This is a genomic window from Gallibacterium salpingitidis (assembly GCF_001678495.1).
Lineage (GTDB): Bacteria > Pseudomonadota > Gammaproteobacteria > Enterobacterales > Pasteurellaceae > Gallibacterium > Gallibacterium salpingitidis.
In genome coordinates this window covers 1-57,671 of the sequence record NZ_JTJL01000002.1, presented here as the reverse complement: position 1 = coordinate 57,671, position 57,671 = coordinate 1, and the positions used below count along the sequence as shown (strand labels likewise).

General features: G+C 37.6%; 49 protein-coding genes, 1 tRNA gene and 1 pseudogene (1 of these 51 running past the window's edge). 36 read left to right on the top strand and 15 right to left on the bottom strand.

Annotation, left to right across the window (positions count from 1 at the left end):
* Positions 1 to 389: part of an autotransporter outer membrane beta-barrel domain-containing protein coding region (locus QS62_RS12035; RefSeq protein WP_066104467.1), annotated on the top strand (this coding region is incomplete at its 5' end). 3,738 nt of the annotated region lie to the left of the window's left edge; the window shows 389 of its 4,127 annotated nt.
* Between the two features lie 85 nt (positions 390 to 474).
* On the opposite strand, the gene QS62_RS00865 is transcribed toward QS62_RS12035, so the two are convergent.
* Both QS62_RS00865 and QS62_RS00860 read right to left on the bottom strand, forming a co-directional pair.
* Positions 475 to 765, bottom strand: a complete 291-nt coding sequence (locus QS62_RS00865) for a type II toxin-antitoxin system RelE family toxin (protein WP_066104463.1) — start codon at positions 763 to 765, stop codon at positions 475 to 477.
* A complete protein-coding gene (locus tag QS62_RS00860; protein WP_066104460.1) occupies positions 755 to 1,015 on the bottom strand; it encodes a type II toxin-antitoxin system Phd/YefM family antitoxin in 261 nt (86 codons plus the stop codon). Before QS62_RS00860 ends, QS62_RS00865 begins: the two co-directional genes overlap by 11 nt.
* A 255-nt stretch (positions 1,016 to 1,270) precedes the next feature.
* Here QS62_RS00860 and QS62_RS00855 point away from each other — a divergent pair, with 255 nt between their 5' ends.
* The 7 genes from QS62_RS00855 to QS62_RS00825 all read left to right on the top strand — a co-directional run bounded on the left by QS62_RS00855 (position 1,271) and on the right by QS62_RS00825 (position 5,090).
* On the top strand, positions 1,271 to 1,855 hold the full coding sequence (locus QS62_RS00855) for a LemA family protein (protein ID WP_066104457.1): 585 nt from the start codon (positions 1,271 to 1,273) through the stop codon (positions 1,853 to 1,855).
* A 15-nt stretch (positions 1,856 to 1,870) separates the two neighbouring features.
* Positions 1,871 to 2,308: a TPM domain-containing protein gene (locus QS62_RS00850; protein WP_066104454.1), complete on the top strand. Its 438-nt coding sequence runs from the start codon at positions 1,871 to 1,873 to the stop codon at positions 2,306 to 2,308.
* The gene (locus QS62_RS00845) at positions 2,305 to 3,036 is read left to right on the top strand and encodes a TPM domain-containing protein (RefSeq protein ID WP_066104451.1); all 732 of its coding nucleotides are present in this window, start codon (positions 2,305 to 2,307) and stop codon (positions 3,034 to 3,036) included. The genes QS62_RS00850 and QS62_RS00845 overlap by 4 nt, the downstream gene beginning before the upstream one ends.
* A gap of 87 nt (positions 3,037 to 3,123) precedes the next feature.
* Positions 3,124 to 3,465, top strand: a complete 342-nt coding sequence (grxD, locus tag QS62_RS00840) for a Grx4 family monothiol glutaredoxin (protein ID WP_066104448.1) — start codon at positions 3,124 to 3,126, stop codon at positions 3,463 to 3,465.
* Positions 3,466 to 3,517: 52 nt separating this feature from the next.
* Complete coding sequence (locus QS62_RS00835; RefSeq protein WP_066104445.1) at positions 3,518 to 4,180, top strand: histidine phosphatase family protein; 663 nt, start codon at positions 3,518 to 3,520, stop codon at positions 4,178 to 4,180.
* 82 nt (positions 4,181 to 4,262) lie between these two features.
* On the top strand, positions 4,263 to 4,448 hold the full coding sequence (locus QS62_RS00830; RefSeq protein WP_066104442.1) for an antitoxin VbhA family protein: 186 nt from the start codon (positions 4,263 to 4,265) through the stop codon (positions 4,446 to 4,448).
* Entirely contained in the window at positions 4,449 to 5,090 is a 642-nt protein-coding gene (locus QS62_RS00825; protein ID WP_066104438.1) for a Fic family protein, read from the top strand.
* Between the two features lie 18 nt (positions 5,091 to 5,108).
* Here QS62_RS00825 and QS62_RS00820 read toward each other — a convergent pair whose 3' ends face one another.
* Both QS62_RS00820 and QS62_RS00815 read right to left on the bottom strand, forming a co-directional pair.
* A complete protein-coding gene (locus tag QS62_RS00820; protein ID WP_082966098.1) occupies positions 5,109 to 5,756 on the bottom strand; it encodes a cation diffusion facilitator family transporter in 648 nt (215 codons plus the stop codon).
* A gap of 176 nt (positions 5,757 to 5,932) precedes the next feature.
* Positions 5,933 to 6,009: transfer RNA gene (locus tag QS62_RS00815), tRNA-Met, on the bottom strand.
* 216 nt (positions 6,010 to 6,225) lie between these two features.
* Here QS62_RS00815 and mltA point away from each other — a divergent pair.
* The 8 genes from mltA (at position 6,226) to cmoB (ending at position 17,788) form a co-directional block, all read left to right on the top strand.
* The gene (mltA, locus tag QS62_RS00810) at positions 6,226 to 7,317 is read left to right on the top strand and encodes a murein transglycosylase A (protein WP_066104436.1); all 1,092 of its coding nucleotides are present in this window, start codon (positions 6,226 to 6,228) and stop codon (positions 7,315 to 7,317) included.
* 4 nt (positions 7,318 to 7,321) lie between these two features.
* A complete protein-coding gene (gene tcdA, locus QS62_RS00805; protein ID WP_066104434.1) occupies positions 7,322 to 8,095 on the top strand; it encodes a tRNA cyclic N6-threonylcarbamoyladenosine(37) synthase TcdA in 774 nt (257 codons plus the stop codon).
* 44 nt (positions 8,096 to 8,139) lie between these two features.
* A complete protein-coding gene (gene rlmKL / locus QS62_RS00800; protein WP_066104431.1) occupies positions 8,140 to 10,278 on the top strand; it encodes a bifunctional 23S rRNA (guanine(2069)-N(7))-methyltransferase RlmK/23S rRNA (guanine(2445)-N(2))-methyltransferase RlmL in 2,139 nt (712 codons plus the stop codon).
* Between the two features lie 2 nt (positions 10,279 to 10,280).
* Positions 10,281 to 13,706 carry a transcription-repair coupling factor gene (gene mfd / locus QS62_RS00795; protein ID WP_066104428.1) on the top strand — a complete coding sequence of 1,142 codons (3,426 nt, stop codon included), beginning with the start codon at positions 10,281 to 10,283 and terminating at the stop codon, positions 13,704 to 13,706.
* A gap of 130 nt (positions 13,707 to 13,836) precedes the next feature.
* The gene (locus QS62_RS00790; protein ID WP_231923657.1) at positions 13,837 to 14,136 is read left to right on the top strand and encodes a helix-turn-helix domain-containing protein; all 300 of its coding nucleotides are present in this window, start codon (positions 13,837 to 13,839) and stop codon (positions 14,134 to 14,136) included.
* A gap of 1 nt (position 14,137) precedes the next feature.
* Positions 14,138 to 15,376 carry a type II toxin-antitoxin system HipA family toxin gene (locus QS62_RS00785; RefSeq protein WP_066104422.1) on the top strand — a complete coding sequence of 413 codons (1,239 nt, stop codon included), beginning with the start codon at positions 14,138 to 14,140 and terminating at the stop codon, positions 15,374 to 15,376.
* Between the two features lie 140 nt (positions 15,377 to 15,516).
* Entirely contained in the window at positions 15,517 to 16,803 is a 1,287-nt protein-coding gene (gene serS / locus QS62_RS00780) for a serine--tRNA ligase (RefSeq protein WP_066104419.1), read from the top strand.
* A gap of 19 nt (positions 16,804 to 16,822) precedes the next feature.
* Positions 16,823 to 17,788 (top strand): tRNA 5-methoxyuridine(34)/uridine 5-oxyacetic acid(34) synthase CmoB, encoded by a 966-nt coding sequence (gene cmoB, locus QS62_RS00775; RefSeq protein ID WP_066104416.1) that lies wholly within the window; start codon positions 16,823 to 16,825, stop codon positions 17,786 to 17,788.
* A 29-nt stretch (positions 17,789 to 17,817) separates the two neighbouring features.
* On the opposite strand, the gene QS62_RS00770 is transcribed toward cmoB, so the two are convergent.
* The 3 genes from QS62_RS00770 to ttcA all read right to left on the bottom strand — a co-directional run bounded on the left by QS62_RS00770 (position 17,818) and on the right by ttcA (position 19,845).
* Positions 17,818 to 18,540 (bottom strand): zeta toxin family protein, encoded by a 723-nt coding sequence (locus tag QS62_RS00770; RefSeq protein WP_066104414.1) that lies wholly within the window; start codon positions 18,538 to 18,540, stop codon positions 17,818 to 17,820.
* Positions 18,541 to 18,547: 7 nt separating this feature from the next.
* Positions 18,548 to 18,787, bottom strand: a complete 240-nt coding sequence (locus QS62_RS00765; RefSeq protein WP_066104411.1) for a hypothetical protein — start codon at positions 18,785 to 18,787, stop codon at positions 18,548 to 18,550.
* 137 nt (positions 18,788 to 18,924) lie between these two features.
* A complete protein-coding gene (gene ttcA, locus QS62_RS00760) occupies positions 18,925 to 19,845 on the bottom strand; it encodes a tRNA 2-thiocytidine(32) synthetase TtcA (RefSeq protein ID WP_066104408.1) in 921 nt (306 codons plus the stop codon).
* A 272-nt stretch (positions 19,846 to 20,117) separates the two neighbouring features.
* Between ttcA and mukF the strand changes: the two genes are divergently transcribed.
* The 5 genes from mukF to QS62_RS00735 all read left to right on the top strand — a co-directional run bounded on the left by mukF (position 20,118) and on the right by QS62_RS00735 (position 28,721).
* On the top strand, positions 20,118 to 21,458 hold the full coding sequence (mukF, locus tag QS62_RS00755) for a chromosome partition protein MukF (RefSeq protein ID WP_066104405.1): 1,341 nt from the start codon (positions 20,118 to 20,120) through the stop codon (positions 21,456 to 21,458).
* A gap of 21 nt (positions 21,459 to 21,479) precedes the next feature.
* Complete coding sequence (gene mukE, locus QS62_RS00750) at positions 21,480 to 22,217, top strand: chromosome partition protein MukE (RefSeq protein ID WP_066104402.1); 738 nt, start codon at positions 21,480 to 21,482, stop codon at positions 22,215 to 22,217.
* Positions 22,217 to 26,689 carry a chromosome partition protein MukB gene (gene mukB, locus QS62_RS00745; RefSeq protein WP_066104399.1) on the top strand — a complete coding sequence of 1,491 codons (4,473 nt, stop codon included), beginning with the start codon at positions 22,217 to 22,219 and terminating at the stop codon, positions 26,687 to 26,689. The genes mukE and mukB overlap by 1 nt, the downstream gene beginning before the upstream one ends.
* A 56-nt stretch (positions 26,690 to 26,745) precedes the next feature.
* The gene (locus QS62_RS00740) at positions 26,746 to 27,930 is read left to right on the top strand and encodes an MFS transporter (RefSeq protein ID WP_066104396.1); all 1,185 of its coding nucleotides are present in this window, start codon (positions 26,746 to 26,748) and stop codon (positions 27,928 to 27,930) included.
* Positions 27,931 to 28,103: 173 nt separating this feature from the next.
* Positions 28,104 to 28,721, top strand: coding sequence for a DNA alkylation repair protein (locus QS62_RS00735; RefSeq protein WP_066104393.1), 618 nt, complete (start codon positions 28,104 to 28,106; stop codon positions 28,719 to 28,721).
* Between the two features lie 73 nt (positions 28,722 to 28,794).
* On the opposite strand, the gene QS62_RS00730 is transcribed toward QS62_RS00735, so the two are convergent.
* From QS62_RS00730 to codB, 4 genes are read right to left on the bottom strand one after another with little or no spacing between them, the layout of a single operon-like run.
* Complete coding sequence (locus tag QS62_RS00730; RefSeq protein ID WP_066104391.1) at positions 28,795 to 29,235, bottom strand: nucleoside triphosphate pyrophosphohydrolase family protein; 441 nt, start codon at positions 29,233 to 29,235, stop codon at positions 28,795 to 28,797.
* A gap of 30 nt (positions 29,236 to 29,265) precedes the next feature.
* A complete protein-coding gene (locus QS62_RS00725; RefSeq protein ID WP_066104388.1) occupies positions 29,266 to 29,886 on the bottom strand; it encodes an NUDIX hydrolase N-terminal domain-containing protein in 621 nt (206 codons plus the stop codon).
* Between the two features lie 46 nt (positions 29,887 to 29,932).
* Positions 29,933 to 31,195: a cytosine deaminase gene (locus QS62_RS00720; RefSeq protein ID WP_066104385.1), complete on the bottom strand. Its 1,263-nt coding sequence runs from the start codon at positions 31,193 to 31,195 to the stop codon at positions 29,933 to 29,935.
* A gap of 15 nt (positions 31,196 to 31,210) precedes the next feature.
* Positions 31,211 to 32,431, bottom strand: coding sequence for a cytosine permease (codB, locus tag QS62_RS00715; protein ID WP_066104383.1), 1,221 nt, complete (start codon positions 32,429 to 32,431; stop codon positions 31,211 to 31,213).
* Positions 32,432 to 32,602: 171 nt separating this feature from the next.
* Here codB and QS62_RS00710 point away from each other — a divergent pair, with 171 nt between their 5' ends.
* From QS62_RS00710 to QS62_RS00700, 3 genes are all read left to right on the top strand, one after another.
* On the top strand, positions 32,603 to 33,229 hold the full coding sequence (locus tag QS62_RS00710) for a GNAT family N-acetyltransferase (RefSeq protein WP_197496252.1): 627 nt from the start codon (positions 32,603 to 32,605) through the stop codon (positions 33,227 to 33,229).
* Positions 33,230 to 33,324: 95 nt separating this feature from the next.
* Positions 33,325 to 34,416, top strand: coding sequence for an ElyC/SanA/YdcF family protein (locus QS62_RS00705; RefSeq protein WP_066104379.1), 1,092 nt, complete (start codon positions 33,325 to 33,327; stop codon positions 34,414 to 34,416).
* 66 nt (positions 34,417 to 34,482) lie between these two features.
* The gene (locus QS62_RS00700) at positions 34,483 to 35,049 is read left to right on the top strand and encodes a cysteine hydrolase family protein (protein WP_066104377.1); all 567 of its coding nucleotides are present in this window, start codon (positions 34,483 to 34,485) and stop codon (positions 35,047 to 35,049) included.
* A gap of 14 nt (positions 35,050 to 35,063) precedes the next feature.
* Here QS62_RS00700 and QS62_RS00695 read toward each other — a convergent pair whose 3' ends face one another.
* Entirely contained in the window at positions 35,064 to 36,314 is a 1,251-nt protein-coding gene (locus QS62_RS00695) for a type II toxin-antitoxin system HipA family toxin (protein ID WP_066104374.1), read from the bottom strand.
* A 16-nt stretch (positions 36,315 to 36,330) separates the two neighbouring features.
* A complete protein-coding gene (locus QS62_RS00690; protein WP_066104368.1) occupies positions 36,331 to 36,609 on the bottom strand; it encodes a helix-turn-helix domain-containing protein in 279 nt (92 codons plus the stop codon).
* Between the two features lie 439 nt (positions 36,610 to 37,048).
* Here QS62_RS00690 and malQ point away from each other — a divergent pair.
* From malQ to QS62_RS00660, 6 genes and pseudogenes are all read left to right on the top strand, one after another.
* A pseudogene (malQ, locus tag QS62_RS12150) lies at positions 37,049 to 39,064 on the top strand (4-alpha-glucanotransferase); the annotation flags it as partial.
* Between the two features lie 147 nt (positions 39,065 to 39,211).
* Entirely contained in the window at positions 39,212 to 41,599 is a 2,388-nt protein-coding gene (glgB, locus tag QS62_RS12145; protein WP_231923658.1) for a 1,4-alpha-glucan branching protein GlgB, read from the top strand.
* A gap of 25 nt (positions 41,600 to 41,624) precedes the next feature.
* Positions 41,625 to 43,595, top strand: a complete 1,971-nt coding sequence (gene glgX / locus QS62_RS00680; RefSeq protein ID WP_066104362.1) for a glycogen debranching protein GlgX — start codon at positions 41,625 to 41,627, stop codon at positions 43,593 to 43,595.
* A gap of 23 nt (positions 43,596 to 43,618) precedes the next feature.
* Positions 43,619 to 44,941 (top strand): glucose-1-phosphate adenylyltransferase, encoded by a 1,323-nt coding sequence (gene glgC / locus QS62_RS00675; RefSeq protein WP_066104360.1) that lies wholly within the window; start codon positions 43,619 to 43,621, stop codon positions 44,939 to 44,941.
* A 105-nt stretch (positions 44,942 to 45,046) separates the two neighbouring features.
* Positions 45,047 to 46,474, top strand: a complete 1,428-nt coding sequence (gene glgA / locus QS62_RS00670; RefSeq protein WP_066104358.1) for a glycogen synthase GlgA — start codon at positions 45,047 to 45,049, stop codon at positions 46,472 to 46,474.
* A 260-nt stretch (positions 46,475 to 46,734) separates the two neighbouring features.
* The gene (locus QS62_RS00660; RefSeq protein ID WP_066104352.1) at positions 46,735 to 49,242 is read left to right on the top strand and encodes a glycogen/starch/alpha-glucan phosphorylase; all 2,508 of its coding nucleotides are present in this window, start codon (positions 46,735 to 46,737) and stop codon (positions 49,240 to 49,242) included.
* A gap of 59 nt (positions 49,243 to 49,301) precedes the next feature.
* On the opposite strand, the gene QS62_RS00655 is transcribed toward QS62_RS00660, so the two are convergent.
* Together QS62_RS00655 and QS62_RS00650 are read right to left on the bottom strand one after the other, a co-directional pair.
* A complete protein-coding gene (locus tag QS62_RS00655) occupies positions 49,302 to 50,657 on the bottom strand; it encodes an L-cystine transporter (RefSeq protein WP_066104349.1) in 1,356 nt (451 codons plus the stop codon).
* A gap of 221 nt (positions 50,658 to 50,878) precedes the next feature.
* Positions 50,879 to 51,175: a DUF3861 domain-containing protein gene (locus QS62_RS00650; protein WP_231923656.1), complete on the bottom strand. Its 297-nt coding sequence runs from the start codon at positions 51,173 to 51,175 to the stop codon at positions 50,879 to 50,881.
* Positions 51,176 to 51,433: 258 nt separating this feature from the next.
* Here QS62_RS00650 and QS62_RS00645 point away from each other — a divergent pair, with 258 nt between their 5' ends.
* The 6 genes from QS62_RS00645 (at position 51,434) to QS62_RS00620 (ending at position 57,605) form a co-directional block, all read left to right on the top strand.
* The gene (locus tag QS62_RS00645; protein WP_066104342.1) at positions 51,434 to 52,417 is read left to right on the top strand and encodes an aldo/keto reductase; all 984 of its coding nucleotides are present in this window, start codon (positions 51,434 to 51,436) and stop codon (positions 52,415 to 52,417) included.
* 3 nt (positions 52,418 to 52,420) lie between these two features.
* Positions 52,421 to 53,098, top strand: a complete 678-nt coding sequence (locus tag QS62_RS00640) for a TIGR01621 family pseudouridine synthase (RefSeq protein ID WP_066104339.1) — start codon at positions 52,421 to 52,423, stop codon at positions 53,096 to 53,098.
* 241 nt (positions 53,099 to 53,339) lie between these two features.
* On the top strand, positions 53,340 to 54,323 hold the full coding sequence (pheS, locus tag QS62_RS00635; RefSeq protein WP_066104336.1) for a phenylalanine--tRNA ligase subunit alpha: 984 nt from the start codon (positions 53,340 to 53,342) through the stop codon (positions 54,321 to 54,323).
* 21 nt (positions 54,324 to 54,344) lie between these two features.
* Complete coding sequence (gene pheT, locus QS62_RS00630) at positions 54,345 to 56,732, top strand: phenylalanine--tRNA ligase subunit beta (protein WP_066104333.1); 2,388 nt, start codon at positions 54,345 to 54,347, stop codon at positions 56,730 to 56,732.
* Between the two features lie 3 nt (positions 56,733 to 56,735).
* Positions 56,736 to 57,032 (top strand): integration host factor subunit alpha, encoded by a 297-nt coding sequence (locus tag QS62_RS00625; protein ID WP_066104330.1) that lies wholly within the window; start codon positions 56,736 to 56,738, stop codon positions 57,030 to 57,032.
* Between the two features lie 99 nt (positions 57,033 to 57,131).
* The gene (locus QS62_RS00620) at positions 57,132 to 57,605 is read left to right on the top strand and encodes a C40 family peptidase (RefSeq protein ID WP_066104470.1); all 474 of its coding nucleotides are present in this window, start codon (positions 57,132 to 57,134) and stop codon (positions 57,603 to 57,605) included.
* Positions 57,606 to 57,671: the final 66 nt, after the last annotated feature.

The window sequence follows — 57,671 nt, the reverse complement described above, 5'->3', positions numbered from 1 at the left end:
AAGCGCAACTCCAATTTGCTTACTTAACCGGTGCCAACTATCGCACCAGCAATGATATTGACGTTAAACTCCGTCATGCGAAAAGTTTAATTGGCCGAGTTGGCGTGGATATTGTCAGATTATTAGATGAAAGTGGTGATAATCGACTTTATGCGAAAGGCAATATCATGCATGAGTTTTTAGGCAAACACCGCTTTAATGCGAGCGACCGTACTGGAGATTACCAAGCGAGTTGGAATACGAGAGGTACGTGGTATGCAGTTGGTGTCGGTTACAACGCGCATGTCAGTGAAAAGACTCATGTGTTCATTGATGCCGAAAAAGAGTTTGGTCATGGCAGAGCAGGGTCTTACAACATTCGTTTAAGTGCTTCATGGCAGTTTAAGTAATCGAGCAGTAAATATTAAACAATACTCTCTATAAATAGAATAAATCACCTTATTCAAGAAAACGGAATAAGGTGATTTTTTATCATCATTCAATGCGGTTATGAGCATTGATATAAGCTTGTAAACGTTCTCGTTTACCAATAGAGAGAACTAAAATTGTAATTTCATTATCATTCACTTCATAGACAAGTCGGTAACCTGAAGAACGTAATTTTATCTTGTAGGTTGCGATTGAGAATCCACTTAATCTATCGGCTTGAATATGAGGATTTTGCAATCGTTCAAGTAATTTTTTCTTTAGTTGGGCTTTTATTGGTTCTGCTAACTTTTTCCACTCTTTTAATGCCTTTTCATGGAATTTGAAGCTATAAGTCATCAATATTTACCTCAACAAACTTACCATTTTTCTTACGTTCTGCGATGGTCTTTGCGATTTCTGCATTTTCTTCTAATTCAAGAAAATATTCGAATAATTCTGGGGTGATGCAATAAAATGCAGGTTGGTTACGATTGAGAATAGCGATTGCTCCATTACCAGTAGCGTTATAAACCGTTCCCATAGGATCACGTTTGAGTGATGTTATACTGGCAACGGTATCAGTATGAATTTTATGGATATTATTCATTTTTTCTCTCTCCTATTCTATTAGCAGAGCATATAATAGCACTCTTTAGAATCTTTTAAAAAATTTAATTAAAGCAAAATGGGACGAGCTGACAATATCATTTAGATTGTATTTTGATTATCTGATTGAAATGGTGAATAACTATTTTCTATGAAAAAGAAAGTAAAAATAGCCAAATTGCATTACAATAACCTCCTTTGTTAGCAAGTTACTATTTTGTTACAAGGCATAAACTTAATTATTTACGAGGAAACAATGAAAAAAAGTACATTAATTGCAATTTTGATTGCTATCGTTCTAGGTTTTACAGTAATGGGCAGCTATAACAGTTTAGTGCAAGCAGAAGAAGATATTGATTCTGTATGGGCAAATGTTGAGTCACAATATCAACGTCGTGCCGATTTAATTCCGAACTTAGTGAATACCGTTAAAGGACAAGCAAATTTTGAAAAAGAAACTTTGACCAACGTAGTTGAGGCAAGGGCTAAAGCGACACAAATCAAAATTGATCCTGCTAATATGACTGAAGAACAATTAGCGCAATTCCAAAGCCAACAAAATCAAGTAGGTTCTACACTGTCACGTTTATTAGCTACTGTTGAAAACTATCCACAATTAAAGGCGAATGAAGGCTTTTTAACACTACAAACGCAATTAGAAGGAACTGAAAATCGCATTAATGTGGCGAGAAATAACTTTAATGCAGCAGCAAAAGAGTATAACAAAAAGATTCGTACTTTCCCGACTAAGTTAGTGGCAATGTTATTTGGTTTTAATGAAAAACCTTATTTCAAATCAGACGCTGGGGCAGAAAAAGCACCAACAGTTAATTTCAATTAATTGTAAGAGCTCATAATGTTTTTATTTACGCAACCTATTGATAAAAAAGCAATTGAACAAGCAATTTCGTTATTGGAGAAACAGACCTCTGCGGAATTGCGAGTTTATATTGAACGTAAGATGCCCAAAGCACAGAGCAGTAGTATTGAACGTGCAAAGGCATTATTTACTGAATTGGAAATGGAAAAAACAGCGCAACGAAATGGTGTGTTGATTTATGTTGCGTTGCAATCGAAACAGTGTGCAGTGATTGGTGATCAAGGGATTGATCAATATGTAGCCGCAAGTTTTTGGCAACAAGCATGCGATTTAATTGTGGCTGGTGCAAAGCAAAAACAACATACGACAGGTATTGTTAATGCGATTCGATTAATTGCTGACTGTTTAGCGCAACATTTCCCTTATCAAGCCGATGATCGTAATGAATTACCAAATGATGTGGTGATCAAATGAAAAAGTTAGTGTTATTGATTTGGTTATTGTTGTTAGCATTTGGACAAGCATTAGCGGATAGTTATCCTCCAGTACCACAACCATTTCGTTATTTGAATGATTATACGCATACCTTAACGCAACAACAGCAACAAGTGATTGAGCAGCAATTGGTGAATTATAGCCAAAAGACCAGTTCACAAATTGCCGTTGTGATGATTCCTTCCACTGGCAGTATTGAAATTGCCGATTATGCGTTTACTTTGGGAGATCGTTGGGGCATCGGGCGTAAAAAACTGAATAATGGTGTATTAATGCTAATTGCGAAAAACGATCGCAAAATTTTTATTGCCACTGGACAAGGGCTTGAAGGTGCGCTACCTGATGCCTTTTTAGGTAAAGTCATTCGTCAAGTGATCACACCAGCATTTCGTGAAAATCGTTATGCCACAGGGATTGCCGAAGGTTTGAAATATATTATGGCTGCTAGCCAAGGTGAATTTAAACCAGAGCAATTACAAGAAGAAGATCGTTATGATTTTATTCCATTGTTAATGGTAGCGTTTTTCTTTTTAGTGGTCTTTTTAAGTGAGCGACATAAAGGTAGAACTTATGTCAGCCCAAGATCACGTCGTGGTGGCGGCTTCGGTGGTTTTGGCGGTTTTGGTGGAGGCGGCAGCAGTGGTAGTAGCGGCGGCGGATTCGGTGGCGGCAGCTTTGGCGGTGGTGGCGCTGGCGGCAGCTGGTAACTCTTCTAGGTAAGATTGGTTTATCCATAGGCTTATGTTACAATCTTGCCACTTTTTGTCTTTGACCAGTAACGTTGAGGTTAATACATGGAAACTATTGAAAGAATTAAACAACAATTAAGCGAAAATCCGATTATCATCTATATGAAAGGCTCGCCAAAATTCCCTTCTTGTGGCTTTTCAGCAAGAGCAGTAGAAGCATTAATTAATTGCCAAGTGCCATTTGGCTATGTGGATATTTTGCAACATCCGGATATTCGTGCAGAATTACCGAAATTTGCGAATTGGCCAACATTCCCACAATTATGGGTTGAAGGTGAATTAATTGGTGGTTGTGACATTATTCTTGAAATGTTCCAAAAAGGTGAATTACAACCATTATTGAAAGAAACTGCAGCGAAGTATGCAGATCAAGAACAACAAGCTTAATTAATGTTAAAATAGGCCCTCGATTAAGAGGGCTATTTTTTTGAGGAAAATCATGCAGAAAGATCTGACTTTTTATTTTTTACGTCATGGGCGTACCGTATGGAATGAAACTGGTCTATTACAAGGACAAGGGGATTCCGCTTTAACAGAAGAGGGAATTAATGGTGCTGTGGCAGCAGGTAAAGCATTAAAAGAGATTCCTTTTGTGGCGGCATATTCAAGTTGTTTGCAACGTACGATTGATACAGCACGTTATGTGATTGGTGAGCGTGATATTCCATTATTTCAGCATCAAGGTTTGAATGAACAATTTTTTGGTCAATGGGAAGGTATTCAGATCGATACGATTCGTCATACCGAACCTTTCCAAAATTTAGTTAAACAACCAGAACTTTATGATCAAAATATTCAGCAATATAACCAAGGTGAACCATTTTCAGCATTAGCTGCACGCTCTTGGCAAGCAGTGCAAGATATTATTAAAGTACATCAGCAAGGCAATATTTTGGTAGTTTCACATGGGCATACGTTACGTTTGCTGTTAGCGCTGTTAGGTGGACATACTTGGCAAACTCATCGTCAGCCGGGAGTGAGCGAGAGTTTGATCAATTGCAGCATCAGTGTAGTGCATTATCAGCAAGATGAAACAGGCGGAACATTCCATATTGAACGTAGAAATGATACTTCTCATTTATCTATTGCGGTGCCGTTATAGAGAGTTTAGGTGTGTGGTATGAAATACACGCTAAGTTATGTGCCAGGTATAAACATTTAGTTAAGAGCTATAAGGTATAAAAATGATCAGCAAAAAAGAGAAAAATAAGAGGCATGAAGCTGTTGAATATGCAAAAGCCAGTGGTCGTTTAGAAGGCATTATTTTATCGGAAGATTTATTAGTGATCATGGATAAATATGCCAATGGTCTTTTAAGTCAAGAAGAGTTTACTAAAGAATATACTACGGCAGTAAAAGCTGGTTTATAGATGAATAAATCATATTCAGAAATTGAGATCAGAGATAAGCTTTCAGTGATGCGGCTAGCTCAATTAAGAGTTATGCCAATTGAGGGAAGTTTCGACATCAATCATTTAAAGGCAATTAATGCTTATATTTTTCAAGATAGTCCACAAATAGCTGGAAAGTTTAGAACGGAAGTTATTACAAGACAACTCTGGCAAAAAGAGAGAAATTATAAGGGCTTTGGCAAAATTCTTGTTTGTTATAGTTCGATGAATCAAAGAGATGTACAAGAGTTAAAACAGTTATTAAAGGGAATTGATTTAGCAACATTAAAGCAACTAGACAAAGGCTCTTTTGCTGCTTACTTAACAGAATTATATAAGCGCCTCGATTATATTCATCCATTCCCTGATGGAAATAGTAGAACATTACGTGAATTTACGAGATCTTTAGCAGAGGAGTGTGGATATTATTTGGATTGGACTAAAGGTAAACAGGAAGAAATATATTTAGCTCGTGATCTTGAGGTCAATAATATTGCGATCTCAAGATCAGAAAATCCTAATCATATCACCAGACTACAGCTGGAAAATCAAGCGATACTATCCCATAAGCAATATAAGATGTTAGCACATATCATTGGTAGAATTTTATCTAAATATTAGAAGTTTTTTTATGATTATCTATGACAACGACTTATAAGCTTGCCCCACAATTTGCCAGCCACTGCGGAAAATAAACAGACTTAATAACGCACTGGCGACAATATCCACCCAGGTAATTGACCATAACCATGCGCTTAAACCTGCGATAATAGCGATAATGGAACCAAAGGCATCGGCTAAAACGTGCATATAAGCTGCTTTTAAATTTAAATTACCCAAATCACCTTTCAACATAAAAAAGGCAACGACTACATTGATCAATAAACCGATAATTGCCACCGTTAGCATTGGAATAGCATCAAGGGCTAATGGATTTTGCCAACGATCAACAGCTTCTATCAGAATAACAACGGCAACCACTAATAGAGAACTACCGTTTAAAACGGCAAACCATTTTTGTGCGCGTAAGGATAGAAATAATGAAATTAATGCTAGCAGTAGAGAGAAACTATCATTTGCCATATGGCCTGCATCAGCTAATAGTGCAAGACTGTTAAATGCGTAGCCTGCCCAAAATTCAATCAACATAAAGCTGCAAATTAATAAAAAACTAATTGTCAGTACAAATTTATTATCTGTATGGCTATGCTGATGTGAATGTGAATGTGAATGTGAATGTGAATGTGAATATTCTTCGTTGTTTTTTGTATCAGTTACATTACACATAATCTCTCCTAAATAAATAGTAAAATTTAAGTGTGATTATGATGAACCTTGTAGTTACTACGGAGTCAAGTGTTTTTAATGCTGAATTAGAAAATTAAAAAATTTAGCTGGTTCAGTAGAATGATAAATAGGTTTTATTAGTAAGTGGGAATATAAGGAAACAGAGTAGAGAGAATTGGTTGCGGGGGCTGGATTTGAACCAACGACCTTCGGGTTATGAGCCCGACGAGCTACCAAGCTGCTCCACCCCGCGTCAGATGTGCGCTACTATACAACATTTTTTCGTTTTTGCAAGATTTTTTGAAGAAATAAATTTTTTTTGATAAAAAAATAACCATTATCGAAACTGAACGCTAATTTGGCATGAAATTTCTCTAAGAGAACCGTAAAATTGCTATCTATTCATCATAATTTTTGTTAGCGTAACGGCGCTTAAAAAAAGCAGGAACAGAGGTTATATCAGTCATTTATGAAAAGAATTAAAAAATTAGCTGCAGTTGCCGCAGCAATCTTAGTGTTAGCAGGGTGTTCAACACAAAATCGCTCTACATCAGGTGTGATGGATCGTTCGTTATATGAACAACTTGGTGCAATTTATCAAGGGCGTAGTTATATGAGTATGCCTTTGATTCCAGTGGGAATGGTAGAAAATCATAGTCCAATTGTGAATCAAGGTGATTTTTTGACGCAGTTAAGCCTGATCTCTAGTGTATCACCACGTTTAAGTGCGACTTATCGCACGACTTATGACAAAATTACCAGCTGGGTGCTAGCAGGCGCAGATGTATCTCAATTAAATAATTTTGGTATCGGTATTCAAAAAATGGCGGGGCAAGATGGTTTCCAAAATGTATTGATGACAGGATATTATTCGCCAGTGATCCACGCCCGTCACACACCGCAAGGGCAATATCGTCATCCTATTTATGCAATGCCAAAAGCTAAACGTTTTTCACGAGCGCAAATTTATGCCGGTGCTTTACAAGGGAAAGGCTTAGAGCTGGCTTATAGTGATTCTATGTTGGATAACTTTTTATTAGGCGTACAAGGTAGTGGTTATATTGATTTTGGTAATAATGATCTCACTTATTTCGCCTATGCAGGACAAAATGGTTTCCCATATACCAGCGTTGGTCGCTTATTAGTAGAAGATGGTGAAATCCCAAAAGAGAAAATGTCAGTACAAGCGATCAAAGATTGGGCACAACGTAACCCTAGCCGTTTACAAGGTTTATTAGAACGCAATGAATCTTATGTCTTTTTCAAAAATGTACCAAATGGCAAAGTAAAAGGTTCAGCTGGTATTCCACTTGTACCATTAGCATCTGTTGCCTCTGATCGTAGCTTAATTCCATCTGGCAGTGTCTTATTAGTCGAAATGCCTGAAATTGATGATGAAGGGAATTGGTTAGGCAGACATCAATTACGTTTAATGGTGGCGCTAGATGTTGGTGGTGCAGTAAAAGGACAACATTTCGACCTCTATCAAGGTATTGGTGAAAAAGCCGGACATGTTGCTGGTTTGTTGAAACATTATGGACGCGTTTGGGTATTAAATTAATTGTATGGCACGAGTAGATAATTTTGAACAACGTTTTGGTGGTATTGGGCGTTTATATGGCGAAGCTGCCTTAGAACGCCTGCGTCAAGCTCATGTATGTGTAATTGGCATCGGCGGTGTCGGTTCGTGGGTAGTTGAAGCGTTAGCGCGTTCTGGTGTGGGAAAACTGACTTTAATAGATATGGATGATATTTGCGTGACTAATGTCAATCGACAAATTCACGCAGTAACAGAAAATATCGGGGCTTTGAAAACGGAAGTAATGCAGCAACGTGTGTTGGCGATCAACCCTACTGCAGAAGTGAAGATCATTGATGATTTCCTGACAACAGAAAACCTAAATGAATATTTATTGAAAGGTTATGATTATGTCGTCGATGCGATTGATAGCGTAAAAGTTAAAGCAGCGTTATTGGCTTTTTGCAAACGCCATAAAATTAAGGTAATTACCACTGGCGGCGCTGGTGGACAAACTGATCCAAGCCAAATTCAAATTAAAGATTTAAGTAAAACAATCCAAGACCCATTGGCAGCAAAAGTTCGCTATTTATTACGCAAACAGTATGGCTTTACCGATAATCCACAACGTAAATTTGGTATTGATTGTGTGTTTTCCACGCAACCGCTTATTTTCCCTAAAGTAAGTGGAGAATGTTCAACTTCAGCCACAATGAATTGCAGCAATGGTTTTGGCGCAGCAACGATGGTGACAGCGACTTTCGGTTTCTTTGCTGCCGCAAGAGTAGTAGATAAATTGCTACAAAATAAAGCTAACTAATTTGCTATAATCTGCCACAATTTTGACCTGATAAAAGAAAAAATATGAATCAATTATTTGCCACCACAGCTCGTGGGTTTGAAGAACTATTAAAAACAGAATTAGAAAAGTTAGGCGCGCAACAATGCAAAGTGGTACAAGGCGGTGTGCATTATGCTGCTGACGATGAAACCTTGTATCAAACGCTATTATGGAGCCGCTTGAGTTCGCGGATTTTATATCCGTTATTTACTTGCAAAGTGTACGATGATTTAGATTTGTATAATTCAGTAGTGAATTTTGCTTGGCAGCAACATTTTGATGCTGATGATAGTTTTGTGGTGGATTTTAACGGGACTAATGAAGCAATTCGCCACACCCAATATGGCGCAATGCGAGTAAAAGATGGGATTGTTGATTATTTCACTCGTCAAGGCGAAGCGCGTCCGCAAGTAGATAAAGATTATCCTGATATTCGTATCCACGCTTATTTGAATCGTGATGAATTAAATGTGTCATTAGATTTAAGCGGTGAAGCATTACATATGCGTGGTTATCGTAGTGATACTGGTGCGGCACCATTACGAGAAACATTAGCAGCAGCAATTATTATCCGCTCAGGTTGGCAGTTTGGCACACCATTAGTTGATCCAATGTGTGGTTCGGGTACTTTATTAATTGAAGCAGCACAAATGGAAGCACAAATTGCACCGCAATTAACGCGCTTGCATTGGGGCTTTAATCATTGGAAAAAACATCAACAAACCGTTTGGTTGCGTGTGAAAGAATCCGCATTAGCAAAAGCGGAACAAGGCAAGCAACAATGTAAAGCACACTTCTTTGGTTTAGATCGTGATCATCGAGTTTTAGAAAAAGCTCGACAAAATGCGGAAAATGCTGGTGTTGGGCATTTAATCCAGTTTACTGCCGCTGATATTGCAAGCTTAACACCGCCAACAGAAGAAGTTGGTACAGTCGTGTGTAATCCACCGTATGGGGAACGTTTAGGAGCAACACCAACATTGATCGCTCTGTATTCAGTTTTTGGCAGACGTTTAAAACAGTATTTCCCACATTGGCAAGCCTCCATTTTTAGTAGTGAATTAAGTTTGTTAGATTGTTTGCGTTTACGTTCTTCACGCCAATTTAAAGCGAAAAATGGCCCGTTAGATTGTGTGCAAAAGAATTATTTAATTGGTGAGCGTCGCGTAGAAAATGATCAAGAGGATAATCCATTACAATTCCAACAACGCTCTGATGTTGCACCAGATTTTAGTAATCGTTTAGCAAAAAATATTAAGAAAATTGAGAAATGGGCGAAACAGCAAGGATTAGAGGCTTATCGCTTATATGATGCCGATTTACCAGAATATAACTTAGCGGTAGATCGTTATGCTGACCATATCGTGGTACAAGAGTATGCTGCTCCGAAAAATATTGATCCACAAAAAGCCAGACAGCGTTTATTAGATGCGGTAACTGCAACCTTAAATATCACCGGTGTGGCGACCGACAAATTGGTATTGAAAGTGCGTCAAAAACAAAAAGGCAATAATCAGTATGAAAAATTAGCTAATAAAGGTGATTACTTTTTTGTCAATGAGTATGGTGCAAAATTGTGGGTAAATCTGACCGATTATTTGGATACTGGACTGTTTTTAGATCACCGTTTAACACGCAAAATGGTGGGTGAGATGGCAAAAGGCAAAGATTTTCTCAATCTGTTTGCTTATACAGGATCTTGTAGTGTACACGCCATTTTAGGTGGAGCAAAATCAAGTACCACCGTTGATATGTCCAATACTTATTTAAACTGGGCTGAGCAGAATTTTATTTTGAATGATATAAAAGGTAAGCAACACAAGTTGATTCAAGCAGATTGCTTACAATGGTTGGAGAATGCTAAAGGACAATATGATTTAATTTTTGTTGATCCGCCAACTTTTTCTAATTCAAAACGAATGGAGAATAGCTGGGATGTTCAGCGAGATCATTTACAGCTGCTAGCAAAATTAAGCAAATTATTACGTCGTAATGGCGTGATTATTTTCTCGAACAATAAACGTGGTTTTAAGATGGATCTGAATGGTTTGGCACGATTAGGTTTAAGTGCGGGAAATATTTCAGAACGTACATTACCACTCGATTTCCAACGCAATCCACATATTCACAACTGTTGGAGAATTGTTTTTAATCAAGAGTAGTCATGAACTGTTTTAATCTAAATCTACCAAAAAAAGCGAACGATCATAAATATTTGGGTAATGCGATTGCGGATAGTCGTGTCTTAGCAATCGCTGAAATTGCACAACAACACCAAGGCGTGATTGTCGTAGTCACGCCTGATATGCGACAAGCTAACCATTTAGCAGAGAGTTTGTCGCAATTTTCATTGTCAGCAGAGATTTTTTCTGATTGGGAAACGTTACCTTATGATAATTTTTCACCACATCAAGAGATTATTTCGACTCGTCTAAGTACGCTATTTCAGTTGCAACAGGTAAAACAAGGGATCTTTATTTTACCGATTAGTACGTTGATGCAGCGTGTTTGCCCACCAAGTTATTTAGCACAAAATGTTTTCTTAATTAAAAAAGGTCAGCATTGTGATCTTGAACAATTAAGAATGCAATTGCATAAAGCAGGCTATCGTGCTGTTGATCAGGTATTTGAGCATGGCGAATATTCAGTACGAGGCGCTTTACTTGACCTTTTCCCAATGGGAAGCCACGAACCTTATCGTTTAGATTTTTTTGATGATGAGATTGATTCAATTCGTACTTTTGATGTTGATACGCAACGCACAATTGCCGAGATCAAACAAATTAATCTCTTACCTGCTCACGAATTTCCGAGTGATGAAAAAGGAATCGAATTTTTCCGTACGAATTTTCGGGAGACCTTTGGTGAGATTAGACGTGATCCAGAGCATATTTATCAACAGATAAGCAAAGGAACGCTGTTTGCTGGTATCGAATATTGGCAGCCACTCTTTTTTGATCAAATGGCAACCTTTTTTGATTATGTGCCAATCAATACTTTGTTTATTACTGATGAACAAATTCAGCAGCAAGGTGAAGCCTTTTTTCGTGATGCGGAATTACGCTATGAAAATCAGAAAGTCGATCCAATGCGTCCTTTGTTGCCACCAAGTAAATTATGGTTGCGTCCAGATAATGTGAATCAATATTTGAAGGATTATCCACGTTTTACACTTACACAAACGAAGTTAGAACAGCAAGCACGCAATCAAAATTTAGCAGTTGCTGCGTTACCTGAATTAACGATCAATTCACAACAAAAAGAGCCATTAAAATTATTACGTCAGTTTATTGAAGAACGTTCCGAACCGATTATTTTTTCAGTAGAAAGTGAGGGGCGGCGAGAAACCCTATTATCGTTATTAAAACCACTAAAGATTAAACCGACTTCAATTATCGATTTAGCTCAAGCGAAACAACAGCGTTTTAGCTTGATGATTGGCGCAATGGAGAGAGGATTTATTGTTGAAGATCAGTTTGCCTTAATTTGTGAAACGGATTTTCTTGGCGAAAAAGTGCAAACTCGTCAGCGCCAACAACAAAAAAATGTGAATCCAGATGCGCTGATTCGCAATTTAGCTGAATTAAAAATTGGACAACCAGTGGTGCATTTGGAACATGGCGTTGGTCGTTATGATGGCTTAACCACGTTAGAAACGGGCGGTATGGTGGCAGAATATTTAGTGCTGCGTTATGCCGATGATGCCAAATTATATGTACCAGTTTCTTCATTGCATTTGATTAGTCGTTATGTTGGTGGTGGTGAAGAGAATGCACCACTGCATAAATTAGGCAGTGAGGCGTGGGTAAGATCTCGCCAAAAAGCAGCAGAGAAAATTCGCGATGTGGCAGCGGAATTATTGGATGTGTATGCGAAACGTGAATCACGTCCCGGTTTTGCTTTCCAATATGATCGTGAAGAATTCCAACAATTTGTGGCAACTTTCCCTTTTGAAGAAACTTATGATCAGCAAATGGCGATTAATGCTGTTATCGGTGATATGTGTCAAGCTAAGCCAATGGATCGTTTAGTTTGCGGTGATGTGGGTTTCGGTAAAACAGAAGTGGCAATGCGAGCAGCATTTTTAGCGGTAATGAATCATAAACAAGTTGCGGTACTGGTGCCGACAACCTTATTGGCGCAACAACATTATGACAATTTCAGTGATCGTTTTGCTAATTTACCTGTTAATGTTGAAGTGTTGTCACGTTTTAAAACCACAAAAGAACAGAAAAACGTATTAGCCCAAGTACAAGAAGGGAAAATTGATATTCTGATCGGTACACATAAATTGTTACAGGGCGAAGTTGCGTTTAAAGATTTAGGCTTATTAATCATTGATGAAGAGCATCGTTTTGGGGTTAGACAAAAGGAAAAAATCAAACAACTACGCAGTAATATTGATATTTTAACCTTAACCGCAACGCCAATTCCGCGGACTTTAAATATGGCGATGAATGGTATTCGCGATTTATCAATTATTTCAACACCACCAGCTCGCCGATTAGTGATTAAAACATTTGTTCGACAACACGATGAACGGGTAGTACGTGAAGCGATTTTGCGTGAAATTTTGCGTGGTGGACAGGTGTATTACCTGCATAATGATGTTGAAACTATTCAAAATTGTGCTGAAAAATTAGCGGAGTTAGTGCCAGAAGCTCGTATTGGTATTGGTCATGGGCAAATGCGTGAACGTGAATTAGAGCGGGTGATGACAGATTTTTACCATCAACGCTTTAATGTTTTAGTCTGTACAACCATTATTGAAACTGGAATCGATATTCCTAGTGCCAATACTATCATTATTGAACGAGCCGATCGCTTTGGTTTAGCACAATTACATCAGTTGCGTGGTCGTGTTGGGCGTTCACATCATCAGGCGTATGCGTATTTATTAACACCACCGGAAAAATTGATGACCAAAGATGCAGTGAAGCGTTTGGAAGCATTGAGTAGTTTAGATAATTTAGGTGCTGGTTTCGTGTTGGCAACGCACGATTTAGAGATTCGTGGTGCTGGTGAGTTGTTAGGCGATGAACAAAGCGGACAAATCGAAACTATCGGTTTCTCACTCTATATGGAATTGCTGGAAAATGCGATGCAAGCCTTAAAAGAAGGTAAAGAACCAACATTAGATGAACTTACTCAATCACAGGTGGAAATTGATCTACGCATACCTGCATTATTGCCGGAAGATTATTTGGGTGATGTGAATTTGCGTCTTTCGTTCTATAAACGGATAGCGGGTGCGAAAAATGAAGATGAGCTTGCAGAGTTGAAAGTTGAATTAATCGATCGCTTTGGTCTATTGCCACAAGCAACGAAAAACTTATTTGAAATAGCATTATTACGTTTGCAAGCTAAACCATTAGGAATCCAAAAAATTGAAGCAATGGCAACAGGTGGTTATCTAGAATTTGCACCGAATGTTGAATTGGATCCAATGCTGTTCTTAAAGCTGATTCAACAACAACCAAAAGTCTATCGTTTTGATGGCCCATTAAAATTTAGATTTACGCAAAACTTTGAGGATCACCAACAACGCTTAAACTTTGTGATTGAATTGGTAGAACGGATTAAGGGGTAGGGTTTGTGGAGTTATTAACTATGCTATGTAAGTAATTTGTTCCTACCATATCAGAAAATAACTTTCCTTAAGTTGAGAATTTTTTATTTGAACATTATAATTGTCAAAAAATAGAAAAATGGTACTTATAATGTTCAATAAAACCAAATCACCAATATTATTTCCTAAGTATGAAAAAGCATTAATACAATTAGGCGAAAATATTAAGCTTGCCACTAAAAGACGAAAACTTACGCAAACAGTTTTGTCGGAAAGAACTGGACTTAGCCGAATGACAATCCGAAAAATTATGCATGGTAATTCCAGTGTTGCTATTGGTTACTATGTTATGGTTCTTGGCGTGTTAGGTTTAGAGCAAGATTTTACAAAAATAGCCAGTGATGATGAATTGGGACGCAAATTGCAAGATATTGAATTACTGAGGAAGTAAGATGGGAAAGGATATTTATGTATTTGCTGATTGGGAAACTTTTGACAAGCCTGAGTTAGTTGGTGTCCTGTCTTCAGATGTTGTTAGAGGGAAGGAATCTTTTCGTTTTCACTATGAAGATAGCTGGTTAATTTCTCCATTTGTACAACAAATTGATCCTGATTTACATCTTTATTCTGGTGAGCAGTACAGTGTAAACGCACAAAATTTTCGTATTTTTTTAGATTCTTGTCCCGATCGTTGGGGACGTTTGTTAATGAAACGTCGGGAAGCTGCTTTAGCAGCTCATGAAAATCGTAAACCCAGATTATTGACGGAATGCGATTATCTGTTAGGTGTTCATGATATGAATAGAATGGGGGCATTACGATTTAAGACAGCATTAGATGGAGCTTTTTTAGATAATAATAATTATCTTGCTGCACCACCGATATCTTCATTAAAAGAGTTAGAATTTGCTGCATCTCAATTAGAAAATAGTAATAGTGTAAATGATCCTGATTATTTAAAGTGGTTATATATGTTGATATCGCCAGGTTCTTCACTAGGCGGTGCAAGACCTAAAGCATCAGTAATTGATGATAATCAGCAGTTATGGATTGCCAAATTTCCTAGTAAATATGATGAGTATGACATTGGATTGTGGGAATACTTAGCCTATCGGTTGGCTATACAAGCAGGCATTAAAATGGCAATTTGTAGTGTCGAGAAATTTAATCAGGAACATCATACATTTTTAACACAAAGATTTGATCGTGTAGCGGAAAAACGTCGGCATTTTACTTCTGCATTAACACAATTAGGCTATTATGATGGTGATTATGAAGCTAGTTATCTTGAAATAGCACAATTTTTAACTGAACATGGAGCTGCATCAAGAGCAGATCTTGCTCAGTTGTGGCGTAGAATTATATTTAATATTGCAATATCGAATACGGATGATCATTTACGCAATCATGGTTTTCTTTATCATAATTCAGGTTGGATTTTATCTCCGGCTTATGATTTAAACCCAGTTTCTGTTTCACAAGGATTACACCTAAATATTACGGACAACGATAATAGATTGGACTACCAGTTAGCTTTTGAGGTAGCTGATTTTTTCCAATTGTCTTCTGCCGAAGCTAATAAAATTTATGATGAAGTGCTTTTTGTTGTTAAACAGTGGCAAAAATTGGCAATAGAAATTGGTATATCTCGACAAGAACAAGAATTGATGAAGTTTGCTTTCAATGTTTAATTATCTGCGTTAGCGAATTGCAAAAAAATCAATAATTCCTCAACAGTTTTGATAAATTTTCCACGAGCGGAGCGATTTTCCGTGCTAGAATAAAGCGTTTTTATTTTCCAGAAATCACAGAATCAACAAAGGAAGAAAAGATGATTGATCCTAATCTATTACGTAATGATTTAGCAGACACAGCAGCAAAATTATTAGCAAAAAGAAATTTTGTGTTAGATGTGCAAAAAATCGAACAATTAGAAGAGCAACGTAAAGTATTACAGGTTAAAACAGAGAGTTTACAAGCGGAGCGCAATGCACGTTCCAAAGCGATTGGTGCAGCGAAAGCACGCGGTGAAGATATTCAACCATTATTGGCAGAAGTCGATAATATGGGAACTGAGTTAGAACAAGCAAAAGCGGCTTTAGATCAAGTGCAAGAAGAGCTAAGACAAATTGCATTAACTATTCCAAACATTCCTGCTGATGATGTGCCTCTTGGTAAAGATGATAGTGAAAATGTTGAAGTATTTCGTTGGGGCGAACCAAAACAATATGATTTCCCAATCAGAGATCATGTAGATTTGGGCGAATTAAGTGGCGGTATTGATTTTCCAACTGCGGTGAAATTGACTGGCGCGAGATTTGTTGTATTAAAAGGCAAAATTGCGCGTTTACATCGTGCATTAGCACAATTTATGTTGAACTTACATACTGAACAACATGGCTATCTTGAAACTTATGTACCTTATTTAGTTAATCACGAAACGCTTTATGGTACAGGTCAATTACCAAAATTTGGTGAAGATTTATTCCATACAAAACCATTAGAAGGTGAACAACCTTATGCGTTGATTCCAACCGCAGAGGTTCCAGTTACCAATATGGTACGCGGTGAAATTTTAGATGCAGAAGATTTACCATTAAAAATGACTGCTCATACACCTTGCTTCCGTTCTGAAGCGGGTTCTTACGGTCGTGATACTCGTGGTTTAATTCGTATGCACCAATTTGACAAAGTGGAATTAGTGCAAATTGTTGAACCGGAAAAATCTATGGCGGCACTAGAAGAGTTAACAGGCCATGCGGAAAAAGTATTGCAATTATTAGGTTTACCATATCGTAAAGTCGTTTTATGTACTGGTGATATGGGCTTTGGTTCATGCAAAACTTATGACTTAGAAGTTTGGTTACCGGCGCAAAATACTTATCGTGAAATCTCTTCTTGCTCAAATATGTGGGATTTCCAAGCACGTCGTATGTCAGCTCGTTATCGTGTGAAAGGCGAGAAGAAACCACGTTTAGTACATACATTAAATGGTTCTGGTTTAGCTGTTGGACGTACTTTAGTGGCAGTACTAGAAAACTATCAACAAGCTGATGGTTCTATCGTTATTCCAGAAGTATTACGCCCATACATGAATGGTCTAGATGTGATTCGCTAATAGGTGATAACTGGTAGTTATGTTTGATTTTCGACCTTTTTATCAACAAATTGCGACAACTGAGCTGTCTGATTGGTTAGAAACCTTACCAGCACAGCTAAAATATTGGCAGGCGAATGCACATGGTGAATATGCGAAATGGGCAAAAGTAGTTGAGTTTCTACCAAATCGTACTGCCGATGAAATTGACTTAAAACATCGTGTTGAAGCGAAATTAAATCAAGCGTTAAGCGATGGTGAACGTCAGCGTATGATTCACCATTTAAAGCAGTTAATGCCATGGCGAAAAGGGCCATATCATCTGTTTGGTGTGCATATTGATTGTGAATGGCGTTCTGATTTTAAATGGGATCGTTTATTACCACATATTTCCTCATTACAAGATCGACTCGTGTTAGATGTTGGTTGTGGTAGCGGTTATCATATGTGGCGGATGGTTGGTGAAGGTGCGAAAATGGTTGTTGGTATTGATCCAACAGAACTGTTTTTGTGCCAGTTTGAAGCGGTCAGAAAATTACTTAATAATGATCGTAGGGCAAACCTAATCCCATTAGGTATTGAACAAATGCAGCCATTACAGGCGTTTGATACTGTTTTTTCAATGGGCGTGCTATATCATCGCAAATCGCCATTAGATCATCTTTCCCAACTAAAAGCACAATTGAAAAAAGGTGGTGAGTTGGTTTTGGAAACCTTAGTGGTTGATGGTGATGAAAATACTGTATTAGTACCAGGTGAACGCTACGCTAAGATGAAAAATGTCTATTTTATTCCATCGGTGGCAGCGTTGATAAATTGGTTAAATAAAACAGGCTTTAGTAATATCCGTTGTGTTGATGTGGCAGTTACCTCATTAGAGGAACAACGCAAAACTGAATGGTTAGAGAATGAAAGCCTGATTGATTTCCTTGATCCTCACGATCAGAGTAAAACTATCGAAGGCTATCCAGCACCGAAAAGAGCAGTTATTATTGCCAATAAGTAACAGTAAAATGCGTGTTTTTGGCACGCATTTTATCTATCCAACTCTTGATTAATATAAGGAATTAAACGGTCGATTGGTTCAATATCGGAATCAAATAGTTTTTTATCGCGAGAATAAACTTCTAGATGTGAAACGAGTTTGCTTTGAAATACTTTTTCTACATTTTCCGCGAGTTTAGCAACAACTAAATCATGAGTTTCTCTTGGTACATATCTTGGTTGCAATCCTGCAGTTTCCAGTTCTATAGCTCGTTGTAGAGTACTTTCCCAACTAAGTTCTTTTGGACAAGTACAAATGACGATTTCAGTCCGATAACCGTTTTTCACGAAATTATTAATTTCTTTCAGTGGTGTTTCTAAGGTTCTAAATGTTCCTTCAATAAGAATATTAAAACCTTGTTTAATTGCTTCATCGCGTATTTTGCCTACCATTGTCCCTGCGAAAGCAGCAGTATATTTTGAAGCATCTTTTCCATACAACGTATAAAAATCTTCATAATGTCTGTGATAAGACCTAAATTCATCACCATTTATGACTAATATGTTGTTATTTAAACGTTTTTTGATTTCCATAGTGGCGAAAGCTTTTCCTGCACCTGGTTGTCCGCCTAATAAGACACCAATAGGATTATTTTGTGGCGATAAGAAAGGGTTATTTGCAAATCTTGTCCATATTTTAGGAAATTTTTTATTTATATCTTGCTGTAAATCGTAGCTATCGAGTTGTTTGAGAATTTTATCGAGGTTTGTCATAAATGTGTCACTTATAATATTGATTGATAGGTAAATGGGAATATTTATCTTTTATCTCGATAATTGTACTGGCTACAGTTTGATAATCGATATCGTTTTGATGAGTACTATATAAATTATCTCTTAGATGAGTTAAATATTGTTGATCTTCATTATCTGCATCATTGGGTTCGGTGCGTAAATCTATGGTAGACATTGCATTGGCGATCATTTCAATCAATACATCTTTTTGCATTAGCGTACACATAATTATCGATACCTTTGGATTGTAGTTGCTTAAGAAAGTGATTCGATTATACAAGAAATTAAATAAAATTGTCGGATGAGAAAATAAACCTACAACATATTGTAGGTTTATTGATGAGATATAGCTTTTTTAAGTCGTTAATTTACTTCCCGAAAACTAATCTGTTGCTGTTCTAGGAACTCATTATCATCATCTTGTAATAATGGTGCAGTAGGAATTTCAGGTTTATCAAAGGCAATATCACCCTCGATATTAGCCAACGTACTGCCATGACGAATATTTTTGAAATCAAATAAGTTTGGATCGCAGAGATGTGATGGCACCACATTTTGCAAAGCGCTAAACATCGTTTCAATTCGTCCCGGATATTGACGATCCCATGCTTGTAACATCTCCTTGATGACTTGACGTTGTAAGTTAGGTTGAGAACCACAAAGATTACAAGGAATAATTGGAAATTGTTTTGCTTCAGCATAACGAGCAATATCTTTTTCACGACAATAAGCCAATGGGCGAATCACAATCTGCTTGCCATCATCACTAATCAATTTAGGCGGCATACTTTTCATTTTTCCACCATAGAACATATTCAAAAATAGAGTTTCTAACATATCATCACGATGATGCCCTAAAGCAATTTTGGTAGCACCTAATTCAGTAGCGGTACGGTATAAAATACCTCGGCGCAAGCGAGAGCATAGAGAACAGGTAGTTTTTCCTTCAGGAATTTTTTCTTTCACAATGCCATAGGTATTTTCTTCAACAATCTTATATTCCACCCCTAATTGTTGTAAGTAATTTGGTAATACTTCTTCAGGGAAACCCGGTTGTTTTTGGTCAAGATTGACTGCCACAATCTCAAAATTCACCGGTGCATTAAGTTTTAAATTTAATAAAATATCTAATAAAGTGTAGCTATCTTTACCGCCAGAGAGGCAAACCATCACACGATCGCCCTCTTCGATCATATTAAAATCAGCAATCGCTTTTCCCACTTCGCGGCGTAAACGTTTATGTAGTTTATTCAAATTATAAATCTGTTTTTTTTCCATAGACATCGTAATTCAGACACCATTGTATAAGCTAAAAATCGGCTTGATATGGTAAGGGCTTGAGTTTTTTTTGCAATGAATTTATTGAGGTATTTTTGTGTAAATTGCAGTTTGTGAGGAAAAAGTCATTTTTATCAGCAAAATGCGAGATCTATCACAGAGAATTGGCTAGATCGTTTGAAATAACCTTTAGAGAAATAACATTTTTTTGCTAGAATGTTGCACGTTTAACATATTATTTTGATCAAGATAAACCTTAGTTGTTTAGGTAATTAATAATGAGTGAATCAACTCAAACCATTCCTGAATTAATCTCGTGGGTAAAAGAACGAGAATTTAGCTTAAATCTCACTACAGAACGTTTAGCTTTTCTTTTAGCGATCGCAATTTTTAACCAAGAGCGATTTGCTGGTGAAATGGAAGAAAGTGATTTAGTCGATCTGTTTCGTCATGTTTCTAAAGCATTAGGGCAATCTGAAGATACATTGACTCAGCGTGCCAATAATGCAATCAATGATCTGGTCAAGCAACGTTTGGTCAACCGTTTTAGTAGCGAATTTACCGAAGGCTTAGCAATTTATCGCTTAACGCCGCTCGGTGTTGGTGTTTCTGATTACTATATTCGTCAGCGTGAATTTTCTGCATTGCGTCTTTCTGTACAACTCTCCATTGTTGCGGATGAAATTCAACGTGCAGCGGAAGCGGCAGAGAATGATGGCGATGAATATTACTGGCGTCGTGAAGTATTTGCACCGTTGAAATATTCGGTGGCTGAGATTTTCGATAGCATCGATCTTTCGCAACGCATTATGGATGAGAGCCAGCATCAAACCAAAGAAGAAATAGCTGAATTGTTAAGTAAAGATTGGCAAGCAGCAATTTCAAGCTGCGAACGTTTGTTAGATGAAACATCAGGTAATTTACGTGAACTGCAAGATACCTTGAATGCAGCCGGCGATAAATTGCAAGCGGGATTATTACGAATTCAAGACTGTATCCTTGGGCGTGAAAGTTTAGACTTTGTTGAACAATTAATTATCAGTTTACAGTTAAAGCTAGACCGCATTATTAGCTGGGGCCAACAAGCGATAGATCTTTGGATTAGCTATGACCGTTATGTACATAAATTTATTCGTACTGCAATTGATTTAGATAAAAATCGTGTCTTTGCGCAGCGCTTACGCCGTTCGATTGCTGATTATTTTGATGCGCCATTTTTTCTATGGAGTGTGCAAGCAGAGCGTTTAGTTGATCTACGTGATGAAGAACTGGCATTGCGTGAAGAAGAAGCACTAGGTGAATTGCCGGCGGAATTGGAATATGAATCATTGCAAACGATTCACGAGCAAATCACTGAAACCATGCAAACAATGTTGATTCAATATTATCAAGAAGGTAAGCCAATCGAATTAAGTAATGTGTTGCGTGAACAACTTGATCGTTATCCGCAGTCACAACATTTTGATGTGGCAAAAATCATTGTTGATCAAGCTGTGCGTCTAGGGATTGCCAGTCAAGATTTTAGCGGTAATGTTCCGCAATGGCAGCCAATTAATGATTTTGGTGCAGAAGTACAAGCGCACCCAATTGATGAATATAACAATCAACCGAAAAAATAACTTGAATAAAGCGAAATAATTATGAGTGAAACTACCCCTTACGAACCTATTCCAGCGAAATTGGCAACTGCAATCGCAAACCCACTGTTTCCTGTTGTTGATAGCCAATTACGTTCCGGACGTCATATTAGTATTGATCAGTTAGATCCACACGCTTTTCTGTTAGATTTTCAGACAGAACTGGAGCTGTTTTATCGTCGTTATAATGTTGAATTAATTCGTGCGCCAGAAGGTTTTTTCTATTTGCGTCCGAAAGCAACGACGTTAATTGCCAGAAGTGTATTGTCTGAATTGGAGATGTTAGTTGGTAAAGTATTGTGTTATCTCTATCTCAGCCCAGAACGTTTGGCGCAGCAAGGTATTTTTACGGTACAAGAAGTTTATGATGAATTGTTAAATTTAGCGGATGAAAATAAGTTATTAAAAGCGGTTAATCAACGTTCTAGTGGTTCAGATTTAGATAAACAAAAATTAGCGGAAAAAGTGCGTGCGGCAATTAGTCGTTTACGTCGTTTAGGAATGTTGCAAACTGTCGGTGATCAGCATAGCGGAAAATTTATTATCTCTGAAGCGGTATTCCGTTTTGGTGCGGAAGTACGTAGTGGAGAAGATTTACAAGCGGCGCAATTACGTTTGATTCGTGAGGGAGAAATTGCGACACCTGAATCATTACAATTGGATAATGAACAGGATCAAGATCTTGATACGGACGATAGTGAAGAGTCAGACGAAAATAATTTTGAGGAAGGGGAAGCATAATGGCGGAATTAGAAATGGAAACATTAGAACCTCAACAAGTAACAACAGCTAGTGTGAATGCACTGGCAGAACGAGGTAAATTTCGTTCGCTAACCTTGATTAACTGGAATGGTTTTTTTGCACGTACGTTTGATCTTGATGAATTAGTTACTACCTTATCTGGAGGAAATGGTGCGGGAAAATCAACGACAATGGCGGGCTTTGTGACTGCATTAATTCCTGATTTAACGTTATTGCATTTCCGCAATACCACAGAAGCAGGAGCTTCAGGCGGTTCAAGAGATAAAGGTTTATACGGAAAATTGCGTCCGGGTGTTTGTTATGCCATTTTGGATACGATTAACTCACAACGTCAGCGTTCGTTAGTTGGCGTGCGTTTGCAGCAAATTGCTGGACGTGATCGTAAAGTAGATATCAAAGCATTCTCAATTCAAGGTTTGGCGCTATCCATTTCACCAACAGAAGTCTTTACCGATAAAATTTCGGAAACGCAAGCGAAAGTGATTGGTTTACCTGAAGTGAAAGATAAAGTAGAGAGTTTAGGCGGCAGCTTTAAACAGTATCATTCAGTTGCCGACTATCATAGCTTTATGTTTGATATGGGGATTATTCCTAAACGTCTGCGTTCTTCTTCCGATCGTAATAAGTTTTATAAATTGATTGAAGCTTCACTTTACGGTGGAATTTCATCGGCAATCACCCGTTCATTGCGGGATTACTTATTGCCGGAAAATGTTGGTGTGAAAAAGGCTTTCCAAGATATGGAAATAGCATTGCGTGAAAATCGCATGACTTTGGAAGCGATTAAAGTAACGCAAGCAGACCGCGACCTCTTTAAACACTTGATTACACAATCTACCGATTATGTAGCTGCCGATTATATGCGTCATTCTAATGAAAGACGTCACAATATCGACACTTTATTGGGACAACGTAACGAACTATTTAAAACCAAACAAGACCTCAATTTAGCGCAACATAATATTGTTGAATATAGTCGTGAAGTTAGCCAATTAAAAGAAGCGGAAAAGACTTTAGAAATTGATTATCAAGGGGCAAATGATCACTACAATTTAGTGGTGAACGCACAAAATCATCAAGAAAAAATCGAACGTTATCAAGAAGACGTTGCAGATTTAACCGATAAAATTGAAGAGCAACAAGGGATTGTTGAAGAAGCACAAATTACCTTAGCAGAGCAACAAGAGAGTGTTGAGGTTATCGAAGAGGAAATCGAAGCAATTCGTGATCAATTAACGGATTACCAACAAGCGTTAAATGCACAACAAACACGAGGTGTGCAATACCAACAAGCAATTCAAACCTTAGAGAAAGCTAAAAATATTACTGGTATCAATAGCTTAACGCCAGAAAATGCTGAACAATATCAAGCAGAATTTTCAGAGCAAGCTGAGGTTTTAACAGAAAGAGTCTTAGAGTTAGAACAAAAATTATCGGTAGTTGATATCGCGAAAAGCCAGTTTGATAAGGCATATCAATTAGTTTGCAAAATTCAAGGCGATGTCAGTCGTGCAGAAGCGTGGCAAGAGGCAAAACAGATTTTACGTGACTATCCAACGCAAAAATTGCAACAGCAACAAGCCAATGATTTGAAAGCAAAATTGTCTGATTTACAACGCAAAGCGGAACAACAACAGCGCGTACAACAGCAATTAGCAGCGTTTAATCAACAAAGCCAACGTACATTGCAAACTGCAGATGAATTAGAAAGTTATGCGTTAGAGCAAGAAGATCGTAGTGAAGCATTGGAAGAAAGTTTAAATAGCTTAATTGAAGAACGATCAGCATTACGTCAGCAACGTGACCATTATCAAGCGATTTATCAACAAAATACGCAAAAAGCACCGTTATGGCTAACAGCTCAGGCGGCATTAGAACGAATCCAAGAGCAAGTGAATCAACAGTTCCATAGCTCGCAAAGTGTAATGGATTTTATGCAGCAGCAATTAACCAAAGAGCGGGAATTGATTATCCAACGTGATCAGTTGGAGGCGAAAAAACAAGATCTTGAACAACAAATCTTACGTTTAACACAACCAGATGGCTCAGAAGATCCACGCTTGAATCAGTTAGCGGAAAAATTTGGTGGGGTATTGTTATCAGAATTATATGATGATGTTGATATTAGTGATGCTCCTTATTTCTCAGCATTATATGGACCAGCACGCCACGCCATTGTGGTGCGTGATCTCGAAGCGGTAAAACCATTACTGCAAGATTTACAAGATTGCCCAGATGATTTGTATTTAATTGAGGGTGATCCGAATTCCTTTGATGACAGTGTATTATCGGCACAAGAGCTTGATTGCGGGGTAGTTGTACAAGTATCGCAACGTGAATTACGTTATTCTACTTTCCCTGAAATCCCATTATTTGGTCGTGCAGCACGTGAAAAACATTTGGAAACGTTACGTGAACAACGTGATGAAGTGGCTGAGCAGTTTGCACAAGTTTCATTTGATGTACAAAAATGCCAACGCTTACATCAACAATTGAGTCAGTTTGTTGGTAGCCATTTAGCATTAGCATTTGAAGCTGATCCAGAAGAATTAATGCGTGAAGCACAGCAACAACGCAATGATATTGATCGTGAATTAGCAAAATTTACTGATCAAGAACAACAGTTACGCAATCAATTAGCGTCAGTACGTCAGCAATTGCAACAACTGAATAAGTTATTGCCAAATTTAGCATTATTACAAGAAGATAGCTTACTTGAACAAATTGAGGAATATCAGGCACAGTTAGAAGTTGCGGAAGAAACCGCAATGTTTGTACGTCAAAAAGGCGCTTGGATTGAACAATTAGAGCCAATCGCAGCAGCATTGCAAAGTGATCCTGAACAACACGACAGTTTACAAGCGGAATATCAACGTGCAGTTGAATTACAAAAGCAAGTGCAACAGCGCTTATTTGCGATTACTGATGTAGTAAGCCGTTTACCGCATTTTAGCTATCAAGAAAGTGTGGAATTAGAAACATCTGAACTTAGTACACGTCTGCGTGAACGCTTAGAACAAATGCAGCAACAACGTGAACAAAAACGTCAAGCGTTAGCACAAGCGCAAAATCAGTTATCGCAATATCAACAAGTATTAACAGGATTAACCACTTCCAAAGAGATTAAACAACAAACATTAGATGAATTGTTGCAAGAAGTGGCGCAATTAGGGGTGAAAGTAGATGCTGATGCAGAAGTACGTGCGAAAAATCGTCGTGATGAGTTGTATCAACAACTTTCTGTTAATCGTCATCGTTATAACTATTTAGAAACTCAATTAGCGGTGTTAGAAAACGAAACTGATAGCTTAACGAAAGCGTTACGTAAGTTGGAACGTGATTATAAAGCACAACGTGAAGTTGTCGTAGCAGCGAAAGTGAGTTGGTGTGCAGTACAACGTTTATCTCGTCATAGTGATGTGGAAAAACGTTTACACCGTCGTGAGTTGGCTTATCTTTCTGCTGAAGAGTTGCGTTCAATGTCGGATAAGGCATTAGGAGCATTGCGTAATGCGGTTGCTGATAATGAATATTTACGTGATGCGTTGCGTTTATCAGAAAATTCAGCGAAGCCTGAATATAAAGTGAAATTCTTTATTGCTGTATATCAACATTTGCGTGAACGTATCCGTCAAGATATTTTGAAAACCGATGATCCGATTGATGCGATTGAACAAATGGAAGTGGAACTTTCTCGTTTAACCGAAGAACTTACCAGTCGTGAACAGAAATTGGCAATTAGTGCGGATAGTGTTGCTAATATTATGCGTAAGACGATTCAACGTGAACAAAATCGTATTCGTTTATTGAATCAAGGCTTGCAAAATATCGCCTTTGGACAAGTGAAGAGTGTACGTTTAGTGGTGAATATTCGTGATACCCACGCAATGTTGCTGGATGCTTTATCAGGTAAACAAGCGGAATATGAAGATCTGTTTAATAACAATAAATTGACCTTCTCCGAGGCGTTAGCGAAACTTTATCAACGTTTAAATCCACATATTGATATGGGACAACGTAGTCCGCAAACAATTGGTGAAGAGTTGCTAGATTATCGCCATTATCTTGATCTTGAAGTGGAAGTTTTCCGCGGTGCAGATGGTTGGTTGCGTGCGGAAAGTGGCGCGTTATCTACTGGGGAAGCGATTGGTACTGGTATGTCAATCTTACTGATGGTGGTACAAAGTTGGGAAGAAGAATCTCGCCGTCTGCGTGGTAAAGATGTTGTACCTTGTCGTTTATTATTCCTCGATGAGGCGGCACGTTTAGATGCGAAATCTATTTCTACCTTATTTGAACTTTGTGATCGTTTGGATATGCAATTATTAATTGCGGCACCAGAGAATATTAGTCCAGAGAAAGGAACAACTTATAAGTTAGTGCGGAAAATTGCTCATAACCAAGAGTTTGTTCACGTCGTTGGTTTGAAAGGATTTGGCACCACACATTAATTATTGAAAAAATGCGGCAATTAGCCGCATTTTTTATCTCAACTAAAGGAAAATAGATGAATAAAAATTTTTCCTTATTTTTAATTAGCTCAGCTTCAACATTGCTGAACATTGAAATCTTTCATCTAGCAATTCCATTAACGGTCTTATCATTAGGTTATTCCGCTGTTGAAGCTAGCTGGTGTACTTTTGCGTTTTTAGCGCCGGTGATCTTAGTAAAACTGTTCCTGGCACCAAGCATAGAATATCGTCATAAAAAGCCATTATTGCTGCAAAATGAAATAATTAGAACATTGATTGTGATCGTTTTCATTTTGTTGCTCTATTTTATGCAGCCTAAGCAGACAATTTTTTGGATTTTATTAACTGCTTTTCTGTTTGGTACATTTGCGACTATGACTGAAATTGCAGAGCCTGCTGCATTAAAAATATTGTTACAAGATCAAGATTCCACTGCTGTTTTAAGTAAATATGAAATTAGGACAAGAGCAGTCCAGCTATTAGCGCCAACACTTTGTGGATTGTTAATTTCTGCATATTTTCTTTTGCCTTATCTATTTATGCTAATTATTTCTTTATTATCGATACTGTTATTAACTCAATTAACATTAGTGGAACCACAGTTTATTAGAGAAAAACGCGGTGTTACTTATTTTTTAATCAGTATAAGAGAAGGTATGTTATGGCTAAATAATAAGTCGCTGTTTATGAAGATGGTAATATTGACAGCCATTAATAATTTTTTACATCCGATTTTATATTTGACCATTATTTATCAATTGACTACTTCTGCAGTAGGTTTTGATATTACCGGCTATATTCTCTCTGGTTTAGGAATTGGTGGGATTATTGGTAGTCTTTGTGCATCTTATTTATTAAAAATAATTGGCTTAAACCGATTGGTGGTGATGGTTAATATTTTGCGCATTGCGATTTTTGCTGGCTTTATGCTGTCTTCATCACCATTAGGTTATTTTCTCTTTTTTGTCTTTAAAGCTATTTTGGGTGGCATTTGGAACGTGTGTTATAACGTTTATACTATTAATGAAATGCCGCAAAATTATATATCAAGAATTTCGGCATTAAGTGGTTTGATTATTAAGATATTTACGGCAATAGCGGGATTATTAGCCGGTTATCTCATCAATTATTTAGGCGTTAATGCTACTTTAATTTTCTTAGTAGTATTAACAGTTATCATGTTTTTATATACATTGGATATTAATAAATATCAAATTTAAAGTAATTTAATTGTGTTTTACTATTATTATTAATAAATAAGAATAGGCTTATTTTTTTAGTATTGAATCTGCAGATGAGTGACTTAATCAGAATAGCACATTATGAAAAGTTTATTTTTAAATAATATAGATGAGAATTCTTAAAATAAGTAAATATAATAGGGATATTTCGATTGAAAGAATATATTTTGAATTTAGAGCAAGAATTTTCTTTAATAGAGAATGGTTTTAAAGAGGAAGAAAATAGAGCTTTTACCGATTATAAATCTAATGATAAGGATGTAGCAAAGAAATTAGCGTTTTTAGCATATAAATCTAATGTATATCAAGTAAGAATGTACGGTGTATTTCTTTTTGGGTACCTATCAGCAGATGAAGAAATTTTGATGTTTATGAGAGATGAAATTTCTAAAGATGATAATTGGAGAGTTCAAGAAGTATTAGCAAAGGCGTTTGATCAATTTTGCCATAAAATAGGCTATGACAATGCGCTTCCAGTTATTGATGATTGGTTAAAAAGTATTAATCCCAATACAAGGAGAGCAGTTATAGAGGGTTTGAGAATATGGACAAATAGACCATATTTTAAAGAAAATCCAAATGAAGCTATTGAAAGAATTGCCGGCTTAAAAAGGGATACAAGTGAGTATGTTAGAAAATCGGTTGGAAATGCTTTAAGAGATATTAGTAAGAAATTCCCAGAATTAGTGAAAGTTGAACTCGATAACTGGCATTTAGACAGTAAGGAAATCAAGCAAGTGTATAAATTGGCAAGCAAGCTGATTGTGTGAAGATTTTTAATATATCAACAACATAGCTGACGCTTTTACGTCAGCTAAATGAGTTGGAATATCTTTTAGATACCTATTTCACAAATTTTGCTAAATCCGGTTTGAAGTAGTTTGCGCCTTTTTTGATTTTACCATTTTCGTCAAAAGTGGCTTTACCGTTTTCGAATTTTGACCAGTTGGAGTTATTCACTTCCGCAAAAGCTGAGTAGAAATCGAAACCAGCCATATAAGCAACTCCAGTAGCAGTAACAACTTGATCAGCAAGAGAATCTAGGACTTCAATTTTATGTTCATGGGAGAGTTGAGCGAGGCGATCCATTTGCTGTTTTTGCTTATAACTATTCGCTAGAGTTTCAAGATTATGTGCCATTTCCGAATGGCCTAATGCATCAAGCATTTCGACTACTTCTTCAAAATGACAACCAATTTGCGTACAGAGATCTTTTAATTCAGGATTAGGTTTTGCTTCTTTAAACCAGTCTAAAGTGCGTTGTAATTCATTTTGTTTATCCATTTGGTACTCCTTAAGTTGTTAGTAATTGTATTAATCGAATAGGGGAACCCAATTTTTATCCCGATAAGCAGAGAAGCACATCTTAATTTGTGCTTCATTATTTTTCTCCGTAGCTAATTTAGGTAAATCATCTTCTGAAAAATAGGCAGATTCGGTAGTTTCAATATTTTGCTTAAATTGTCCGCCAATGACCGAACAAAGTACAAAAATTTTACAAATACCATAGGCATAAAGCGGTAAGTTATGTTTAGCACGATCTTGTACTGCGATAATCCTATCAGCAGTAACATCTAAACCGGCTTCTTCTTTTACTTCCTTGATGGTATTTTCTTTAATTGAGGTATTCACATCAACCCAGCCACCAGGTAAAGACCAATCGCCATTATTTTCACGAACTAGCAGAATTTTGTCATCTTGAAAAATAGCTGCTCTAGTATCGAGTTTAGGTGTTTGGTAACCAGTTTCGTTACAAAATAGATCGGTAACTTTGGCAAAAGAGAGATCGGTATGTTGGGCAATAATTTCTGCGGCAATTTCTCTAATTCTTTGATATCGCTCGAGATCGTAATTATCTTTCCCATAAGCAAGTCCTGCTTGTGCTAGGCTTTGTAATTCTATGGCCCAATTTAACCACTTTTCTTTTGTTTGCATGTTATCCACCTACTTTCAGAAGAGAATATCCATTGATACTCGTTTATTATCGATAAGTTACCGATTCAATTTCAGTTAAATAGATTTTAGATTGTGCCGGTTTAGTTTCCGCAATCACTTTACCATTACGGATAGAGTAGCGAGTTGGTACTTGACGGCGTACCGCATCAAAGCCATTTTCCGCCGGTAAAATGACGAGATTTGCTGTATTACCTTCGCGGATACCATAGTCTTTAATTGCTAATGTTTTTGCGCTATTACTAGTTACTAAGTCTAAGCCGTTATTGATTTGTCCATAACCCATTAATTGACAGACATGCAAGCCCATATGCAATACTTGCAGCATATTGGCAGTGCCTAATGGATACCAAGGATCGAACACATCATCGTGTCCAAAACAAACATTAATACCACTTTCTAATAACTCTTTTACACGTGTAATACCGCGACGTTTTGGATAGGTATCAAAACGTCCTTGCAGATGAATATTAACGAGTGGGTTGGCAACGAAATTAATGCCGGACATCTTTAATAAGCGGAATAAGCGAGAAGCATATGCACCATTATAAGAGTGCATTGCCGTAGTATGGCTGGCGGTAACTTGATCGCCCATTTCATATTTCAAAGCGAGCGCTGCCACAGTTTCAACAAAACGAGATTGTTCATCGTCAATTTCATCGCAATGAATATCCAGTTGCTTTTGATAACGACGAGCAACATCAAAGGCAATATGCATTGATTGCACACCATATTCACGCGTAAATTCAAAATGCGGAATACCACCGACGACATCGGCGCCCATTTCCATCGCTTGTTCTAGTAATTTTTCTCCATTTGGGTAAGAGAGAATACCTTCTTGCGGGAAAGCAACAATCTGTAAATCGACCCAAGGCGCAACTTCTTGTTTTACCTCTAGCATTGCTTTCAATGCAGTTAATGTTGGATCAGAAACATCAACATGGGTACGCACAAATTGAATCCCATTGGCAATTTGCCATTTTAAGGTTTTCCAAGCACGTTGTTTTACATCGTCGTGGCTTAACATTGATTTGCGTTCTGCCCAACGCTCGATGCCTTCAAATAAAGTTCCTGATTGATTCCAATTTGGTTGTCCCGCAGTTTGCGTTGCATCTAAATGAATATGTGGTTCAATAAATGGCGGATAAACAATTCCTTGTTCCGCATCAAGCACAGTTTCATTGGTGGTTAATTCAAGATCATTTGTCGCAATTTTACTAATTTTTCCATTTTCAATGAGTAATTGCCATAGCCCTTCACGACCTGGTAAATGTGCATTTTTAATTAACATAGATGATATTCTCCTTTAAGCAAATTTCTTGCGTAATAACGGATTTAAAATGAGATAAGCAACAGCACCGCTAATTACCGCATTTACAGGAATAATACCTGGTAAGAATTTCCCACAAGCAACACCTACACCAACGGCAACGATAGCTGCCCAGTTAATATTAACGAAATGTGCTTGTTCAAAGTTTGCATAAGAGTGGCGGCGGGTTAAATAGTCAGCAATCAGAATACCGCCAATTGGTGGGATTGCCGCAGATAAGAAAGTGAGCCAGCCAACAAAGTTATTGTATAACCATAAGGCGCAGAGTGTACCAACGATACCGTTAATGACAGACAGGATACGGCTGCTAACGCCAGTGATATTCGCGAAGCCTAAACCAGAGGCATACAATGCGTTATCGTTAGTTGTCCAAATGTTTAAACCTAAAACGATAATCGCAGGCAGTAATAAACCTTGCGCTACCATTACATCAGAAATATCTGCCATTCCTTTTACTGCTGCACCTGCTGCACCAAAGATAAACATTAATGAGTTACCTAAGAAGAATGCGATCATTGTTACTAAAACGGCATATTTTGCTTTTTTACCGAAACGTACAAAATCGGCAGTTAAAGTTCCCGCGCTAATAAAGGAACCGACTACTAAGGTAATTGCAACTGAAAGGGAAATCGGTTCTTTCGGTTGCAATTGTTGTAAAGTCGCTAAGCCGCCAGCATCATTAATAGCAAGATAAACGGAATAGCCGCCTAAAATAGCAATCGCTGGCACTGCAATAACAGAAAGTGCGGTAAGTGCAGAAATACCGAAAAAGACGGTAATGGTCATTAAAGCACCAGAGAGCAAAATTAAAAGATTGACATCAATACCAGTAAATTTATTCACCGGAATAGCGAACATTGCCACTCCAACCCCGAACCAACCGACTTGCGTTCCACCAAGTAGTGCAGAAGGCAACCATGATCCTTTTACACCAAATGAATAACGCGCCAGAATATGAGTTGTTAGCCCGGTTTTTGCACCGATATAGCCGAGAAATGAGGTGTAGATTCCTAGCATTAAGTTACCGATAATAACGGCGAGAAAAAAATCGTTGTAAGTTAATGAGGTACCTAGCGTTCCGCCAGTCCACATACTGGCAGAGAAAAAAGTAAGCCCCAACATTACAAATGTCAGGGCTATCATTCCTTTACGTTCAGATTCTGGTACAGGCTTTAGGCTGTAGTTATCAGCAGACATAGAGATTACTCCTCAGTTTTATGATGTGTGTTTAATAAAAATAAATGCGCGCTTATTATAGAGATAACTGGCTAAGAATGAAACGTGGTTAGATCAGTAAATAAGAAATTTGAAAAGCCGAGATTGGATAGTTATTATCAAAGCAAACAACAGCATACCAAGGAGAAGAAGATGAGTATGGAGCCGAGTACAGAACAAGATAATGTGATAATTCGGGTGGCCACGCTGGATGATGCGCCACAGATTTTAGCAATCTATGCACCTTATGTAGAAAAAACTGCAATTACTTTTGAATATGAAGTACCTACCTTGGCAGAATTTGAACAGAGAATGAGTAAAACTCTAACCAAATATCCATACATTGTTGCAGAACAAGCAGGGGAAATTTTGGGTTATGCCTATACTAGCGCGTTTGTTGAACGTGCCGCTTATGATTGGGCAGTTGAAACGACCATTTATTTAAAAGCGAATCAAACGAAAACAGGTTTAGGGAAAAAGTTATACACCGCATTAGAACGTATTTGTAAAGCACAGAATATTTATAATTTAAATGCTTGTATTGGCTATCCAGAGCAAGAAGATGAGTTTTTAACCAAAAATAGTGCAAATTTTCATGCTCATTTAGGTTATCGTTTCGTTGGTGAATTTCGTAAATGCGGTTATAAATTTGGGCGTTGGTACAATATGGTGTGGATGGAAAAATTTATTGCGGAACATCCAGAACACCCTGAGCCAGTTATTTGGTTTCCTGCATTGGATACTAACTTGTTGATTGAACTAGGTATTAAAGCTAAGTAGATATCATTGAAATGTGAATTGCTTCACATTTTTTTCTAATTGATTTTCTTATACTGCGTTCCTTATTTCTAAAGTCAATAAAATGGAGATTTATTATGAAGAAATTTCATAAATTAACTGTTGTTGCGGTTTCGTTATTTGCAACTTGGAATGTTTATGCAGCGACTCAAGCAGTTGAAGTTGTTCAGCCGCAAGTGGAATATCAGCAATTAGTGAATCAACGTCAAGTGGTTGATGATCTATTAGCGCAAGCAGTGGAAATTCAAAAATCGCCAGCGCGGGTTTCTGATGCAGGATTTACTGCAAAATTACCAAGCAATATGGAGAGAATTGCCGACATTCTTCTAACTGCTCATCAATTAGAACCATATCGTATTGATTTTGTATTAGGTGCGGCTAATGCCAATATTTATAACGGTAATGTGGATAAAGCGATTGAGTTATATCAAAAAGCGTTAGAAGTTGCGCCAGATGATGTAAAAACCAATATGTATCTAGCCAGCTGGTATCGTTACAAAGGTGCAGAAGCAGACAGCCAAAAATATTTACAACATTTGGAAAAGATTGCACCAGAAAAAGCGGCTACTTTAAAACAAATGTTTGCCACTATTGATAAAGTAGCGAAAGCGCCGATTGTCGATAAATCTGATACTAAATTAACTAATCATGATGCCATTATTACTTTAGGCTATGCGTTAAATCCAGATGGCAGTATGCACGACATTTTAATTCAACGTTTACAAAAAACATTGGAATTAGCGAAACAAAATCCTGATGCTTTAATTATCGTAACGGGCGGTGTGCCGAAAAATAATCAAACTGAAGGCAATTTAATGAAAAAATGGTTAGTAGAACAAGGTGTTAATGCTAATCGTATTTTTGCAGATAACTATGCGCGTTCTACAGTAGAAAATGCCTTATTCTCTCGTTATGCTTTGGCGCATCATAAGATTAAACATGCTGTATTAATCAGTTCAGGTAGCCATGTGCGTCGTGGGCAAACTTTATTTGAATTAGCAACAAAAGAGTCAGGCCCGCAAGGTATCACATTTGAAACTGTTGCTGCATTAGATAAACCGCTTGATCAATTACAAAAAATCACTGCCAAAGATTTGCTTGGTATTTATCGTGATAGCTTAATTGTGATTGGTTTACCAATGTTTAATAGCGGTGTCTTACGTGATTAATTGTTAGTTATACTGTTGATATTGGCTAGCTCTTGTCTAGCCAGTTGTTTTTTATACGGAGGAAAAATGATTGAGCAAAGCAAACCGGCATTAATCTTGATTGATATACAACAAGGTTTTGATATACCAAATTATTGGGGCAGAGAAAGAAATAATCCGATGGCAGAAGAACAAGCAGCCTTGTTGTTACAGCAATGGCGTCAGAAAGGTTATCCTATTTTTCATATTCAACATAGTTCACAACTAGCAACTTCTTGTTTACACCCTTCCCATGCTGGACACGCTTTTAAACCGATCGTACAACCACAAGCCAATGAGACCATTATTCAGAAAACCGTCAATAGCGCTTTTATTGGTACAGATCTAAAACAACGCTTAGATGAACAAAACATTAAACAATTAGTGATTGTTGGATTAACGACAGATCATTGTGTTTCAACGACAACGAGAATGGCTGGCAATTATGGCTATCAGGTGTTTCTTGTCGCCGATGCAACTGCAACTTTTAATCGAATTGGGATTAATGGTGAAGATTTTTCCGCAGAATTGATTCATCAAACCGCATTAGCCAGTTTAAATGGAGAATTTGCAATGGTGGTAACCACAGCAGAAATGCTTGCGTCTATAAAATAGATTTATTTATTTGGCTACTCACTATAAATTTTTCGCCAAGCCCATCGTTGATCGATTTGTTTAGCAATTTCAGTTACAAGTCGTTTAGAAATACCAAGGTGTAAAGCTTCTTGGCGAAAAATCAGGGTTTGCTGATAAATTTCTTCTAATATTTGCCATAACGGTTTAGTAGATGTAAAACCTGCTAATTGAGCAAATTTTGGTAACGCATGATATGGGTGTTTCCCATTACCAGCAAAAGCGGTCATATGTTCTTGATATGGAGAAGGGCTGTAAACAATGTCATAAAAAGGAGAAAGTTTCCAATTATTGTCATCATCCATTAAGAAGGCAAAGTTTTTTGCATGATCATCTTGGTTGAGGGTTAAAAAGTTGAACAAAGCTCGTTTGATTAAGTTTTGTCCTTCTTTAATACCACATAAAATTCGCGTTGCTTTTAACAACTCTAGATAATCCAAAGAAGGTTCTCTAAATGATGCATCCAATAATCCAGCAGCTGAGATCATATGTAATTTGCCATTATCAGTACGATCAAAACGCTGTTGTTGTAGCCAAAAATGATCAGTATCTACTTGAAAGAGTTGGAATTTTGGTACGTCTAATTGTAAATTTTTTGCCATAGTCATGTAAGCATACTCAATCAAACTTTCATATTGTTGCAATGGGAATTTTTTGGAAGTGAGTTTAATAATAAATTGAGTCCCTTTTTGTTTAGTATCAGTAGTAAATAGACCATTTTGTAGCTGTGTTACATTTAATTTAGGTCTGGCTCCACCAGAACCACTAGCTTGCACTAATTGAGCTAAGATATCTGTTTCTGTACCCTCAAATTCTTGAATTGCATTTTTGCCTAATGTGATGAAATCAATAGTTTCTACTTCATTTATGTCAACTAGGGGAAGAGCGGGTTCATAAGATAATGAACCAGCACCTTGTTGAGAAAGATAAGCTAACCGTTCTAGAGCGGTAATTTGTTTTGGATCATAACCATTTTGTCGGAACATGCGATCCATAAGATAAAGCCCCCAGCCATCAGGTAAACTGTCAGCAAATAAACCATGTAAACCAAAATGGGGTAGAGAAGGCGCTTTTTGTAATGATGTATCGGCAGCAAGATTAAATGGGGCGAGTGAATCTGAAAAACGTGCAAGATATTCAGATGTATATTGAAAGAATGTACCTTGTTTATTTTCGGCTAGTTTTCCTACCTCTATTTGTTCTCCATTAGAGAGTTCGCGTTTGACAATAAGTGGTACTTTTAGCATAACTTTTCCTTTTCTATTATTGATTTTTTAGTACATCTTCAATGGTTTGTGGCGCAGGTGATTGAGGTTTTAATGCAAGACGTAATGCCTGTAGATCACCTAATATTTCAACGAGCATTAAAAATTGGCGCAGTGATATTTCACCGGTGCGTTCAAATTTTCGTAATGTGCCGTAAGGTACACCAGACCGTTCAGCGAGCGAGCTTAACGTCATCTTTTTTTGCTTTCTTGCTTGTTTTATGAATTGTTTTAATTCTATTTGTAAATCAACAGCAGTATAGAGTGAAAGTTTCATCGACTATCCTTAGCAGAGGCTATACCTTTGATATTGGTTTTAGTTATAACATTAAAAATGTCATTATTATAACATTTTTGTCTAAATTTACTCTATTTTTGTTATTATTGTGACAGTTTTTCTAGATATAAAAATATATGGGACATTGTTAAGGCAGTATGTATAGATAATCTATGGAAAGGTATAACGTAGAATGAAATTGGTCATACTTGCTCTTTACTAAATCCAGATTGTGAGGGGTTGTCCTAAAAAATAAGCAAAATATAAAAAATATTGTGGGCGAGATCATATCTTTAGCATCTAGCGATAGGCTTTCTACCAAAAAAAGAGTATAAATAAGTTATTCGTTAAGTGGAAAAATTAATAATGCGCAAACGATTGGCAAATAGGATTTCCGCTTGTAGTTAGCGATAATGTTGTACTTATTTTGGAGAATCTCATGGATTCGATAGTAAACTCCTCTCGGAATGGACAATTGTCTGATAGAGCCCTATTGGAGAAGCAGGCTGAAGCAATAGGAATAGCGCCTTTTTACTACAGTTTAGAAGGTGAACGTATTCAAGTTGATGACACTGTTTTACAAACCTTGCTTGAGTGGCTCAAATTAAATCCTCAAAATACTAATAATTCCTTTGAAAATATTTTTGTTCTACATAGTGAAAATGTTACTCGCCTTGATTGGGCAAAATTAAATTTTGCCGCAGATGAATATCCGCAACAATTGTTAAATGAACAAAATCAGATTCTTGAAAATAGCTGGCGACTTGAAACTGGGCAATACCTTGAATTTATGCCATTGCCGATGGGGTATTATCGTTTAATTACCAATTATGCACAGTACAAATTGTTAGTTGCACCAGCGAAAACTTATCAATCACCATTATTAGCCGATGAACGTAAAGTTAGTGGTCTTAATTTGCAATTATATAGTTTACGTTCAAAAAACAATTGGGGCATTGGTGATCTTGGCGATTTACAACAACTAGCTAAAGAATTTGCACGCGATGGTATTGATTTTATTGGTATTAATCCGTTGCATGCCTTATTTCCTGCGCATCCAGAATGGGCGAGTCCATATAGTCCATCTTCACGTCGTTGGTTAAACCCTATCTATTTGGCTGTCGATTTATTACCTGAAATGGCTGAAACTGCGGCGGCTAAATGGCGCCATAGTCCAGAAACTGAAACGTTATTACAACAGTTGCGGGAAACAGCTTGGGTGGATTATTCGCAAGTATGGCAATTAAAACTAGACGGATTACGTGTCGCTTATCAAGTATTTAAACGTGAAGGGCGTTTAGCTTATCGTCGCAAAGCTTTTGCACAATTTATTGCCGAACAAGGCGAACCATTGTATTTACATGGTGTTTTTGAAGCACTTGATCGTGCTTTTATCCAAGAAGCAGAGGATGAAGATAATCTAGCAGGTTGGCTAGCATGGGATAAAGCTTATCAAGATCCATATAGCGAAGCAGTGCGTGAGTTTGCAGCAGAACATAGTAAGCAAATTGAGTTTTATATGTGGTTGCAATGGCTAATGCGTGATCAACTTGATGCAGTGCAATTAACTTGTGAACAAGTTGGCGTTAAGCTTGGTTTATATGGTGATTTAGCAGTAGGCGTTGCGAGAGGTGGTTCTGATACTTGGTGTCATCGTGAAGCGTTTTGTATGCAAGCGTCAGTAGGTGCACCACCTGATGAGCTTGGCCCAGCAGGGCAAAACTGGCAATTACCGCCACTACATCCGCAATATTTACGTGCAGAAGGGTATGAAACCTTAATCAAATTATGGCGTGCCAATATGCAAAATTATGGCGTATTGCGTATTGATCATGTGATGGCGTTGTATCGTTTATGGTGGATTACACAAGGTACTAGTGCTGCCCAAGGCGCTTATGTACATTATCCAATTGAAGAGTTAATTGCAGTGTTGGCAATCGAAAGCCAACGTAATCGCTGTTTAATTATCGGCGAAGATTTAGGAATTGTACCGCCAGAGGTCAGACAATGGTTAGATCAATATGGTATTTATTCCTATGCAGTTATCTATTTCAGCAAGACATATGACGGTTATTTGTTACCGGAACATTATAAGGCGAATGCGATCGCGGTAATTAGCACTCACGATGTCGCACCATTACATGGTTTTTGGCAAGCGACTGATTTACATACGATGTATCAATTGGGCGTATTACAAGAAACGCAATATCAACGTGCTTTACAACAACGCAGCGAAGATAAGTTGCGCTTTGTGCAAACGCTAAAACAGGCGAAGTTATTAACCTCATTACCACAAGATTTACAACTTACTGATGAATTGAATATCGCAATTCATCAATTGGGTGCAACCAGCCGTAGTCAATTATTTGCCATTCAGCCAGAAAATTTATTGGGGATTGAAGCTTCGTTCAATATTCCGGGAGTGTCACGGGCATATCCAAATTGGCGTTATCGTCTGCCAGTATCATTATTAGATGATGAAGTGTGCCAAAGATTGCACCAATATTATCGGCAAATTATTTCTGCACGTCAGAACTTGGCTGTTGATGCTATCGCAGAATGTTATCAAGACAATCTTAAACTTATTCTATTAGGGGACAATATGATTACCGTCGATTATAAACAAATCGATCAGTTGTTTAATGCCGTACATGGCGATCCATTCTCATTCTTAGGCCCACATAAAACCGAACAGGGTTTAGTGATTCGAGCATTGTTACCAGATGCAAAACAGGTGTCTATCTATAATCGGCAAAAAAATCACTGTTTAGCCGAAATGCAACGTGTTGATGAACGAGGTTTCTTTGTGGCGTTATTACCACGAGCGACAGCGGATCTGCACTATTTGTTTAAGATTGAATATGAAAATAGTACAACAGCAATTTATCAAGAAGATCCTTACCGTTTCCCATCTTGTCTATTTGATATGGATAATTGGTTGCTCAGAGAAGGAACACATCAACGTCCGTATGAAGCGTTAGGTGCACATTTGACAGAGAACAGCTATGTGCCTGGGGTGAATTTTAGTGTATGGGCGCCAAATGCACGTCGTATTTCTGTGGTGGGTGATTTTAACCAATGGGATGGTCGTCGTCATGTGATGCGTTTACATCGCGAAAGTGGTATTTGGGAAATTTTTATTCCACATATTGATGAAGGCAGTCTATATAAATTTGAAATTCTTGATGCAAATGGGGCAGTGCGTTTGAAATCTGACCCTTATGCGTTTGGTACACAATTGCGCCCAGAAACAGCATCTGTTGTCACAAAATTGCCACCAAAACAACCGTATAATCCAGATAGAGCAAAAGTAAATGCGGTTGATGCACCAATTAGTATTTATGAGGTACATCTAGGATCGTGGCGCCGCAATTTGGAAAATAATTATTGGCTGACCTATGAACAATTGGCAGACGAATTAATTGATTACGTTAAAGAGATGGGATTCACCCATATTGAATTATTACCATTGTCAGAATTTCCATTTGACGGTTCTTGGGGATATCAACCATTAGGACTTTATGCACCAACACGTCGTTTTGGTGATGCTAAAGGATTATGTTATTTCCTGGAGAAAGCGCATAAAGCAGGGATTTATGTCTTGCTTGATTGGGTTGTTGGCCATTTCCCAACTGATGAATATGGTTTGGCTAAATTTGATGGTACAGCGTTATATGAACATGCGGATCCACGTGAAGGATATCATCAAGATTGGAACACTTTGATTTATAACTTTGGTCGCAATGAAGTGCGTAATTACCTCACTGGCAATGCTTTATATTGGATTGAACGTTACGGTTTTGATGGTTTACGTGTCGATGCAGTGGCATCAATGATCTATCGTGATTATAGCCGTTCAGATGGTGAGTGGATTCCAAACCAATATGGTGGACGTGAAAATTTAGAAGCTATTAATTTCTTACAACGGACTAATGCGTTATTACAAAATGAACAACGCGGCGTATTGTTAGTGGCGGAAGAGAGTACCTCGTTTGCTGGTGTAAGTCATCCAACTGAAGATGGTGGCTTAGGCTTCCAATTCAAATGGAATATGGGGTGGATGAATGACACTTTACGTTATATGAAGCTCGATCCAATTTATCGTAAATACCATCATAATTTGCTCACTTTTGGCATGATGTATCAATACAGTGAAAACTTTGTGCTACCACTTTCTCACGATGAAGTGGTTCATGGTAAAGGTTCGCTTTTAACCAAAATGCCTGGAGATTGCTGGCAAAAATTCGCTAACTTGCGGGTGTATTATGGTTATATGTGGGGTTTCCCAGGTAAGAAATTATTGTTTATGGGAAATGAATTTGCTCAAGGACGTGAATGGAATTACCAAGAAAGTTTGGATTGGTATTTACTTAATGAAGAACATGGCGGTTGGCATAACGGCGTACAAAAATGGGTTCGTGATTTGAACCATATGTATCAACGCTATCCAGCTTTATGGCAACAAGATCAACAGCCAAATGGTTTTGAGTGGTTGGTAGTTGATGATGCTGATCAATCAGTATTGGTGTTTGCGCGTTATGCGAAAAATGGGGAAACTTTGGTCGTGGTTTGTAATTTTACCCCTGAAGTTCGACATAATTACCGTTTTGGCGTTAATAAAGGCGGTTTCTATCGCGAAATTTTAAATTCAGATGATCCTAGTTATAAAGGTAGCGGTATTCATAATTCAGGTGGTATTTGGAGCGATAAGATTGCCAGCCATGGTAAAAAATATTCATTGAGTGTACAGGTTCCGCCACTTGGTGCTGTTTATTTTGTTTTAGAAAATGAGATTGTGGAAGAGGAAGAGCCTGCAATTGAAGAAACCAATAAGCAGGAACAATCACAGGTCGATAAAACAACTAAACAGAAAGTAGCCAAAACAACAACTGCGAAGAAAACAACAAGCAAAAACAGTAAAACTACCACAACGAAGAAAGCAACAAGTGTGGCTAAAAATAGTAAAACAAAAAATAACTCGAAAAAATAACTTGGTTTAAGAGGGAACGTTATTAATGCGGGAAACATTCATTGGTTATAGCTATCCATTAGGTTACAGCAAGGCAGTATATCAAGGAAAAGAAGGTTTTAATTTTGTACTTGCTGCACCTCACGCAACGCATGCGTGGCTTTGTTTATTTGATGAAAATCAACAAGAAACACGTTATGCAATGTATCGTAACCATGACTGTTTTACCCTCTTTATCACCAATATTGCCATTGGGCAAAAATATGGTTTTCGTGTTGATGGTGGTAAAGAACCTCCAAATTGTTACAACGTGACGAAGTTGTTACTTGATCCATATAGTCGATTAGTTGTTGATATACCTGAATTTAAAACCACACAGCAATTAATGCCGTTTTTATGGTTCAATCAACAAGATAATGGGTTATTGGCGCCAAAGAGTGTCGTTGTTGATACCGCTTTTGACTGGGAAGATGATAAACCGCTTAGAACGCCTTGGTCACAAACGGTAATTTATGAATTACATGTTAAAGGTTTTTCTCAATTGAATGAGAAATTACCACGCAAATTGCGCGGGACTTTTGCGGGATTAGCCGCAGCTGAAAATGTAGCTTATTTACAAAGTTTAGGTGTAACAGCCGTCGAATTATTGCCAATTACGCTACATTTAGATGAGCCGCGTTTGCAGCAAATGGGGAAAATGAATTATTGGGGCTACAATGTTTTGTCACATTGCGCGCCAGATCAAAGATTTTCTACCTCAGAAGAGGTATTATTAGAACTGAAATCACTGATTAAGACTTTACATAAAGCAGGCATTGAAGTGATTTTGGATGTGGTGTTTAACCATACCGCGGAGAATGATATTGGCGGGCCAACGCTTTGCCAACGCGGCATTGATAATCAGCTTTATTATTGGCATGGCCAGCACCAACATTATTTGAATTGGACGGGATGCGGTAATAGCTTGAATTTATCAGAACCACGAGTTTTGCAATGGGTGATGGATTGTTTGCGCTATTGGGTGGAAGATTTTCATATTGACGGTTTTCGTTTTGATTTAGCACCGTTATTAGGAAGAACACCAGAATTTAAACAGAATGCAGCGCTCTTTTTAGCGATGGCGCAAGATCCAGTATTAGCACCTTGCAAGATGATTGCCGAACCATGGGACATTGGCGATGGCGGTTATCAATTAAGTGGTTTTCCACACTTTTTTAGTGAATGGAATGATCGTTTTCGTGGTGATATGCGGCAATTTTGGCTGAATGATAGTCAAGAATTGGGAGCATTAGCTCTACGTTTTGCTGGTAGTGCCGATCTATTCCAATATAAAGGTCGAGCAGCGCGCAGTTCGATTAATTTTGTGACTGCGCATGACGGATTTAATTTACAGGATTTGGTGAGTTATAACCAAAAACATAATCATAATAATGGTGAAGATAACCGAGATGGTGATAACCATAATTTTTCTTTTAACCATGGTGAAGAGGGAGAAAGTACAAATCCTGAAATTATTAAACAACGTTTATTGAGTAAAAAAGCGTTGTTAGCAACACAACTATTGGCGTTAGGAACACCAATGTTATTGGCTGGTGACGAAATTGGTCATAGCCAGCAAGGCAATAATAATTGCTATTGCCAAGATAATGAATTGACTTGGTTGAATTGGCAACAAGCTGATGATTCATTACAACAGTATGTAGCAGAGCTTATTACCTTACGTAAAGAAATGGCGTCTGCAGGTGTTTATGATGATTGGTGGAATACTGAAAATGCGCAGTGGTTCCGCGCAGATGGACAACCAATGCAGACACAAGATTGGCATCAAGGACGAACCTTAATGTTGTTATTACAAGGAAAGTATTTACTACTTTTTAATGCCAACCGTACAGCACAAACTTTTCTATTACCAGAAGGGCATTGGCAAAAACGGTTTGGCGAAGGGCTTGAGCTACAGCAATCGCAAGCGATTGTTGCACAACTCGGTATTGTAATCTTAACGCAGTCACTGTCTTAACATAGATATTACAGGAGAATATTATGAGCGCAGCAACCAAAATTAATCCTATTCCAACTCGGGAAAGTATAGCGAATGATACGTTAGTGCTTATCCTAGCGGGTGGTAGAGGTTCTCGTTTACATGAAATGACGGATCGTCGTGCAAAACCAGCAGTTTACTTTGGTGGCGCACATCGTATTATTGATTTTGCTTTGTCGAATTGTTTAAATTCTGGTCTATTAAAAATTGGGGTAATTACGCAATACGAGGCACATTCATTATTACGTCATTTACAACATGGCTGGTCTTTCTTACCGCGTGAACGTGGACATTTTGTCGATATGCTTCCTGCGCGTCAACAATTAAATGATTCTACCTGGTATCGTGGTACTGCGGATGCAGTATGGCAAAACGTGCCAATTATGAAAGATCACTATCGTCCAAAATATGTGTTAATTCTTGCCGGTGACCATATCTATAAAATGGATTACATGCGTATGATCGAAGATCATATCGAGTTTGGTGGTAAAGCGACCGTTGGTTGTATTGAAGTGCCAAAAGAAGATGCGAAAGCATTTGGTGTAATGGCGGTTAATGACAAACTTAAAGTAGAAGCGTTTGTGGAAAAACCAGCTGATCCACCAACAATGCCAGACAAACCAAATTCTTCTTTAGCCTCAATGGGAATTTATGTATTCGATGCAGATTATCTTTATGAAATTCTCGAAAGAGAAGCAAGCTACGAAAATACTTCTCATGACTTTGGTAAAGATATTATCCCAGCAATGGTAGAAGAAGGTTTGCTCTATGCACACCCATTTGAACGTTCAAGTAAAGGTAGAAATACACAAGGCTTAATTTATTGGCGTGATGTTGGTACCTTAGAAAGCTATTGGGCAGCAAATATTGACCTTGTCAGTGAAAAACCGCAATTGAATATGTTCGATCAATCTTGGCCGATTCGTACTGTACCTAAACAAACTTTACCGACAAAATTCTTCTACAAACATCCGCATAAACAAACTATTGATAATTCATTGATTGGCGGTAGTGGTGTTATCATTGATGCGGAAATTAGTAATTCAGTGCTATTTGATCATGTTCGTGTTGAAGAGGGATCAAAAATTGAATATGCGGTGATTTTGCCACAAGTGAAAATTGGTAAGAATTGTGTATTACGCCGTTGTATTATCGATCGTAACTGTAAGATTCCAGACGGTATGCAAATTGGGGTTGATTTAGATGTTGATCGCCAACGCTTTAGAATCAGCAGTCAAGGTAATATTGTATTAGTTACCGAACCAATGTTAGAAAAATTATTAGCAAAACAACAGCAAGAAGATACAGCTGCAGTAAGTGAATAAATTTACTTTTAAGCTCGTATAATCAATATTGATATCCACTTTTTCGGGAGATCAACAACGGAAAAGTGGATATTTCATCATTAAAAAGTAAGGATTAAATTTACAATGAAAGTACTTCATATCTGTTCTGAACTCTATCCTCTGATCAAAACTGGCGGATTAGCTGATGTAATGGGTGCATTACCATTTGCTCAGCAAGCAGAGGGAATGGATGTCAGAGTAGTGTTACCTATGTATCCAGCAGTAGCAGAGAAGCTGCAACATGAACATTCACTGCATCTATTTACTTTTGCTGGACATATTGAAATTCGTCATGCTGAATATCAAGGAATTGGTATCTATTTAATTAATGCGCCACATCTATTCAATCGTCAAGGTAATCCATATCACAACGAATATTATCAAGATTATGCAGATAATTATTTACGCTTTGCTATTCTTGGTTGGACAGGTGCAGCATTAGCTGCCGGTGCAGATACTTGGTGGGGCGCTGCTGATGTATTGCATATGCACGATTGGCAAGCTGGTTTAGCTGGCGCTTATGCGATGGCTTGGAATTTACCGGTTAAAAAAATCTTCACTATTCATAATTTAGCCTACGCAGGTTTATTTGATGCACGCCATATGGCAGATTTGCAATTACCTCATCATTTTTTCCACGTTGATGGCTTAGAATTTTATGGACAAATTTCTTACCTCAAAGCAGGACTTTATTATGCTGATGAAATTACAGCTGTAAGTCCAACATATGCACGAGAAATTACCGATCCAGCAATGGCTTATGGCTTTGAAGGTTTATTACAAACAAGAGCAGCAGAACAACGTTTACATGGCATTTTGAATGGGGTTGATGAGCAAGTGTGGAATCCTGCCACTGATACTAATATCGCCAAAACCTATAAAGTCGGCAAAATGCAAGGTAAGAAAAAAGATAAAGAGGAGTTACAAGCGGAATTTGGCTTAGTACAAAATGCAGAAGCACCATTATTAGTGATGGTAACTCGCTTAGTAGAACAAAAAGGTGCTGATTTAGTGATTGCTGCTGCTGAAGCAATGGTGAAAAAAGGTATCCAATTAGCTGTTTTAGGTTCGGGCGCACCACATTTTGAAGAGAGCTTACGTCATTTAGCGGCGGCTTATCCACAGCAAATTGGGGTAAAAATTACCTATAATGAAGCGTTATCACATCGTATGGTTGCTGGCGGCGACGTTATTTTAGTACCAAGCCGTTTTGAGCCTTGTGGTTTAACACAATTATATGGTTTGAAATATGGTACGTTACCATTAGTGCGTGCTACCGGTGGACTTGCAGATACTGTGGTGGATACAACCCCAGAAACGCAAAAAGAGAAGAGCGCAACAGGATTTGTATTCTTGCATGCTGATGTAAATGGCTTCCTTTATGCGATAGATAAAATGTTAGAAATTTGGCAAAAACCGCGTCAATGGAGCTTGATCAGATCAACAGCAATGCAACAAGATTTTAGCTGGCAAAAAGCAGCAAAAAGTTATTTAGCGTTGTATAACAAATAGCCGGCGCATTGTTATTTTCTAAAATAGTGTGTGTAAGTTATTTTACATACACTATTTATTTTTTGTGTGTTTTGTCTTTTGTGTGAATAAGTTTTTTAAAATCATAATCTTACGGTTGGAGAAAATCTTCTGATTATTATGAAATAATGAATATTTATGCGATTTTCGTGTAAATAGTGTGCGTTTTTCATTGAAAAAATCGCCAAAATAACATAGGATACCCGCCGCAAAATTTTCCATTTTTAAGTTGGAGATCAGAAATGCCATCAAATAAAATTAAATTTTCCTATAATGCACCTGCCAGAGATGTTGAATCCCTTAAAGCAACCATTGTTTCAAAACTTATCTATAATTTATGCTGTGAACCATCAGAAGCAAAATTAACTAACTGGTTAAATGCAGCGCTTTATACAGTGCGTGATTTAAGTGCACAATCACGTTTACATACCCGTCGTGCGATTAAACATGAAAAATCACGTCGTGTTTACTATCTTTCTATGGAATTCTTAATGGGACGTGCGTTTAGTAATGCGCTGATTGCTGAGAATGTCTATGAAGCGATGAAACAAGCCTTTACTGAACTTGGTTTAGATTTTGATGCTATTCTTAATCAGGAAGAAGATCCAGGTTTAGGAAATGGTGGTTTAGGTCGTCTTGCGGCGTGTTTTTTAGATAGTTTAGCCACTTTACGTATCCCAGCTACCGGTTATGGCATTCGCTATGATTACGGTATGTTTAAGCAAGAAATTGAAAATGGCCGTCAAGTGGAAAAACCAGATGGTTGGTTAGCGCAAAATATCGCTTGGGAATACAATCGTCCAAGTAAAAAAATTCCAATTCGTTTTGGTGGACAAATTTATTATGAAAATAATAAGTGTATTTGGAAACCATCAGATGAAGTGGTGGCATTAGGCTATGATCAACTTATTCCTGGTTATGACAATGATATCGCCAATACCTTACGTTTATGGTCAGCGCAATCTAGTGATGCCTTTAGCTTAAATGATTTTAACCGCGGTGATTATTTTGCGGCAATGGAGAAACAAAATTTCTCTGAAAACGTATCACGTGTGTTATATCCAGATGATTCAACTACTGCGGGACGTGAATTACGTTTACGCCAAGAACATTTCTTAACTTCTGCTTCAGTACAAGACATTTTACGTCGTCATCTTGATATTTTTGATAACTTAGACAACTTAGCAGATAAAGTCGCCATCCATTTAAATGATACGCACCCAGTATTGGCAATCCCTGAATTAATGCGTTTATTAATTGATGAACATGGTTATGAATGGACACAAGCATGGGAAATGTGTTGTAAGATCTTCTCTTACACTAACCATACCTTAATGAGTGAAGCATTAGAAACTTGGCCAATTGAAATGCTTGGTACTATTTTGCCGCGTCATTTACAAATTATCTTAGAAATCAATGAATATTTCTTAAATGGTTTACGTGCTCAAGGTTATGGTGAAGATCTTATCCGTCGTGTGTCTATTATCGATGAAGATAATGGTCGTCGTGTGCGTATGGCGTGGTTAGCGGTTATCGGTTCTTATAAGATCAATGGTGTGGCAAAAATTCACTCTGATTTGATGGTAAAATCAATCTTTGCTGATTTTGCGAAGATTTATCCAGATCGCTTTACTAATGTGACTAACGGTGTAACACCACGTCGTTGGTTGGCAATCGCCAATCCGGGCTTATCTGCATTAATTGACAGTCGTATTGGCAAAGGTTGGCGTAAAGACTTAGAAGAGCTTAGTAAATTAAACCAATTTGTTGATGATGAAAGCTTCTTGCAAGATTTCCAACGTGTGAAATTTGCTAATAAACAACGTTTAGCGGATTACATTAAAACTAACCTTGGTATTGAGGTGAATCCACACGCGCTATTTGACGTACAGGTGAAACGTATTCACGAATATAAACGTCAATTATTGAATGTATTACACATTATTTATCGTTATAACCAAATCTTGCAAAACCCAGATGCGGATTGGACACCACGTGTATTCATCTTTGCTGGAAAAGCAGCAAGTGCTTACCATACAGCTAAAAAAATCATCAATTTAATTAATGATGTAGCGAATGTTATCAATAATGATGGCCGTATTCGTGATTTAATTAAAGTGGTATTTATCCCTAACTATGGCGTAAGTCTTGCGCAAATTATTATTCCTGCTGCTGATTTATCCGAACAAATTTCATTAGCAGGTACAGAAGCGTCAGGTACCAGCAATATGAAATTTGCTCTTAACGGAGCATTAACTGTGGGTACTTTAGATGGTGCGAATGTAGAAATCTTGAATATGGTAGGACAAGAAAATGTCTTTATTTTTGGTAATACCGTTGAACAAGTGGAAGCATTGCGTGCGAAAGGTTATTCACCGTTTGAGTTCTTTGAAAAAGATCCTCAATTACACGAAATTGTGCAACAAATTACTTCTGGTCGTTTCTCACCACAAGATGTAATGCGTTATCAAAATGAATTAAATCTGTTCAGTGATTACTACCAAGTAATGGCCGATTTCCGTTCTTATGTGGAAATTCAAAAACAAGTTGATCAGCATTATCGCAATCCACAAGCGTGGGCGAAATCAGCATTAATCAATACTGCGAATATGGGGTATTTCTCATCTGACCGTTCGATTATTGATTATGCAGAAAATATCTGGAAAGTAGGGCCGTTGTTAAGCTATGACAAAGAGGTTTATGAAGCGGAAAACTGCGTATTTGAAGATGAACTTCCAGAGAAAATTTAACTTTGATTAAAATATGGTAGGAGAAGGCAGTGTATTAACACTGCCTTTTTTATGCATCATTATGCAGTTGAGCTTTCATTAGTTTGTCTTAATAAACGGCTAGAAATTGTGCCAGCTGTCATCGCACCGTTCACGTTGAGTGCAGTACGTCCCATATCAATTAATGGTTCAATAGAAATTAATAAACCAACTAAGGTTAATGGTAATCCCATTGTTGATAGTACAATAATTGCTGCAAAGGTTGCTCCACCACCAACACCTGCAATACCAAATGAAGAGATAGTGACAACAAGCACTAAAGTAGTAAGAAAATGAATAGAAGTTGGATCAATGCCCACAGTTGGCGCAACCATCACTGCTAACATTGCCGGATAAATTCCTGCGCAACCATTTTGTCCAATTGTTGCCCCAAAAGAGGCAGAGAAGTTAGCAATCGCACTAGAAACACCTAATTTGTTGATTTGTGTTTCAATATTTAGAGGAATGGTGGCGGCGCTAGAACGTGAGGTGAAGGCAAAAAGTAGCGTTGGAGAAACTTTTTGATAATAACTAAGTGGATTGACCTTAACCAATGTCAGTAATAAGCCATGAACAATAAACATCAAAATAATGGCTAAATAAGAGGCGACTACAAAACCGGCTAAATTCAAAATATCGGTTAAACTTGAAGTTGCTACAACCTTAGTCATTAACGCTAATACACCGTAAGGAGTAAGGCGAATGACAACACGCACTAAACTCATCACTAATTTATTTAAGGTATCTACGCCTTGGGCAATGCGTTCTGATAACGCTTGATCTTTTTTGCGAATACTTAAAATCGCAACACCTAAAAAGGCGGAGAAAATTACCACACTAATAATAGATGTCGGATTTGCCCCTGTTAATTCTGCAAATGGATTTTTCGGAATAAACGAAAGGATCATACTTGGAATGGTTAAGCCATCAAGTTGCGCCGCACGTCCTAATACTTTCTCATTAGCAGCGATTTCGCGTGCACCAGAAGTTAAACCTTCTGCAGAAAGATGGAATAGATTGGTCATCGCAATCCCGATAATCGCTGAAATTGCGGTAGTAATTAAGAGAATGGAAAGTACGCTAAAACTGATTTTACCGAGTGAGCTAGCATCATGTAACCGAGAAATCGCGGAGAGGATAGAGACTAACACTAAAGGCATTACGATCATTTGTAATAAACGGACATAACCGTTACCGACAATGTTGATCCAATTAATGGTTTCAGCTAAGACCGGAGAGTCAATTTGATAGATTAGCTGTAACACACCGCCAAAGATAACCCCAATAATTAACCCCACTAGCACTGTACGGGAAAGATTATCCGAGCGTTTAAAATAGGCTTTGATCAGCCATAATAGACCGATAAAGACAATGAGATTAATGATAGTACTTAACATTATATAATTACTCCTAAGTTTTAGAATGAATTAGCGCTTAATGTAAAGGTTTTTTAAATTATAACAACCATTATTTTTAATATTTTTGTTACATTGGCTAATAAAAATAAGGAGTTTGGGGATATGACTAATGAAATGGTTTCAATACAATTCCATTCTATTGGTGTAGTGAAAACTAGAATGGAATTGATTTATTGGAAAATAAGGAAATTAGGATGAAATTATTCTTTTCTGCTTTTTCCTTTAATCACTTTCATCATTTCTGTAATCATTGGTCGGAGCTCTTTAAAGAGTGGATTATCGCGATGTTCCATAACGACTTCTGTCATCAATTTTAAACCTACAGCAAACCGTTGTGCCATTTCTGGTGTAAATCCTTCTCGTTGTTGGGTTAATTCAATAATCCGGAAAATATTGTCGTGGTTAGGGGCATTAAATTGAATCTGTTGATTGACTGTATTCCCCTCATGATCAGCGAGATAATCTACGGTAATTTGATATTGATGTTGTTTCATCATGTTCTCCTTTAATAAAAAATAAATATTTGCATAGTAATAGAAAGTATTTTTACCTTGTTATGATCCTGCAATGTTTACAAGATCGCAATCTTTTTAAATTAAATTTTGCCAAAAAAAATTGCTTGATTTAATTGGAAAAATCTATGCAAGTGATTTTGTAATCGCTAGCGTAAATTTTCTAGCATCGCTTTGGAATGCGCAGTATGCTAGTTGCGCTCAAACTGGATTGAGTGCGTTGCCAAGTTAAGTGAGGATAGTATGAAATATGTAAAATTAGGCAATACAGAAATTGAAGTATCAAAAATTTGTGTAGGTTGTATGTCTTATGGAAAACCATCCGAAGATTTCCATTTATGGACATTGGATCAAGAACAAACGACGGCGATGATTAAACAAGCGTTAGAGTGCGGCGTTAATTTTTTTGATACTGCAAATTGCTATTCACATGGTACTAGTGAAGAGTATCTAGGGAAAGCGTTAAAACAATTAGGTGTTGCTAGAGAGAAAGTCGTCTTGGCATCCAAAGTATTTTACAATGAAGGTGCGTTATCACGGGCTGCGATTAATCGCGAGATTGATGGAACTTTACAACGGCTTGGTACGGATTATCTCGATCTTTATCAAATCCATCGTTTTGATTACAACACACCGATTGAAGAAACAATGGAAACCTTACATCAGTTAATTGTTGCTGGAAAAGTCAGAGCAATTGGTGCATCTGCGATGTACGGTTATCAATTTCATAATATGCAAATTGCTGCAGAGAAGAATGGCTGGACATTATTTTCTACCTTACAAAATCACCATAATTTGATTTATCGGGAAGATGAGAGAGAGTTGATTCCTGTTGCTGATCAATATGGTGTTTCCAGAATTCCATATTCGCCACTAGCTGGAGGGCATCTTGCTCGTGCCAATTGGGGAAGTGATTCTAAACGCTGGGCATTAGATAAAGGCTTAAAAGGAAAATATGATAAGACTAAAGAGAGCGATTTAGCAATTGTCGCAAGAGTAGCGGAGTTAGCAGAACGTTATGGTGTTTCAATGACAGAAATTGCGCTAGCGTGGCATTTTAAACGTGGTGCTGCTGCACCAATTGTTGGGGCAACTAAAACTCACCATTTTCTTGATGCGGTAAAAGCAGTAGAGTTCGACTTGAGTGATGAAGATGCAACTTATTTAGAAGAACTTTATGTACCTCATGCTTTAGCAAGTGTAATTCCAGTGCCAAGGAAAAAATAATTGATGAATTTTTCTATTCTTTATCAAACAGAAGATTTTGTCATTATTGATAAACCACAAGGCGTGAGTGTTCATAAAGATGATACTGAGATTGGCTTAACAACATTAGTTGCAAAGCAATTACAAGTAGCGCAGGTTTGGTTGATACACCGACTGGATAAAAGCACTTCAGGATTACTATTATTAGCTTTAAATCGAGAAGCGGCAGCGGAGTTATCAACATTATTTGCTGAACATCAAATTCAAAAAATCTATTTAGCATTAACACGAGAAAAACCGAAGAAAAAGCAAGGGGTAATTCGTGGTGATATGGTGCGAACACGTCGTGGTATGTGGAAATTAACACCTACACAAACACAACCGGCAATCACACGTTTTTATTCTGTTAGTTGTGAAAGTAAATTGCGCCTATTTGTATTAAAACCACAAACTGGTAAAACACATCAATTACGAGTGGCAATGAAAAGCCTAGGTAGTCCAATTTTAGGTGACCCATTATATGGTGATAAAACAGAGAGGGTTGATCGTTGTTATTTGCACGCTGCAGTGTTAGCTTTTACTTTTCGCGGCCGTTTTTTTCAGTGTGTATCTGCACCAAAAGAGGGGCATTTCAGTGATGATTCAGTAAAAGAGCAAATTGCTTCGGTGCTCGCACAAGAAATTGCAGAAATGCGAGAATAAAGCGTGATTTTTGAAGCGGTTAGTATTATCATTACAGCACTTTTAACCAAATTTGAACCAGTTTAAATATGAGCAAGTTGTTTTTTAGTTTTCGATTTTTTAACTCTTAGTTTCTAAGAGGCGATTGGTTTAACTAAAAATTCTTGCCAAAATTAAACTGACAAGCCTCCCTAATTATGGAGGCTTTTTTTATGACCATTTTTAAACGTTTTATCAAATATCAGAAACATAGAGGAAAGGTATGCAAAACCTAGAACAGATCACAGCTGAAGCCTTAGCGGCAATTGCAGCAGCTCAAGACGGCAAAGCGTTAGAAGCCATTCGTGTTGAGTACTTTGGTAAAAAAGGACCTTACACTTTATTAATGCAAGGTTTACGCGATGTACCAGCAGACGAACGTCCAGCTATGGGGGCTAAAATTAATGAAGCTAAACAAGCAGCACAATCAGCATTAAATGCACGAAAAGCGGAATTAGAAGAAGCAGAACTCAATGCGAAATTAGCTAAAGAACGTATTGATGTGAGCTTACCAGGACGCAAATTGGAAAATGGTGGATTACATCCAGTGACCTTAACCATTGAACGTGTAGTGAAATTTTTCTCTGAATTAGGCTTTGCAGTGGAAACTGGACCGGAAATTGAGACCGATCACTATAATTTTGATGCGTTAAATATTCCAGCACACCACCCAGCACGTGCCGATCACGATACCTTCTGGTTTGATGCAGAGCGTTTATTACGTACTCAAACATCTGGCGTACAAATTCGTACTATGGAGAAACAACGTCCACCAATTCGTATTATTGCACCGGGACGTGTTTATCGTAACGATTACGACCAAACTCACACTCCAATGTTCCATCAAATCGAATTATTATTCGTAGATAAAAAAGCAAATTTCACCGAATTAAAAGGTCTATTACACGATTTCTTACGTAATTTCTTTGAAGAAGATCTACAAGTACGTTTCCGCCCATCATATTTCCCATTTACTGAACCATCAGCAGAAGTGGATGTGATGCGTAAAAATGGTAAATGGCTAGAAGTATTAGGTTGCGGTATGGTGCATCCGAATGTATTACGCAATGTTGGTATTGATCCAAATGAATATTCTGGTTTTGCGGTAGGAATGGGCGTAGAACGTTTAACAATGCTTCGTTACAACGTGACAGATTTACGTGCTTTCTTTGAAAATGATCTTCGTTTCTTAAAACAATTTAACTAATTTGCAGGGGAGAGAATTTAAATGAAATTTAATGAATCATGGCTAAGAGAATGGGTTAACCCTGCAATTACTACTGAACAATTATGTGACCAAATTACTATGCTTGGTTTAGAAGTCGATGGTGTCGAAGCGGTTGCAGGCGAATTTAGTAATGTGGTGGTTGGTGAAGTTGTCGAGTGTGCGCAACACCCAGATGCCGATAAATTGCGTGTTACCAAAGTGGATGTTGGTACAGGTGAATTATTAGATATTGTTTGCGGTGCGCCAAATTGCCGTAAAGGGTTAAAAGTAGCTTGTGCAAAAGTCGGTGCGGTATTACCGGGTGATTTCAAAATTAAGAAAGCAAAATTACGTGGTCAACCGTCAGAAGGAATGTTGTGTTCTTATGCTGAATTAGCAATTTCAGCTGATGGCTCTGGCATTATTGAATTACCGGCAGATGCACCAGTAGGAATGGATATTCGTGAATATTTCAATCTTAACGATCAAGCAATTGAAATTAGTTTAACGCCAAATCGTGCTGATTGTTTAAGTATTCGTGGTGTAGCTCGTGAAGTGGCAGTAGTCAATAGAGCTGAATTGAATGAACTACAATTTGCACCAGTAACAACCACAATTAGCGATAAAGTAGCGATTGAATTACAAGCACCTGAAGCTTGCCCACGTTATTTATTACGTGTTGTGAAAAATGTCAATGTGAAAGCGGCAACCCCAATTTGGATGCAAGAAAAATTACGCCGTTGTGGCATTCGTTCTATCGATCCTGTTGTTGATATTACCAACTATATTTTGTTGGAATTAGGCCAACCAATGCACGCTTTTGATGCAGCCAAAGTCGCGCAACCTGTGCAAGTTAGAATGGCTAAAGCTGGAGAAACCTTAGTATTATTAGATGGTTCAACTGCAGAATTAAAAGAAAACACTTTATTAATTGCTGACCAAAATGGCCCACTAGCGATGGCGGGTATTTTTGGCGGTGAAGCAAGCGGTGTTAATGAAAATACTAAAGATGTAATTTTAGAATCAGCATTCTTTGCACCATTAGCGATTACTGGTCGTGCAAGACAATATGGTTTACATACTGATGCTTCACACCGTTTTGAACGTGGTGTTGATTTCCAATTACAACGTTATGCAATGGAACGTGCGACAGCATTATTAGTGGAAATTTGTGGTGGTGAAGTCGGTGAAATTTGTGAAGTAGCAGATGAAAAACATTTACCGCAATTAAAACCAGTTACTTTACGTCGTGAAAAATTGGATAGTCTATTAGGGCACGTTATTCCAACTGAAACTGTAACAGATATTTTCCAACGTTTAGGTTTCCAAGTTAGTTTTGCTAATGATGTTTGGACAGTTATTCCAACTAGCTGGCGCTTTGATATTGAAATTGAAGAAGACTTAATCGAAGAAGTTGCACGTATTTATGGTTACAACACCATTCCAAATAATGCACCATTAGCACATTTAATGATGCGTGAGCATAAAGAAGCAGATGTTGCATTAAGCCGTATTAAAACAGCATTGGTTGAACATGATTATCAGGAAGCAATTACTTATAGCTTTGTCGATCCAAAAGTACAACAATTGTTGCATCCACAACAAGAAGCATTGGTGTTACCAAATCCAATCTCTGTTGAAATGTCAGCAATGCGTGTTTCTTTACTAAGCGGATTACTTGGTGCTGTAGCTTATAACCAAAATCGTCAACAATCTCGTATTCGCCTATTTGAAGCTGGATTGCGCTTTATTCCAGATAGTGCTGCGGAAAGTGGCGTGCGTCAAGAATTTGTTCTCGGTGGTGTGATCACAGGAACTCGCCATGCAGAACATTGGGCAATTAAATCAGAAAACGTTGATTTCTTTGATTTAAAAGGTGATTTGGAGAGTATTTTTGATCTGACTAATGCTGGAAAAAATATTAAATTTGTTGCAAAATCGTATCCGGCATTACATCCGGGACAATCTGCAGCCATTATGCTTGATGGCGAAGAAATTGGTTTCATTGGTACAATCCACCCTCGTGTAGCACAACGTCTTGATTTAAATGGTAAAGTTGTTGTGTTTGAAGTATTATGGAATCGGATTGCACATAAAGATGTAATTCAAGCCAAAGAAATTTCTCGTTTCCCAGCAAATCGTCGCGATCTCGCTATTATCGTTGCTGACAATATCGCAGCAGATGATGTATTAGCCGTTTGTCGTGAAGCTGCAGGTGCACAATTAACACAAATTAATTTATTTGATGTTTATCAAGGCCCAGGTGTTGCAGAAGGAACAAAAAGTTTGGCAATCAGCTTAGTGTTGCAAGATAAAGAAAAAACATTAAGTGATGAGGAAATTTCAGCAGTGGTGAATGCCGTGTTGTCTGCATTGAAAGAGAAGTTAAATGCTTATTTGAGAGATTAATCTATGACATTAACAAAAGTAGAACTCGCTGAAAATTTAATTGATAAATTTGACCTCAATAAAAATGATGCGAAAGCATTGGTCGAGTCATTTTTTGAAGAAATTCGTCTTGCTTTAGAAGCTGGTGAAGATGTAAAACTCTCTGGATTTGGTAATTTTGAATTACGCGATAAAACCCCTCGTCCAGGCAGAAACCCAAAAACAGGGGAGTATGTACCTATTACCGCACGTCGTGTTGTCGTGTTTAAAGCTGGACAAAAATTGCGGGCGCGTGTTGAGAAATCGAAACCAAAAGGCTAATTCATAAAGAAAAGTATTTCCCTAGCAAGGGGAATACTTTTTTCTTTTCAACATGATTTTAGTGATAAAACGTGGAGAAACGATGTGTTAGTAAAAGTGATATCTGCAATAAAAACTAGTGTGATAATTAGTGTTGCGGTAGGTTTAGCAGCTTGCTCAAGCTATCAGCACCGTTCTTATCACAGCCGAATGCCAGATCCGATTTATACTATGGCACAATTGAGCGAACAACAACATGAGTGGTATCGTACACCATACCGTATTGGTGGCAATACACGCAGTGGTGTTGATTGTTCTGGTTTTGTGATGCGTACCTTTGCAGATCGTTTTTCTATTCAATTACCGAGAACAACGACAGCACAATCACAAGTTGGTATAAAAGTACCACTAGATGATATTCAGACAGGCGATTTGGTGTTCTTTAAGACCGGTAGAGGCCCTAATGGCTATCATGTAGGAATTTATGTAAAAAATAATCAATTCTTACATGCTTCTACATCAGGCGGTGTCATTTATTCCTCTTTGGATAATCCTTATTGGAGTAAGGCTTTCTGGCAGGTACGGCGTTTATAACTGGATTTGATATAGAAGAGTGTGTAATTTACACACTCTTATTAAAATGGTCTAATAGACAAAAGT

What these genes read in the sequence shown, in the direction of transcription:
- QS62_RS00865 (WP_066104463.1), bottom strand. Translation starts at nt 765, where the DNA reads ATGACTTATAGCTTCAAATTCCATGAAAAGGCATTAAAAGAGTGGAAA.
- QS62_RS00860 (WP_066104460.1), bottom strand. Translation starts at nt 1,015, where the DNA reads ATGAATAATATCCATAAAATTCATACTGATACCGTTGCCAGTATAACA.
- QS62_RS00855 (WP_066104457.1), top strand. Translation starts at nt 1,271, where the DNA reads ATGAAAAAAAGTACATTAATTGCAATTTTGATTGCTATCGTTCTAGGT.
- QS62_RS00850 (WP_066104454.1), top strand. Translation starts at nt 1,871, where the DNA reads ATGTTTTTATTTACGCAACCTATTGATAAAAAAGCAATTGAACAAGCA.
- QS62_RS00845 (WP_066104451.1), top strand. Translation starts at nt 2,305, where the DNA reads ATGAAAAAGTTAGTGTTATTGATTTGGTTATTGTTGTTAGCATTTGGA.
- grxD (WP_066104448.1), top strand. Translation starts at nt 3,124, where the DNA reads ATGGAAACTATTGAAAGAATTAAACAACAATTAAGCGAAAATCCGATT.
- QS62_RS00835 (WP_066104445.1), top strand. Translation starts at nt 3,518, where the DNA reads ATGCAGAAAGATCTGACTTTTTATTTTTTACGTCATGGGCGTACCGTA.
- QS62_RS00830 (WP_066104442.1), top strand. Translation starts at nt 4,263, where the DNA reads ATGATCAGCAAAAAAGAGAAAAATAAGAGGCATGAAGCTGTTGAATAT.
- QS62_RS00825 (WP_066104438.1), top strand. Translation starts at nt 4,449, where the DNA reads ATGAATAAATCATATTCAGAAATTGAGATCAGAGATAAGCTTTCAGTG.
- QS62_RS00820 (WP_082966098.1), bottom strand. Translation starts at nt 5,756, where the DNA reads ATGTGTAATGTAACTGATACAAAAAACAACGAAGAATATTCACATTCA.
- mltA (WP_066104436.1), top strand. Translation starts at nt 6,226, where the DNA reads ATGAAAAGAATTAAAAAATTAGCTGCAGTTGCCGCAGCAATCTTAGTG.
- tcdA (WP_066104434.1), top strand. Translation starts at nt 7,322, where the DNA reads ATGGCACGAGTAGATAATTTTGAACAACGTTTTGGTGGTATTGGGCGT.
- rlmKL (WP_066104431.1), top strand. Translation starts at nt 8,140, where the DNA reads ATGAATCAATTATTTGCCACCACAGCTCGTGGGTTTGAAGAACTATTA.
- mfd (WP_066104428.1), top strand. Translation starts at nt 10,281, where the DNA reads ATGAACTGTTTTAATCTAAATCTACCAAAAAAAGCGAACGATCATAAA.
- QS62_RS00790 (WP_231923657.1), top strand. Translation starts at nt 13,837, where the DNA reads ATGTTCAATAAAACCAAATCACCAATATTATTTCCTAAGTATGAAAAA.
- QS62_RS00785 (WP_066104422.1), top strand. Translation starts at nt 14,138, where the DNA reads ATGGGAAAGGATATTTATGTATTTGCTGATTGGGAAACTTTTGACAAG.
- serS (WP_066104419.1), top strand. Translation starts at nt 15,517, where the DNA reads ATGATTGATCCTAATCTATTACGTAATGATTTAGCAGACACAGCAGCA.
- cmoB (WP_066104416.1), top strand. Translation starts at nt 16,823, where the DNA reads ATGTTTGATTTTCGACCTTTTTATCAACAAATTGCGACAACTGAGCTG.
- QS62_RS00770 (WP_066104414.1), bottom strand. Translation starts at nt 18,540, where the DNA reads ATGACAAACCTCGATAAAATTCTCAAACAACTCGATAGCTACGATTTA.
- QS62_RS00765 (WP_066104411.1), bottom strand. Translation starts at nt 18,787, where the DNA reads ATGTGTACGCTAATGCAAAAAGATGTATTGATTGAAATGATCGCCAAT.
- ttcA (WP_066104408.1), bottom strand. Translation starts at nt 19,845, where the DNA reads ATGTCTATGGAAAAAAAACAGATTTATAATTTGAATAAACTACATAAA.
- mukF (WP_066104405.1), top strand. Translation starts at nt 20,118, where the DNA reads ATGAGTGAATCAACTCAAACCATTCCTGAATTAATCTCGTGGGTAAAA.
- mukE (WP_066104402.1), top strand. Translation starts at nt 21,480, where the DNA reads ATGAGTGAAACTACCCCTTACGAACCTATTCCAGCGAAATTGGCAACT.
- mukB (WP_066104399.1), top strand. Translation starts at nt 22,217, where the DNA reads ATGGCGGAATTAGAAATGGAAACATTAGAACCTCAACAAGTAACAACA.
- QS62_RS00740 (WP_066104396.1), top strand. Translation starts at nt 26,746, where the DNA reads ATGAATAAAAATTTTTCCTTATTTTTAATTAGCTCAGCTTCAACATTG.
- QS62_RS00730 (WP_066104391.1), bottom strand. Translation starts at nt 29,235, where the DNA reads ATGGATAAACAAAATGAATTACAACGCACTTTAGACTGGTTTAAAGAA.
- QS62_RS00725 (WP_066104388.1), bottom strand. Translation starts at nt 29,886, where the DNA reads ATGCAAACAAAAGAAAAGTGGTTAAATTGGGCCATAGAATTACAAAGC.
- QS62_RS00720 (WP_066104385.1), bottom strand. Translation starts at nt 31,195, where the DNA reads ATGTTAATTAAAAATGCACATTTACCAGGTCGTGAAGGGCTATGGCAA.
- codB (WP_066104383.1), bottom strand. Translation starts at nt 32,431, where the DNA reads ATGTCTGCTGATAACTACAGCCTAAAGCCTGTACCAGAATCTGAACGT.
- QS62_RS00710 (WP_197496252.1), top strand. Translation starts at nt 32,603, where the DNA reads ATGAGTATGGAGCCGAGTACAGAACAAGATAATGTGATAATTCGGGTG.
- QS62_RS00705 (WP_066104379.1), top strand. Translation starts at nt 33,325, where the DNA reads ATGAAGAAATTTCATAAATTAACTGTTGTTGCGGTTTCGTTATTTGCA.
- QS62_RS00700 (WP_066104377.1), top strand. Translation starts at nt 34,483, where the DNA reads ATGATTGAGCAAAGCAAACCGGCATTAATCTTGATTGATATACAACAA.
- QS62_RS00695 (WP_066104374.1), bottom strand. Translation starts at nt 36,314, where the DNA reads ATGCTAAAAGTACCACTTATTGTCAAACGCGAACTCTCTAATGGAGAA.
- QS62_RS00690 (WP_066104368.1), bottom strand. Translation starts at nt 36,609, where the DNA reads ATGAAACTTTCACTCTATACTGCTGTTGATTTACAAATAGAATTAAAA.
- glgB (WP_231923658.1), top strand. Translation starts at nt 39,212, where the DNA reads ATGATTACCGTCGATTATAAACAAATCGATCAGTTGTTTAATGCCGTA.
- glgX (WP_066104362.1), top strand. Translation starts at nt 41,625, where the DNA reads ATGCGGGAAACATTCATTGGTTATAGCTATCCATTAGGTTACAGCAAG.
- glgC (WP_066104360.1), top strand. Translation starts at nt 43,619, where the DNA reads ATGAGCGCAGCAACCAAAATTAATCCTATTCCAACTCGGGAAAGTATA.
- glgA (WP_066104358.1), top strand. Translation starts at nt 45,047, where the DNA reads ATGAAAGTACTTCATATCTGTTCTGAACTCTATCCTCTGATCAAAACT.
- QS62_RS00660 (WP_066104352.1), top strand. Translation starts at nt 46,735, where the DNA reads ATGCCATCAAATAAAATTAAATTTTCCTATAATGCACCTGCCAGAGAT.
- QS62_RS00655 (WP_066104349.1), bottom strand. Translation starts at nt 50,657, where the DNA reads ATGTTAAGTACTATCATTAATCTCATTGTCTTTATCGGTCTATTATGG.
- QS62_RS00650 (WP_231923656.1), bottom strand. Translation starts at nt 51,175, where the DNA reads ATGATGAAACAACATCAATATCAAATTACCGTAGATTATCTCGCTGAT.
- QS62_RS00645 (WP_066104342.1), top strand. Translation starts at nt 51,434, where the DNA reads ATGAAATATGTAAAATTAGGCAATACAGAAATTGAAGTATCAAAAATT.
- QS62_RS00640 (WP_066104339.1), top strand. Translation starts at nt 52,421, where the DNA reads ATGAATTTTTCTATTCTTTATCAAACAGAAGATTTTGTCATTATTGAT.
- pheS (WP_066104336.1), top strand. Translation starts at nt 53,340, where the DNA reads ATGCAAAACCTAGAACAGATCACAGCTGAAGCCTTAGCGGCAATTGCA.
- pheT (WP_066104333.1), top strand. Translation starts at nt 54,345, where the DNA reads ATGAAATTTAATGAATCATGGCTAAGAGAATGGGTTAACCCTGCAATT.
- QS62_RS00625 (WP_066104330.1), top strand. Translation starts at nt 56,736, where the DNA reads ATGACATTAACAAAAGTAGAACTCGCTGAAAATTTAATTGATAAATTT.